The sequence below is a fragment of the Acerihabitans sp. TG2 genome (assembly GCF_035013185.1).
Classification (GTDB): domain Bacteria; phylum Pseudomonadota; class Gammaproteobacteria; order Enterobacterales; family Enterobacteriaceae; genus Acerihabitans.
In genome coordinates, this window is record NZ_JAYGJO010000027.1 from 1 (window position 1) to 57671 (window position 57671).

General features: G+C 51.0%; 56 protein-coding genes, 4 tRNA genes and 1 other annotated feature (1 of these 61 running past the window's edge). Of the genes, 15 read left to right on the top strand and 45 right to left on the bottom strand.

The window, feature by feature from the left end; genetic code table 11:
* Positions 1-321: 321 nt before the first annotated feature.
* From clpB to rluD, 3 genes are all read right to left on the bottom strand, one after another.
* Entirely contained in the window at positions 322-2895 is a 2574-nt protein-coding gene (gene clpB / locus SJI19_RS19615) for an ATP-dependent chaperone ClpB (protein ID WP_323479954.1), read from the bottom strand.
* Between the two features lie 129 nt (positions 2896-3024).
* The gene (yfiH, locus tag SJI19_RS19620; protein ID WP_323479955.1) at positions 3025-3756 is read right to left on the bottom strand and encodes a purine nucleoside phosphorylase YfiH; all 732 of its coding nucleotides are present in this window, start codon (positions 3754-3756) and stop codon (positions 3025-3027) included.
* 2 nt (positions 3757-3758) lie between these two features.
* Entirely contained in the window at positions 3759-4733 is a 975-nt protein-coding gene (gene rluD / locus SJI19_RS19625) for a 23S rRNA pseudouridine(1911/1915/1917) synthase RluD (protein WP_323479956.1), read from the bottom strand.
* Positions 4734-4864: 131 nt separating this feature from the next.
* On the opposite strand from rluD, the gene bamD reads away from it, so the two are divergent.
* The 3 genes from bamD (at position 4865) to pheA (ending at position 7750) form a co-directional block, all read left to right on the top strand.
* The gene (gene bamD, locus SJI19_RS19630) at positions 4865-5605 is read left to right on the top strand and encodes an outer membrane protein assembly factor BamD (RefSeq protein WP_323479957.1); all 741 of its coding nucleotides are present in this window, start codon (positions 4865-4867) and stop codon (positions 5603-5605) included.
* Between the two features lie 351 nt (positions 5606-5956).
* Positions 5957-6289, top strand: coding sequence for a ribosome-associated translation inhibitor RaiA (gene raiA, locus SJI19_RS19635; protein ID WP_323479958.1), 333 nt, complete (start codon positions 5957-5959; stop codon positions 6287-6289).
* A 152-nt stretch (positions 6290-6441) separates the two neighbouring features.
* Positions 6442-6568 (top strand) — a sequence feature (Phe leader region).
* A gap of 24 nt (positions 6569-6592) precedes the next feature.
* Positions 6593-7750 (top strand): bifunctional chorismate mutase/prephenate dehydratase, encoded by a 1158-nt coding sequence (gene pheA, locus SJI19_RS19640; RefSeq protein WP_323479959.1) that lies wholly within the window; start codon positions 6593-6595, stop codon positions 7748-7750.
* Positions 7751-8027: 277 nt separating this feature from the next.
* Here the strand turns inward: pheA and tyrA are convergent, their stop codons facing one another.
* Positions 8028-9149 carry a bifunctional chorismate mutase/prephenate dehydrogenase gene (tyrA, locus tag SJI19_RS19645; RefSeq protein ID WP_323479960.1) on the bottom strand — a complete coding sequence of 374 codons (1122 nt, stop codon included), beginning with the start codon at positions 9147-9149 and terminating at the stop codon, positions 8028-8030.
* Between the two features lie 6 nt (positions 9150-9155).
* Positions 9156-10232 (bottom strand): 3-deoxy-7-phosphoheptulonate synthase, encoded by a 1077-nt coding sequence (locus SJI19_RS19650; protein WP_323479961.1) that lies wholly within the window; start codon positions 10230-10232, stop codon positions 9156-9158.
* Positions 10233-10684: 452 nt separating this feature from the next.
* Between SJI19_RS19650 and SJI19_RS19655 the strand changes: the two genes are divergently transcribed.
* Positions 10685-11035: a DUF2799 domain-containing protein gene (locus SJI19_RS19655; RefSeq protein WP_323479962.1), complete on the top strand. Its 351-nt coding sequence runs from the start codon at positions 10685-10687 to the stop codon at positions 11033-11035.
* 183 nt (positions 11036-11218) lie between these two features.
* Here the strand turns inward: SJI19_RS19655 and rplS are convergent, their stop codons facing one another.
* From rplS to ffh, 5 genes are all read right to left on the bottom strand, one after another.
* Positions 11219-11569 (bottom strand): 50S ribosomal protein L19, encoded by a 351-nt coding sequence (gene rplS / locus SJI19_RS19660; RefSeq protein ID WP_323479963.1) that lies wholly within the window; start codon positions 11567-11569, stop codon positions 11219-11221.
* Between the two features lie 73 nt (positions 11570-11642).
* Positions 11643-12389: a tRNA (guanosine(37)-N1)-methyltransferase TrmD gene (gene trmD, locus SJI19_RS19665; protein ID WP_323479964.1), complete on the bottom strand. Its 747-nt coding sequence runs from the start codon at positions 12387-12389 to the stop codon at positions 11643-11645.
* A gap of 37 nt (positions 12390-12426) precedes the next feature.
* Complete coding sequence (rimM, locus tag SJI19_RS19670) at positions 12427-12975, bottom strand: ribosome maturation factor RimM (protein WP_323479965.1); 549 nt, start codon at positions 12973-12975, stop codon at positions 12427-12429.
* A gap of 18 nt (positions 12976-12993) precedes the next feature.
* The gene (rpsP, locus tag SJI19_RS19675; protein WP_323479966.1) at positions 12994-13242 is read right to left on the bottom strand and encodes a 30S ribosomal protein S16; all 249 of its coding nucleotides are present in this window, start codon (positions 13240-13242) and stop codon (positions 12994-12996) included.
* Between the two features lie 250 nt (positions 13243-13492).
* Positions 13493-14854 carry a signal recognition particle protein gene (gene ffh, locus SJI19_RS19680; protein ID WP_323479967.1) on the bottom strand — a complete coding sequence of 454 codons (1362 nt, stop codon included), beginning with the start codon at positions 14852-14854 and terminating at the stop codon, positions 13493-13495.
* 168 nt (positions 14855-15022) lie between these two features.
* On the opposite strand from ffh, the gene SJI19_RS19685 reads away from it, so the two are divergent.
* Entirely contained in the window at positions 15023-15814 is a 792-nt protein-coding gene (locus SJI19_RS19685; RefSeq protein ID WP_323479968.1) for an inner membrane protein YpjD, read from the top strand.
* A gap of 65 nt (positions 15815-15879) precedes the next feature.
* Positions 15880-17172 carry an HlyC/CorC family transporter gene (locus SJI19_RS19690; RefSeq protein WP_323479969.1) on the top strand — a complete coding sequence of 431 codons (1293 nt, stop codon included), beginning with the start codon at positions 15880-15882 and terminating at the stop codon, positions 17170-17172.
* A 124-nt stretch (positions 17173-17296) separates the two neighbouring features.
* On the opposite strand, the gene luxS is transcribed toward SJI19_RS19690, so the two are convergent.
* The 12 genes from luxS to pncC all read right to left on the bottom strand — a co-directional run bounded on the left by luxS (position 17297) and on the right by pncC (position 26630).
* Complete coding sequence (luxS, locus tag SJI19_RS19695; protein WP_323480020.1) at positions 17297-17812, bottom strand: S-ribosylhomocysteine lyase; 516 nt, start codon at positions 17810-17812, stop codon at positions 17297-17299.
* 157 nt (positions 17813-17969) lie between these two features.
* A complete protein-coding gene (gene gshA / locus SJI19_RS19700) occupies positions 17970-19532 on the bottom strand; it encodes a glutamate--cysteine ligase (RefSeq protein WP_323479970.1) in 1563 nt (520 codons plus the stop codon).
* A gap of 164 nt (positions 19533-19696) precedes the next feature.
* On the bottom strand, positions 19697-20278 hold the full coding sequence (gene yqaB, locus SJI19_RS19705) for a fructose-1-phosphate/6-phosphogluconate phosphatase (protein ID WP_323479971.1): 582 nt from the start codon (positions 20276-20278) through the stop codon (positions 19697-19699).
* A gap of 173 nt (positions 20279-20451) precedes the next feature.
* Positions 20452-20528: transfer RNA gene (locus SJI19_RS19710), tRNA-Arg, on the bottom strand.
* Between the two features lie 40 nt (positions 20529-20568).
* A tRNA-Arg gene (locus tag SJI19_RS19715) sits at positions 20569-20645 on the bottom strand.
* A gap of 81 nt (positions 20646-20726) precedes the next feature.
* A tRNA-Arg gene (locus SJI19_RS19720) sits at positions 20727-20803 on the bottom strand.
* Between the two features lie 10 nt (positions 20804-20813).
* Positions 20814-20906 (bottom strand) — tRNA-Ser (locus SJI19_RS19725).
* 316 nt (positions 20907-21222) lie between these two features.
* Positions 21223-21408, bottom strand: a complete 186-nt coding sequence (gene csrA / locus SJI19_RS19730) for a carbon storage regulator CsrA (RefSeq protein WP_132926210.1) — start codon at positions 21406-21408, stop codon at positions 21223-21225.
* Between the two features lie 240 nt (positions 21409-21648).
* Positions 21649-24285 (bottom strand): alanine--tRNA ligase, encoded by a 2637-nt coding sequence (alaS, locus tag SJI19_RS19735; protein WP_323479972.1) that lies wholly within the window; start codon positions 24283-24285, stop codon positions 21649-21651.
* A gap of 142 nt (positions 24286-24427) precedes the next feature.
* Entirely contained in the window at positions 24428-24919 is a 492-nt protein-coding gene (locus tag SJI19_RS19740; RefSeq protein WP_323479973.1) for a regulatory protein RecX, read from the bottom strand.
* Between the two features lie 42 nt (positions 24920-24961).
* Positions 24962-26032 carry a recombinase RecA gene (recA, locus tag SJI19_RS19745; protein WP_323479974.1) on the bottom strand — a complete coding sequence of 357 codons (1071 nt, stop codon included), beginning with the start codon at positions 26030-26032 and terminating at the stop codon, positions 24962-24964.
* 109 nt (positions 26033-26141) lie between these two features.
* Positions 26142-26630 (bottom strand): nicotinamide-nucleotide amidase, encoded by a 489-nt coding sequence (gene pncC / locus SJI19_RS19750; RefSeq protein WP_323479975.1) that lies wholly within the window; start codon positions 26628-26630, stop codon positions 26142-26144.
* Between the two features lie 370 nt (positions 26631-27000).
* On the opposite strand from pncC, the gene SJI19_RS19755 reads away from it, so the two are divergent.
* Positions 27001-27771 (top strand): amino acid ABC transporter substrate-binding protein, encoded by a 771-nt coding sequence (locus tag SJI19_RS19755; protein ID WP_323479976.1) that lies wholly within the window; start codon positions 27001-27003, stop codon positions 27769-27771.
* Positions 27772-27797: 26 nt separating this feature from the next.
* A complete protein-coding gene (locus tag SJI19_RS19760; protein WP_323479977.1) occupies positions 27798-28457 on the top strand; it encodes an amino acid ABC transporter permease in 660 nt (219 codons plus the stop codon).
* A gap of 204 nt (positions 28458-28661) precedes the next feature.
* Here the strand turns inward: SJI19_RS19760 and SJI19_RS19765 are convergent, their stop codons facing one another.
* Positions 28662-29675, bottom strand: a complete 1014-nt coding sequence (locus SJI19_RS19765) for a hypothetical protein (RefSeq protein ID WP_323479978.1) — start codon at positions 29673-29675, stop codon at positions 28662-28664.
* Positions 29676-30050: 375 nt separating this feature from the next.
* On the opposite strand from SJI19_RS19765, the gene SJI19_RS19770 reads away from it, so the two are divergent.
* Positions 30051-30215 (top strand): hypothetical protein, encoded by a 165-nt coding sequence (locus SJI19_RS19770; RefSeq protein WP_323479979.1) that lies wholly within the window; start codon positions 30051-30053, stop codon positions 30213-30215.
* Between the two features lie 98 nt (positions 30216-30313).
* Here the strand turns inward: SJI19_RS19770 and SJI19_RS19775 are convergent, their stop codons facing one another.
* The 6 genes from SJI19_RS19775 to SJI19_RS19800 all read right to left on the bottom strand — a co-directional run bounded on the left by SJI19_RS19775 (position 30314) and on the right by SJI19_RS19800 (position 35970).
* Positions 30314-31864: a hypothetical protein gene (locus SJI19_RS19775; RefSeq protein ID WP_323479980.1), complete on the bottom strand. Its 1551-nt coding sequence runs from the start codon at positions 31862-31864 to the stop codon at positions 30314-30316.
* A gap of 507 nt (positions 31865-32371) precedes the next feature.
* Positions 32372-33448 carry a lytic murein transglycosylase B gene (mltB, locus tag SJI19_RS19780; protein ID WP_323479981.1) on the bottom strand — a complete coding sequence of 359 codons (1077 nt, stop codon included), beginning with the start codon at positions 33446-33448 and terminating at the stop codon, positions 32372-32374.
* A gap of 176 nt (positions 33449-33624) precedes the next feature.
* On the bottom strand, positions 33625-33969 hold the full coding sequence (locus SJI19_RS19785; RefSeq protein WP_323479982.1) for a zinc ribbon domain-containing protein YjdM: 345 nt from the start codon (positions 33967-33969) through the stop codon (positions 33625-33627).
* Between the two features lie 219 nt (positions 33970-34188).
* Positions 34189-34488, bottom strand: a complete 300-nt coding sequence (locus SJI19_RS19790) for a pentapeptide MXKDX repeat protein (RefSeq protein WP_416347576.1) — start codon at positions 34486-34488, stop codon at positions 34189-34191.
* Between the two features lie 53 nt (positions 34489-34541).
* The gene (locus SJI19_RS19795; RefSeq protein ID WP_323479983.1) at positions 34542-35333 is read right to left on the bottom strand and encodes a molybdopterin-dependent oxidoreductase; all 792 of its coding nucleotides are present in this window, start codon (positions 35331-35333) and stop codon (positions 34542-34544) included.
* A 13-nt stretch (positions 35334-35346) separates the two neighbouring features.
* Positions 35347-35970: a cytochrome b/b6 domain-containing protein gene (locus tag SJI19_RS19800; protein WP_323479984.1), complete on the bottom strand. Its 624-nt coding sequence runs from the start codon at positions 35968-35970 to the stop codon at positions 35347-35349.
* Positions 35971-36131: 161 nt separating this feature from the next.
* On the opposite strand from SJI19_RS19800, the gene SJI19_RS19805 reads away from it, so the two are divergent.
* Together SJI19_RS19805 and SJI19_RS19810 are read left to right on the top strand one after the other, a co-directional pair.
* Positions 36132-36860, top strand: coding sequence for a response regulator transcription factor (locus SJI19_RS19805; RefSeq protein WP_323479985.1), 729 nt, complete (start codon positions 36132-36134; stop codon positions 36858-36860).
* Positions 36857-38362, top strand: a complete 1506-nt coding sequence (locus SJI19_RS19810; protein ID WP_323479986.1) for a HAMP domain-containing sensor histidine kinase — start codon at positions 36857-36859, stop codon at positions 38360-38362. The genes SJI19_RS19805 and SJI19_RS19810 overlap by 4 nt, the downstream gene beginning before the upstream one ends.
* Positions 38363-38647: 285 nt before the next feature.
* Here SJI19_RS19810 and SJI19_RS19815 read toward each other — a convergent pair whose 3' ends face one another.
* The gene (locus SJI19_RS19815) at positions 38648-38902 is read right to left on the bottom strand and encodes a hypothetical protein (protein ID WP_323479987.1); all 255 of its coding nucleotides are present in this window, start codon (positions 38900-38902) and stop codon (positions 38648-38650) included.
* A gap of 333 nt (positions 38903-39235) precedes the next feature.
* Between SJI19_RS19815 and iraP the strand changes: the two genes are divergently transcribed.
* Both iraP and mutS read left to right on the top strand, forming a co-directional pair.
* Positions 39236-39940: an anti-adapter protein IraP gene (gene iraP / locus SJI19_RS19820; RefSeq protein WP_323479988.1), complete on the top strand. Its 705-nt coding sequence runs from the start codon at positions 39236-39238 to the stop codon at positions 39938-39940.
* A gap of 433 nt (positions 39941-40373) precedes the next feature.
* Positions 40374-42935 carry a DNA mismatch repair protein MutS gene (mutS, locus tag SJI19_RS19825; RefSeq protein WP_323479989.1) on the top strand — a complete coding sequence of 854 codons (2562 nt, stop codon included), beginning with the start codon at positions 40374-40376 and terminating at the stop codon, positions 42933-42935.
* Between the two features lie 127 nt (positions 42936-43062).
* Here the strand turns inward: mutS and rpoS are convergent, their stop codons facing one another.
* The 4 genes from rpoS to surE form a co-directional block, all read right to left on the bottom strand.
* Positions 43063-44052, bottom strand: coding sequence for an RNA polymerase sigma factor RpoS (gene rpoS, locus SJI19_RS19830; protein WP_323479990.1), 990 nt, complete (start codon positions 44050-44052; stop codon positions 43063-43065).
* 54 nt (positions 44053-44106) lie between these two features.
* Positions 44107-45315: a murein hydrolase activator NlpD gene (gene nlpD / locus SJI19_RS19835; protein WP_416347577.1), complete on the bottom strand. Its 1209-nt coding sequence runs from the start codon at positions 45313-45315 to the stop codon at positions 44107-44109.
* Between the two features lie 161 nt (positions 45316-45476).
* Complete coding sequence (locus tag SJI19_RS19840; protein WP_323479992.1) at positions 45477-46103, bottom strand: protein-L-isoaspartate(D-aspartate) O-methyltransferase; 627 nt, start codon at positions 46101-46103, stop codon at positions 45477-45479.
* Positions 46097-46858 carry a 5'/3'-nucleotidase SurE gene (gene surE / locus SJI19_RS19845; protein ID WP_323479993.1) on the bottom strand — a complete coding sequence of 254 codons (762 nt, stop codon included), beginning with the start codon at positions 46856-46858 and terminating at the stop codon, positions 46097-46099. Before surE ends, SJI19_RS19840 begins: the two co-directional genes overlap by 7 nt.
* A 6-nt stretch (positions 46859-46864) precedes the next feature.
* On the opposite strand from surE, the gene SJI19_RS19850 reads away from it, so the two are divergent.
* Positions 46865-47044, top strand: a complete 180-nt coding sequence (locus SJI19_RS19850; protein ID WP_323479994.1) for a hypothetical protein — start codon at positions 46865-46867, stop codon at positions 47042-47044.
* A gap of 167 nt (positions 47045-47211) precedes the next feature.
* On the opposite strand, the gene truD is transcribed toward SJI19_RS19850, so the two are convergent.
* The 9 genes from truD to cysG all read right to left on the bottom strand — a co-directional run bounded on the left by truD (position 47212) and on the right by cysG (position 54826).
* The gene (gene truD / locus SJI19_RS19855) at positions 47212-48258 is read right to left on the bottom strand and encodes a tRNA pseudouridine(13) synthase TruD (protein WP_323480022.1); all 1047 of its coding nucleotides are present in this window, start codon (positions 48256-48258) and stop codon (positions 47212-47214) included.
* A complete protein-coding gene (gene ispF / locus SJI19_RS19860) occupies positions 48258-48734 on the bottom strand; it encodes a 2-C-methyl-D-erythritol 2,4-cyclodiphosphate synthase (RefSeq protein ID WP_323479995.1) in 477 nt (158 codons plus the stop codon). The genes truD and ispF overlap by 1 nt, the downstream gene beginning before the upstream one ends.
* A 55-nt stretch (positions 48735-48789) precedes the next feature.
* Entirely contained in the window at positions 48790-49542 is a 753-nt protein-coding gene (gene ispD, locus SJI19_RS19865; protein WP_323479996.1) for a 2-C-methyl-D-erythritol 4-phosphate cytidylyltransferase, read from the bottom strand.
* Positions 49542-49859, bottom strand: a complete 318-nt coding sequence (gene ftsB / locus SJI19_RS19870; protein WP_323479997.1) for a cell division protein FtsB — start codon at positions 49857-49859, stop codon at positions 49542-49544. Before ftsB ends, ispD begins: the two co-directional genes overlap by 1 nt.
* 159 nt (positions 49860-50018) lie before the next feature.
* Positions 50019-50366: a DUF3561 family protein gene (locus SJI19_RS19875; protein ID WP_323479998.1), complete on the bottom strand. Its 348-nt coding sequence runs from the start codon at positions 50364-50366 to the stop codon at positions 50019-50021.
* Positions 50367-50428: 62 nt separating this feature from the next.
* On the bottom strand, positions 50429-51049 hold the full coding sequence (gene cysC / locus SJI19_RS19880) for an adenylyl-sulfate kinase (protein WP_323479999.1): 621 nt from the start codon (positions 51047-51049) through the stop codon (positions 50429-50431).
* A gap of 2 nt (positions 51050-51051) precedes the next feature.
* The gene (cysN, locus tag SJI19_RS19885) at positions 51052-52479 is read right to left on the bottom strand and encodes a sulfate adenylyltransferase subunit CysN (protein WP_323480000.1); all 1428 of its coding nucleotides are present in this window, start codon (positions 52477-52479) and stop codon (positions 51052-51054) included.
* A 12-nt stretch (positions 52480-52491) separates the two neighbouring features.
* Positions 52492-53400, bottom strand: coding sequence for a sulfate adenylyltransferase subunit CysD (gene cysD / locus SJI19_RS19890; RefSeq protein WP_323480001.1), 909 nt, complete (start codon positions 53398-53400; stop codon positions 52492-52494).
* A 10-nt stretch (positions 53401-53410) separates the two neighbouring features.
* Positions 53411-54826, bottom strand: coding sequence for a siroheme synthase CysG (gene cysG, locus SJI19_RS19895; protein WP_323480002.1), 1416 nt, complete (start codon positions 54824-54826; stop codon positions 53411-53413).
* 268 nt (positions 54827-55094) lie between these two features.
* Here cysG and SJI19_RS19900 point away from each other — a divergent pair, with 268 nt between their 5' ends.
* Positions 55095-56123, top strand: coding sequence for an aminopeptidase (locus SJI19_RS19900; RefSeq protein ID WP_323480003.1), 1029 nt, complete (start codon positions 55095-55097; stop codon positions 56121-56123).
* Positions 56124-56518: 395 nt separating this feature from the next.
* Here the strand turns inward: SJI19_RS19900 and SJI19_RS19905 are convergent, their stop codons facing one another.
* Both SJI19_RS19905 and SJI19_RS19910 read right to left on the bottom strand, forming a co-directional pair.
* Complete coding sequence (locus SJI19_RS19905; protein ID WP_323480004.1) at positions 56519-57424, bottom strand: DMT family transporter; 906 nt, start codon at positions 57422-57424, stop codon at positions 56519-56521.
* A 1-nt stretch (position 57425) separates the two neighbouring features.
* Positions 57426-57671 carry the 3' end of a BadF/BadG/BcrA/BcrD ATPase family protein gene (locus SJI19_RS19910; RefSeq protein ID WP_323480005.1) on the bottom strand. It continues 723 nt past the right edge of the window, so only the last 246 of its 969 coding nucleotides appear in the window; the start codon falls outside the window, past its right edge; its stop codon occupies positions 57426-57428.

Sequence of the window (57671 nt, forward strand, 5' to 3'; positions counted from 1 at the left end):
TTTAATTGCTTCATCGAAGCGTTTGTCTCTTCCTGACCCGGCGTCGCGTTAGCGTTTGTTCCCGGTCAGTGGAGGCGCATTATAGGGACTTTCTGGAATGAGACAAGCGCTAATTTGCAAAAACCGTCTGACTGCTCATTATTAAGACAAATTACCGCAATGGCCGGCAAAACAGACTGCTCCATCAATAAGCCGTTAACCGGGCCGGAGCCAGGCTGCGCCCGGCCTGCTGTAATGTGTTGTGTCGAATCAATGAATAAAAAAACCCGCCATGGAAGGCGGGTTATAACAACGTGTCTATTGATGCGGCCCTATTATAGGTTACTGAGTCGCCACGATGTGGCCATCCTGAACCTCCATCCGGATGGGTATCCCAGGAACCAGCTTGCCTGACAGCATCTGCTGGGAAAGCGGGTTTTCGATCTCCTGCTGAATGGCACGTTTCAACGGCCGCGCACCATAGACCGGATCGAACCCAACGTTGCCCAGCAGTTCCAGAGCCTCTGGACTCAGCGTCATACTGTAACCGCGATCTTCTAGCCGTTTATAGAGCCGCTGCAGTTGTATCTGTGCAATACGGGCAATATGCTCACGCCCTAAGGGGTGGAAGACCACCACCTCGTCAACGCGGTTGATAAATTCTGGACGGAAATGGTGGCTGACCACACCCAGTACCATATCTTTCATTTCCTGGTAATTCATCTGACCAAAGCGTTCCTGGATAATGTCGGAGCCCAGGTTGGATGTCATAATGACTACTGTATTACGGAAATCCACCGTCCGTCCCTGCCCATCAGTCAGACGACCGTCATCAAGCACCTGCAGCAAAATGTTAAACACGTCAGGGTGCGCTTTTTCGATTTCATCGAGCAGAATCACCGAGTACGGACGCCGACGAACCGCTTCGGTCAGATACCCCCCTTCTTCATAACCGACATACCCGGGAGGTGCGCCGACCAAACGTGACACCGAATGCTTTTCCATAAACTCCGACATATCAATACGGACCATGGCGTCATCGCTGCTAAATAAAAACGATGCCAGCGCTTTGCATAATTCGGTTTTCCCCACCCCGGTTGGGCCAAGGAACATAAATGAACCGATAGGCCGATTAGGATCGGCCAAACCTGCACGGCTGCGCCTGATAGCATTGGCGACCGCTTCCACCGCCTCATTTTGGCCGATAACACGGTGATGCAGATCCTGCTCCATACGCACCAGCTTATCGCGTTCACTTTCGAGCATACGCGAGACCGGGATACCGGTCCAACGGGCCAGGACTTCCGCTATTTCGGTATCGGTGACACGATTGCGCAGCAAACGTACGGTTTTACCTTCCGCCAGAGATGCGGCAGCCAGCTGTTTTTCCAGCTCGGGGATCTTGCCGTACTGCAACTCAGACATACGCGCTAGATCGCCCACGCGGCGTGCCTGTTCAATGGAGAGTTTCGCCTGTTCCAGCTCAGTCTTCAGGTTTTGGGTGCCAGAAAGCGAGGCTTTTTCAGCTTTCCACTCTTCTTCCAGTTCAGAGTATTCCCGTTCCTTTTGCGACAGTTCGGTATTAAGCATATCCAGGCGTTTAATACTGGCTTCGTCGGATTCCTTCTTTAATGCCTGTTGTTCCAGCTTAAGCTGGATGATCCGTCGCTCCAGCCGATCCAACGCTTCCGGTTTAGAGTCCATTTGGATCCGGATGCTGGACGCCGCCTCGTCAATCAGGTCGATAGCTTTGTCAGGCAGTTGCCGGTCTGAGATATAGCGATGAGACAGCGTAGCGGCGGCGACAATAGCCGGATCGGTGATCTGCACATGGTGATGCAGTTCATAACGCTCCTTCAAGCCACGGAGGATAGCAATGGTATCCTCCACGCTGGGCTCGGCGACAAACACCTTCTGGAAACGGCGTTCCAGCGCAGCATCTTTTTCAATATATTGCCGGTATTCATTTAGGGTAGTGGCACCAACGCAATGCAGTTCACCACGCGCCAGGGCGGGTTTAAGCATATTGCCAGCATCCATTGCGCCATCGGCTTTACCGGCGCCAACCATGGTATGCAGTTCGTCAATAAACAGGATGATGTGCCCTTCCTGCTTAGACAAGTCGCTCAGCACCCCTTTTAGGCGCTCCTCGAACTCCCCGCGGTATTTGGCTCCGGCCACCAGCGATCCCATATCCAATGACAACACCCGGCTGTTTTTCATGCCCTCAGGGACTTCGCCATTGATAATACGCTGTGCCAGACCCTCGACGATGGCGGTCTTACCCACGCCGGGCTCACCGATCAGCACTGGATTATTCTTGGTACGACGCTGCAACACCTGAATGGTACGGCGAATCTCTTCATCACGGCCGATAACCGGGTCCAGTTTGCCCTGCTCCGCCCGTTCGGTGAGATCAATTGTGTATTTCTTTAATGCCTGCCGTTGATCTTCGGCACCCTGCTCATTCACGTTTTCCCCGCCCCGCATTTGGTCTATGGCCTTGGTAATTTTTTCCGGCGTGGCGCCGGCTGATTTTAATATATCGGCCAAGGTGCCGCGCGAATCCAACGCCGCCACGACAAACAACTCGGATGAAATAAAGCTGTCCGCGCGTTTTTGTGCCAGCTTATCGCAGAGATTTAACACTCTAACGAAATCTGCGGAAGGCTGTACATCGCCGCCGGTCCCCTCAACCTGAGGCAGACGCTCAATGGCTTGTTCGATGAGGGTACGCAATGGCGCGGGGTTAATGCCTGCGGATTGCAACAGGGGGCGAACGGTGCCGCCTTCCTGATTAAGCAAGGCCAGCATGACATGTAATGGTTCGATAAACTGGTTGTCGCGCCCGAGAGCAAGGGATTGGGCATCGGCGAGGGCAAGCTGGAATTTATTGGTAAGACGATCCAAGCGCATAACTCCTCCGATATTGGTCAAAATTGCTACTGGAGATTAAATAAGGTCGTTTATTTAAAATTCAAGGTTTTTCGCCAATAAAACCAGAAGATTTTTGTTACCCATCACGGATCGTCTTGGTAAAAGAGATTATATCAGCCAGACCAAACTTGCCATACGTCCGGTGACACCATCACGACGATAGGAGAAAAATGAGGCTGACTCCGTCAGGGTGCAATGCTCAGCGCCATAGATTTGCGTGACGCCGGCAGCCAGCAACCGCAGCCGGGCCAACTGGTAAATATCCGCGAAAAACGTATCCCCATGGGGCGAAAATGCCCTCGCAGCATGAGGATCGTGGGCGACAAAAGCCGCCTTAACCTCCGGTCCGACTTCGAACGCCTGCGGACCGATGGCCGGCCCCAGCCAGGCGTACAGCTCGCCGGGAGTGGAATTGAAGCACGCCAGGGTATTTTCGAGGATACCCGCGCACAGTCCACGCCAGCCGGCGTGTGCCGCCGCCACTTCCTTACCCGCCCGGTCACAGAACAATACCGGTAGGCAGTCAGCGGTCATCACGGCACAGACTTGACCGGCACATTGGCTATAAACGCCATCCGCCCGGTACGGGGCGGACATCGTGTGATCCAATGTCACGACGTCGGTGCCATGGGTCTGCTGCAACCACTGTGGCGCTGCCGGCAATCCCGCCAGGGTGATAAGACGTTGTCGGTTCTCCGCCACCGAATCGGGCATATCGCCTACATGATCGCCCAGGTTCAACGACGCATAAGGTGGCAGACTGACACCACCACGTCGAGTGGTGCAACAGGCCCGGATATTAGCCGGGGCGGGCCAATCAGGAACGATGAGCGAGCCCATGTTCAATCCATTTGATCTTTAAACATGTCCTTATCGGCCTTCATCGCGGCAATTAAATCCACCATATCCTGCGGTAACGGCGCATGCCATTCCATCTCGATAGCGGTGATCGGATGATATAAACGCAGCATAGTGGCGTGTAGGGCCTGGCGATCGAACCCGCGCAACAGCTCGACAAACGACTCTGCCGCGCCTTTGGGTGGACGGGGGCGACCGCCGTAAAGCGGGTCACCCACCAGCGGATGGTTGATATGCGACATATGAACCCGGATCTGATGGGTTCGGCCGGTCTCCAGTCGCAACCGCAAACGGGTATGGACACGGAAATGCTCCATAATCCGATAGTGGGTCACTGCGGGTTTGCCCATAGGATGCACCGCCATATGGGTCCGTTTACTTGGATGACGCGCTATCGGTTGTTCAACCGTGCCACCGGAGGTCATATTGCCAATAGCGACTGCTTCGTATTCGCGGGTGATTTCACGTGCCTGCAGCGATTCTACCAGGCGCGTTTGTGCCGGTACTGTCTTGGCGACCACCATCAGTCCAGTTGTATCTTTATCCAGGCGGTGAACAATTCCAGCCCGAGGCACTTCGGCAATAGCCGGGTAATAATGTAACAAAGCGTTCAGGATAGTACCGTCGGCATTGCCCGCACCAGGATGTACCACCAAGTCCCGAGGTTTATTTATCACCAGAATATCGTCATCCTCATAGACGATATTCAAGGCGATATCCTGTGCTATCCAGCGTGTATCTTCTTCAATAATTGAATCAATTTCAATCAGTTCGCCCCCCAACACCTTTTCTTTCGGTGTGGGTGTCACTATCCCGTTAATCCGAACCCGGCTGTCGAGGATCCAGACTTTTATGCGAGATCGTGAATATTCAGGGAACATTTCGGCTAAAGCCTGATCTAAACGTTGCCCGAGTTGTGATTCATTCACCGTTCCGGTGAGGAGTTGTTGTTGTGCCATATGCAGCTTCTTCGTTATCGTTGGGTTTTCACGGCATTGCCGTTTAGAATAATATGCTATTGTAGCTGGTCTCATTCGGGAGCTTAACGGACAGTCTCCCGGAATAACACTCTGAGGATAAGCAAAACGTCATGATGCGTATGAAATATCTGGTGGCAGCAGCCACATTGAGCCTGATGCTGGTCGGTTGCTCCAGTTCCAAGGATGCCGTTCCCGATAATCCGCCCTCCGAGATTTATGCGTCCGCCCAGCTAAAATTGCAGGATGGTGACTATAAAGGAGCCATTAAGGAACTGGAAGCTCTGGATAACCGCTATCCATTCGGTCCCTATGCGCAGCAGGTCCAGCTTGATTTGATTTATGCCTATTATAAATCGGCGGATCTCATTTTAGCCCAAGCCTCAATCGATCGTTTCCTGCGTCTGAATCCAACACATCCAAACGTCGATTATGTTCTTTATATGCGTGGTCTTACAGATATGGCACTGGATGACAGCGCATTGCAGGGCTTCTTCGGTGTGGATCGTTCCGACCGTGACCCTCAGCATGCCCGCGCGGCCTTCCGTGATTTTACGCAGTTAGTCAGCGGTTATCCTAACAGCCAGTATGCCACGGATGCCGCAAAACGTCTGGTTTATCTCAAGGATCGGCTAGCCAAGTATGAGCTTTCGGTTGTCGAGTTTTATACCAAGCGCGGCGCGTATGTTGCCGTCGTTAACCGGGTTGAACAAATGCTGCGCAATTTCCCTGATGCACAGGCCACCCGCGAGGCGCTGCCATTGATGGAAAATGCCTACCAGCAATTGCAGCTTCAGGGCCAAGCCGATAAAGTGGCGAAAATCATTACCGCCAACCCAGTGTCGTCGGATTAAGTCGCAAGGTTCTCACCTCGTCATAACGGTAGCTTAGGCTGCCGTTTTTTTTGTCTGGATTGAAGGGAGCCGACTAGACTAAAAGGAGGGTAAAAACTGGTGTAATCACAAATGCGTAAACCTCGACAGTAACAGGTTTAGCCGGTCACTCAACCCCAATGTGCGCCAAGGTTATCCAGTCGATAATGCACCATCCGGTGTTAACTCTCAAGCGATGAGCCCCCTTTCTTATAGGATGCTCACAAACCTGTGATCGCCCCCTCAACCCCCAAATAAAAGTGATTGGACTCACACTTTTTCGTCCAACAGGGGGTATGCTTAAGTTACGTAAACGACAAGAGAGGTAGTGATATGATCATCAATATTACCAGCAAGCAAATGGAAATCACTCCAGCCATTCGCCAACATGTCGAAGAACGTCTGGAAAAACTTGCCAAGTGGCAGACCCAGCTGATAAATCCGCATATTATCCTCTCCAAGCAACCGCAGGGTTTTGTGGCTGACGCTACGCTTAGTACACCAAACGGCCAATTAGTCGCTAGCGCCAGTCATCAGGATATGTACGCCGCCATCAATGAGCTGATCACCAAGCTGGAACGCCAGCTCAATAAGGTTCAGCACAAGGGTGAAGCCAGGCGCGCCGACGAATGTGTCAAGACGTCAAATAACCTGGCTACTGAATAATCCGCTTGGCATCTAGAGGACGGCGGGCCAAGACTGACCCACCTCCCGGGATACCAACAGCAAGCATAACGCGCCATAACGGCGCGTTTTCTATTGACAGAGTGAAAAGGCAACGGTTACTGTAACCTTCTCATACGACCGAAAGCTGGCATCATGCATAGTAATACGTTTTTCTTCGCCTTCTTTTTTATCTTCCCCTGAATGGGAGGCCGGTCGTCATACGAGAAAGAATACGAAGACGAACAAAAAAGCCTCCTGACCCCAGGAGGCTTTTTTTATGACAGTTTGACAGGTGATAAGAACATGAATGAAAACCCACTATTCGCGCTGCGTGAGCGCATCAGCGCGCTGGATAATAAAATATTGACCCTGCTGGCAGAGCGACGTGAACTGGCGCTGGACGTGGCACGCAGTAAATTGACCACTCATCGTCCCATTCGCGATAAAGCGCGCGAGCGGGATTTACTCGAACATCTGGTGACCGAAGGCAATAAACTGAATCTGGATGGTTTTTATATTACCCGGCTGTTTCAGTTGATCATTGAAGATTCGGTGTTGACTCAACAGGCCTTACTCCAGACGGATCTTAACCAAAACCTGGAGCGTTCGGCGCGGATTGCCTTTCTTGGGCCCAAGGGGTCTTATTCCCATTTGGCTGCCCGTCAATATGGCGCACGTTATTTTGATCACACCGTGGAATGCGGCTGCCAGAAATTTACTGACATTATTCATCAGGTGGAAACCGGCCAGGCCGATTATGGCGTGCTGCCCATAGAAAACAGCAGCTCAGGTTCGATTAACGATGTTTATGATCTGCTGCAGCACACCAATCTGTCACTGGTGGGTGAGTTGACCAACCCTATTGACCACTGTGTATTGGTCACCGGTGAAACCAGTCTTGATCAAATCGACGTCGTTTACAGCCATCCGCAACCATTCCAGCAATGTAGCCAGTTTATTAACCGTTACCCGCATTGGAAAATTGAATATTGTGAAAGCACTGCGGCGGCCATGGAACAGGTGGCAGCGTTGAAATCGCCCAAGGCGGCAGCACTAGGCAGCGGCCCAGGTGGAGCGCTGTATGGTTTGCAAGTGCTTGAGCACAATCTTGCCAACCAACAACAGAATTTTACCCGTTTTATTGTCTTGGCGCGTAAAGCCATCGAGGTATCGGAACAGGTGCCAGCGAAAACCACCTTGATTATGGCGACCGGCCAGCAATCCGGCGCTCTGGTTGAGGCATTACTGGTGCTGCGCGATAACGCGATCGTGATGACCCGGCTTGAGTCGAGGCCAATCCATGGTAATCCTCGCGAAGAGATGTTTTATATCGATGTACAAGCCAATCTGCGCAGCGCGGCGATGCAAAAAGCATTGACCTCACTGCTGGCCATAACCCGTTCACTCAAGGTGCTGGGCTGTTATCCGACGGAAAACGTGGTGCCGGTAGAACCTAGCTGAACATCACTTGGGTGATAGCCAGCTTATCCGATGTGCCGTAAAACCTCGGGCCCAGACGGTAAATGGATTTGTTAGCCGGAATCCGTCGCCCAAAACGCTGTAGTGGTGTAGCCCCCCTTGCTTGGTGTTCACTTTTGGTCCGGCCAAACGTAGCGTATTGATTTTACGTTACGATTGGCCGTTGTTTAAAAAAGCTTTTTTAGCGACATGGGGCGTCTTTTGCTGAAGAATAAGCCGGTTTGTGCCTGCAGCCAGAACGCCAAGACTCAGGTCTGGTTTATTTGCGAATATCGTTAGCCTGGCGCAACAGCAGGCGACTTTCCTCCAGGAAACTCTGGGCATAACTGCCAAACCATTGTTCGATTTGTTTAAAGCGAGTAATAAAGGCCTGCTTATCGCCCTGCTCAAGCAGAGTAATGGCTTCGCCAAAACGCATATAATAGCGTTTAATCAACGCCAGATTGCTTTCAGAAGACATGATGATATCGGCATAAAGCTGCGGGTCCTGAGCAAATAATCGGCCAATCATCGCCAGCTCCAGCCGATAAATCGGCGAAGATAGCGCCAGCAGTTGTTCTAGCTGCACATTTTCTTGTGCCAGATGCATGCCATAAGCAAAGGTCGCGAAATGACGCAACGCCTGGATGAAGGCCATATTTTGATCGTGCTCGACCGCACTAATGCGATGCAAACGTGCTCCCCAAACCTGAATTTGCTCCAGCAGCCATTGATAGGCTTCCGGTTGCCGACCATCGCAATACACCACCACCTGTTTTGCCAGGCTGCCGCTATCGGGGCCGAACATGGGGTGTAATCCGAGCACCGGTCCGTTATGCGCCGCCAGCATGGCTTGCAGCGGCGCATTTTTGATAGAGGCCAGATCAAGCAAAATACAGTCAAGTGGCAACGGAGGCAGCCGTTCGATAACCTCGACAGTGACATGAATCGGCACGCTGATAATCACCATGCCCGCATCCTGTAGCAACGTTGGCGCCTGTGGCCAGTCCTCCTGCTCCAGGATCCGAACCTGGTAACCCGATAATCTGAGCATCTTTTCAAACAACCGGCCCATCTGGCCACGGCCACCGACAATCACCACCGGACGTAACTGCGGGCAGAGGGTTTTGAAGCCCTTGTCGTTTTCGCTGGAGTACGACTCACGCATTACCCGTCTCAACACATCTTCAATCAGATCCGGCGGCACCCCCTGGGCCAGTGCTTCGTTGCGCCGTGAGGTCAACATGGCCGCCTCGCGATCCGGGGCATAAATCGGCAAACCATATCGACTTTTTACTTCGCCTACCTCAGCGACCAAGTGTAATCTCCTGGCCAGTAAGGCCAGCAAGGACTTATCAACTTCATCGATCTGATCCCGTAACGCGTTTAGCTCCGCTACCATACTTTATTATTCTCCAGCCAACCGTCCAGTCAGGACACCGTGCAGTTCATCATGCAGTTGTCGCAACAGTGTATCGGTACTTTGCCAGTTGATACAGGCATCAGTTACCGATACACCATACTGCATCTCGTCACGGGGGCAATCGGAGGATTGGCTGCCTTCATTAATATGACTTTCCAACATCAGGCCGATAATCGAGCGGTTGCCGGCTTTTATCTGTGCCAGTACCGACTGCGCCACCTCGGTCTGGCGACGGTAATCTTTATTCGAGTTGCCATGGCTGCAGTCAATCATCAGCGCCGCGTTAAGTTTCGCTTTCACCATTTGCTGTTCACAATCAGTAATATCCGCCGCATGATAGTTTGGTTGTTTGCCCCCGCGCAAAATCACATGACCATCCGGGTTACCACGGGTTTGCAACAACGAAACCTGTCCGGCCTGATTGATGCCCATAAAACGATGTGACATCTCGGCGGCACGCATGGCATTGATAGCGGTGGCCAAACTGCCGTCGGTACCGTTTTTAAAACCCACCGGCATGGACAAACCCGAGGCCATTTCCCGATGAGTTTGGGATTCAGTGGTGCGCGCACCAATAGCGGACCAGCTAAATAAGTCGCCCAAGTATTGCGGGCTGTTGGGATCCAAGGCTTCGGTGGCCAACGGCAGGCCCATGCGTACCAATTCCAACAGCAGGCTACGGGCAATTTTTAAACCGGCCTCTACGTCGAATGATCCGTCCATGTAGGGGTCATTGATTAGCCCCTTCCAGCCCACAGTGGTACGCGGCTTTTCAAAATAGACACGCATAACGATATACAGCTGATCCCCCAGCTCCGCCGACAGGGTCGTCAGTCGCCGAGCATAGTCCAACGCACTATCCAAATCATGAATGGAGCACGGGCCGCATACCACCAGCAAACGCGGATCCCTGCCATGGATAATATCGGCTATGGTTTGACGCGACGTGGCGATGGCCTGCTGCTCAGCATCGGTTAAAGGGAACTGCCGTTTAAGTTCTTCTGGGGTGATCATGACCTGTTCATCAATAATGTGAACATTGTTAAGCGCGTCTTTTTGCATGGTGTGTTTCCTGACTAGGGGAGTTGGTGCCGCGGGTTGTGATAACAACTGCTCGCCGCTGACTTATGGCTATACCATACCATGTGACGTAAAGTTTTCAATCCATAGGTGTAAATATTTTATTACCCTTGCTAGGAGCAGAAAAACAACACGTAATTGATACAGATTATCGTCATTTATCGGAACAAAATAGTTAGTAATAAGATTTTATGAGATGTAAACGCTAAAATTAATGAATAAAATAATAAAATCCACGATTTCATTCTGATGAATATTACGCACCAAAATCATCGTGATGTAAATTTAAGTTTACACTTAATGAAAGTTCTTTCCCGTATTTTGATAGTAATGAACACAAGCACCAGGTATTGGCTAAAGAGAATGCAGCTTGCTAGGTGAAATAAGCCTCTTTATGATACCACCACTTATTCTCAGTTTAGGGCCCATGGCTGATGAAACGTTGTGTATTAATCGGTCTGTTTTTGCTTGTCGCTTGTAGCTCGCCACCGCCCCGTGTCACCGCGGTCCAGGCACCTTCCCAATGGTATCAAATGGGATACAGTGACGCGCTGGCCGGTAAAGTCGTCAGCGACAACACTGAGCTGGCCGAAGAATATGGCAACCCACAAATCGATCGTGACAATTATCTTAAAGGTTACGTCGCGGGACAAGGTGAACTATGCCAGGTCGAGACGATCCGCGCATGGGCGGCGAGAGGTTTGGCTTTCCCTGCCAGTTGTGATGGCGTAGCGCAGGCGGAACAGTTGAAGCAGCAATGGCAGCGGGCAGCCGATAGTCATTAACGGTAAAAGAGCGCAATTGACCGTGAGCACCGGGAACACAGCGGGGTTCAATGTCATTTGGCGACACGGGAAATTCAGCGTTAGTGTCAGTCAATGACACATTGCTTCACACCACTAAAAAAAAGGCCAGCCCACTGGCCGGCCCTTCGATAACTAAAAGCTTTCGGATGTTGCGAAAGCGTACTAGGCGTTAAGACGCTCTTTGATACGGGCAGACTTACCAGTACGTTCACGCAGGTAATACAATTTCGCCTGACGAACGGCACCACGACGTTTAACAGCAATGCTGTCGATAACCGGTGAATGCGTCTGGAATACACGCTCAACACCTTCGCCATTAGAAATTTTGCGAACAGTGAATGCAGAATGCAGACCGCGGTTACGAATAGCGATAACCACGCCCTCGAATGCCTGCAGACGTTTCTTAGTACCTTCAACAACCCATACCTTCACTTCCACGGAATCACCCGGACGGAATGCAGGCACGTCCTGCTTCATCTGCTCTTCTTCGATCTGTTTAATAATGTTGCTCATAATAGGTCTCTTACCCTAGGTAAACTGAGTGTTCAGGCTCGTCGGTGCGTTAGCGCCGTTGCCCTTAATAGTTTTATTGCTTAGCCCGATATTCCCGTTGGAATTCAGTTAGCAACTTTGCTTGCTCGTCAGTCAGAGCTAGGCTTTCCAGAAGTTCAGGTCTTCTAAGCCAAGTTCGGCCTAGCGACTGTTTCAAGCGCCAGCGACGTATCTCAGCATGGTTGCCCGACAGCAGAACCGACGGAACCTCCATGCCTGCCAATACCTCGGGACGGGTATAATGCGGACAATCCAGCAAACCTTCAGCGAAGGAATCCTCCGCCGCAGAGGCTTCATGACCCAATACTCCCGGGATAAACCGGGAAACGGAATCAATCAGCGCCATGGCCGCCAACTCACCGCCGCTGAGCACATAATCCCCGATAGACCACTCTTCATCGATCTCAGTGGCTATCAGACGCTCATCGATACCTTCGTAACGACCACATACCAAAATCACTTTCTGGTGAGTAGCCAGCTCGCTCACACCTTGCTGATCGAGCTTACGTCCCTGGGGAGAGAGATAAATGACCTTCGCCCCTTCGCCTGCCTTGTTCTTTGCCTCGTGAATCGCATCCCGTAAGGGCTGCACCATCATCAGCATACCCGGTCCGCCGCCATAAGGGCGTTCGTCCACGGTACGGTGCCGATCGTGGGTAAAATCACGTGGACTCCAGCACTGCATGGTCAGCAGGCCGTTTTTCACTGCCCGACCGGTTACCCCGTAATCAGTAATTGCGCGGAACATTTCAGGAAACAGGCTGATAACACCAATCCACATACTGCGGTTCCACCCAATTGCCGTTTTACGTCCGGGATCAGAAATTCGGATCCCATTCAACCTCAATCGCGCGTGCGTTGAGATCGACGTTTTTGATAACCTGCCCGTCGAGGAACGGAATTAATCGTTCCTGAATACCGAAGGCATCTTTCAGGTTGGCTTTTACTACCATGACATCATTGGAGCCGGTTTCCATCATATCAATGATTGAACCGAGCTGATAACCCGCAGTGGTTACGACCTGGCAGCCCATAAGGTCTTTCCAGTAGTAATCACCCGCGTCAAGAGCCGGCAACTGCGTTGAATCCACGACAATGTCACAATTTGTCAGTAGAGCCGCGGCTTCCCGGTCTTCCATGCCTTTGACCTTAATGATCAAATCCTGACTGTGGCGCTTCCAGCCTTCCAGCTCGATGAGCTGCCACTCACCCGCCCGTTTAATAAACCAGGGCTGGTAGTCAAAAATGCTTTCGGACTCTTCAGTGGATGAAAACACTCTGAGCCAACCGCGAATACCATACGTCGATCCCATTTTGCCCACAACGATAGGGTTAGTGGGAATTGCGGTACGGGTTTGTTTGCTCATAGCCACCACCAAGATCCATTAAGCCGCTTTCTTAGCGTCTTTAATCAATCCAGAAACGCGTTCTGAAACAGTTGCGCCCTGGCTGACCCAATGCTCAATGCGATCCAGGTCCAAACGCAGACCTTCAGCCTGACCAGACGCGATCGGGTTAAAAAAGCCAATACGTTCAATAAAGCGACCATCACGCGCATTGCGGCTGTCAGTCACGACGATTTGATAAAACGGGCGTTTTTTTGCGCCGCCACGTGCCAAACGAATTGTTACCATAACATCCTCTTTAGTTAATAAAACAACCAGGCCCCATCGAGGAACGGGGCCCAATTGCGGTATAGCTGCGATAAAAGTCGCTGTACAAAAAGCCCCGGAATTTTACTCGTTTGAGAGCAAAAAGCAATCTATATACCCTAAATAATTCGAGTTGCAGTACGGTGGCAAGCCCGCGCGGCCCCAGGAGCATAGCGCACTATGTAACGGGGATGCGCCGGCGCAGCCAACGCATCTGCAACGTAAAGTATCGTTACCGTCCGGGGAAACCGGGTGGCATCATGCCCTTCATGCCACGCATCATTTTTGCCATTCCACCTTTTTTCATCTTTTTCATCATGCGTTGCATGTCGTCGAATTGTTTGAGCATGCGGTTAATCTCTTGTACCTGTAAACCACAACCGCTGGCAATGCGACGCTTGCGGGAGCCTTTAATGATCTCCGGCTGTGCCCGTTCCTTGAACGTCATGGAATTGATGATGGCTTCCATACGCACCAGTACGCTATCGTCCATCTGAGATTTCACATTGGCGGGCAGTTGACCCGCGCCGGGCAACTTGCTCATCATGCTGGCCATCCCGCCCATGCTGCGCATTTGCTTGAGCTGATCGAGAAAATCGGTTAAATCGAAGCCATCGCCTTTTTTCAGCTTGTTCGCTAATTTCTCGGCCTGAACACGGTCAACCTTGCTTTCGAGATCCTCAATGAGCGATAGCACGTCGCCCATACCCAAAATACGCCCGGCGATACGATCGGGGTAGAACGGTTCAAGAGCGTCGGTCTTTTCACCCACCCCCATGAATTTAATCGGTTTCCCCGTGATGTGGCGAATGGACAGCGCCGCGCCGCCGCGGGCGTCACCGTCGACCTTGGTCAGGATGACGCCGGTCAGCGCCAAGGCCTCGTTAAACGCCTTAGCGGTGTTGGCGGCGTCCTGGCCGGTCATGGCATCGACCACAAACAGCGTTTCCACCGGTTTGATGGCCGCGTGGATTTGTTTGATTTCGTCCATCATGGCGGCATCGACGTGCAGTCGGCCGGCGGTATCCACGAGCAGAACATCGTAAAACTTCAGCTTGGCCTGTTGCAAAGCCTGGTTAACAATATCCAGCGGTCGTTGGCCAGCATCGGAGGGAAAAAAATCCACGCCCACCGTTTCCGCCAGTGTTTCCAACTGTTTGATCGCCGCTGGGCGATAAACATCCGCCGAGACCACCAGCACTTTTTTCTTGTGCTTTTCACGCAGATACTTGCCCAGCTTGGCTACGCTGGTGGTTTTACCGGCCCCTTGCAGGCCCGCCATCAGCACAACCGCCGGCGGCTGGGCGGCCAAATTCAGTTCGTTATTTTCCTCGCCCATCGCGTTAACCAGCTCGGTACGCACGATCTTGACGAATTCCTGACCAGGGGTCAGGCTTTTATTCACTTCTTGACCGAGCGCACTTTCTTTCACACGGCTGATAAAATCGCGTACCACCGGCAAGGCAACGTCGGCTTCCAACAGCGCCATGCGAACTTCGCGCAGCGTTTCTTTAATGTTCTCTTCAGTCAGGCGGCCCCGGCCGCTGATATTGCGCAAGGAGCGCGATAATCGATCGGATAAATTTTCAAACATCGTTCTTTACACCCAAGCTGGAGTCCGGCCGCTCGTGCGACATTATTGCGACCAGTATAACACGAAGCGCACAGAGATCTCTGCCCCAACAACGAGAACGGTTGGAGCCTGGCGTCGCTAACGCTATACTGGTCTCACCTCTCATACTAGCCTAAGACCATTAGCAATATGTCATCGATTGCCCTACTGGCTTTTATTGCCTACGCGCTCAGTCTTGGCCTGATTCTGCCCAGTATTTTGCGTAGAAGCAGCGCATACCGGCGGCTGGCGTTACTCTCCGCCGCGGTGGCATTGTCCGGCCATGCCTTCACGCTTTATCAGCGGATTTTCGACGTCAACGCAGGACAGAACTTAAGCCTGATAAATATCGGTTCAGCGGTCAGCCTGGTGATTGGTATTGTGATGACCATCGTAGCCACCATTAACCGGGGCTGGTTCCTGCTACCTATCGTCTATATTTTCGCCATGATCCACCTGTCGACCGCCACCCTGATACCCGGAGAATTTATTACCCATCTCGAGGCTTCACCAGGGTTACTGGCGCATATCGGCCTGGCGCTGTTTTCCTATTCGGTGCTGATTATCGCCACGCTCTACGCGTTTCAGCTGGCCTGGCTCGATCATATGCTCAAGACCAAACGACTGACCTTCAGCGCCGATATGCCGCCGCTGATGAGTATTGAGCGTAAAATGTTTCATATCACCCAGGTCGGCGTCATTCTATTGACGCTGACCTTATGCACCGGCCTGTTGTATTTTCAGAATATGTTTACCGGCGAAAATCTGCATAAAGCCGTGCTCTCCATCATGGCTTGGTGCGTCTATATTGTTTTATTGTGGGGGCATTATCGTAACGGCTGGCGTGGCCGCCGCGTGATATGGCTCAGTTTGGTCGGTGTATTGCTGTTAACATTGGCTTATTTCGGTAGCCGCATTTGGCAAAATATCGCCACCGGCTGAACCGGGTTGGCCACAGATTAATGCGGCATTTCACCACGTTTTACATCTCACAAGGAACACCCACGTTGGAACATGTTTCAACCAGTACCCTAATAATCATATTGGTAATGATGGTGCTGGTATCTGCCTATTTTTCCGCCTCGGAAACCGGGATGATGACGCTCAATCGTTACCGACTACGGCATCTGGCTAAGCAGGGCAACCGTGCCGCCAGGCGGGTGGAAAAATTACTGCATCGCCCCGATCGGTTATTGAGCCTGGTACTGATTGGCAATAACCTGGTCAATATTCTGGCTTCAGCCTTGGCCACCCTCGTCGGTATACGGTTATATGGGGATATCGGCGTGGCAATCAGCACCGGTGTACTCACGCTAGTTATTTTGCTGTTTGCTGAAGTCCTGCCAAAAACCGTGGCCGCGTTATACCCCGAGCATATAGCCTTCCCCAGTAGCCTACTGCTATCGCCGTTGCAAAAAATCATGATGCCGCTGGTGTGGCTGTTGAATATTGTTACCCGGATCCTGATGCGACTGCTGGGGATTAAGGTGCCATCAGGTCTTAATGACGCCTTGAGCAAGGACGAACTACGCTCCATTGTTAATGAGTCCCGTTCACTGATTTCCAGGCGCAACCAGGATATGCTGATTTCGGTATTGGACTTGGAAAAGGTCAGCGTGGGCGACATTATGGTGCCGCGCAACGAGATCGTCGGTATCAATGTTAATGATGACTGGCGCAATATCATCCGCCAACTGACCCACTCTCCACATGGCCGCATCGTGCTATATCGCGATAACCTGGATGACGCCATCAGTATGCTGCGGGTGCGCGAAGCGTATCGACTGATGACCGAGAAACAAGAGTTTACCAAGGAAAACCTGTTGCGCGCTGCCGATGAAATCTACTACATCCCCGAAGGCACTCCGCTGAATATCCAATTGGTCAAATTTCAGCGCAATAAAGAAAAAGTGGGTTTAATCGTTGATGAGTATGGGGATATACAGGGACTGGTTACCGTTGAGGATATTCTGGAAGAGATCGTCGGTGATTTCACGACCTCCATGTCGCCCACATTGGCAGAAGAGGTCATCCCACAGAGCGATGGTTCAGTATTGATTGAAGGCGGTGCCAACATTCGAGAATTGAATAAAGCCTTCAACTGGACACTGCCCGAAGATGAAGCCCGCACAGTTAACGGTATGCTGCTAGAGGCACTGCAGGATATTCCGCTGGCGGGGACCCAAACCCAGATCGATAGTTACCAAATCGACATCATGTCAGTGCAGGACAATATGATCAAACAAGTCCGGATCACCCCGCTCAAAGCACTAAAGTCCGGCCTTGACGACGTGAGTTGATCAGTCATAGGGTAAAGTTTGGTGTTCTAAAAAAAGCCCCACAGCTGGAATAATGCCCGTCAGTTAAGACTGGCTGGTTTTCCTAAGGCTTTGGGGCTCTCCAGGGTCGTTTTTTTACTACTGTTCAAATATGCAGCTCGGCCAGTTTTTCTTTTGGCAGGGCCAATTCATCGTTGTGGTTTACTCTAATATCATGATCGAGAATATGCTGCGCGATTTCCTGCGCTTCCGGTAAGGAATGCATATGATAAGTTCCGCACTGGTACTCGTTGAGCTCGGGAATCTTGTTCTGGTCAGTCACCTTCAATACATCCGCCATTGCGGCTTTCCAGGCGTTGGCTACACGAACCTCTTCCGGAGCGCCGATCAGGCTCATGTAAAAGCCGGTACGGCAGCCCATGGGTGAAATATCGACGATTTCAACCCCGTCACCATTAAGATGATTACGCATAAAACCAGCAAATAAATGTTCCAGAGTATGAATGCCGCGTTCAGGCATCACTTCCAGATTAGGCCGGCAAAAACGTAAGTCAAAGACAGTGATGGTATCGCCATTAGGCGTTTTCATGGTCTTAGCAACACGTACCGCTGGCGCTGCCATGCGGGTGTGGTCTACGGTAAAGCTATCCAGCAGTGGCATATCGTCGCCTCCTCTTAAATAAATTAATTTTTTTACCGTTTCCGGAAACTTTCTTCCATCACGTGGGTCTGAATTATTGAAAGACGCGCATTTGTTATCATCATCCCTGTATGTAGAGATGTTTATTTGGCCACAGACATCTGTGGCCTTTTCTTTTTTAGCCAGCGTTATGTTGCGCCAGATATTGTTCAAAGCTTAGCGTGTCCGATGCTTCAATTTCCCGCTGGCGCAGCCATGAAGACGCCTGTTCCTTGTCAAACTGTTCTTCATTCAACACTTCAAACGGTTCAGTTCGTAACATTTGGCGATATTCATTGGCCAGCATTAAACCCATCTCGGCAATGCCCTGCTGCTGCATAGCCTGTAATATTCGCGCTGAGTACGTCAGTTCCGGATCGTCAAAACTGGCAACCAGAGCATCGCAGGCTTGCTGGTACTGCTGATTGTCATTATTACTATCGAGAATTACTGCCACCCGGCGCAAATCATGAAAGAGGGATTTACCAATATCCGCCAGCGGCTGTTGCGGTGAACCGCAATCGACCTCAAGCGTCAGACCCGGTTTGCGCCCTTCCAGGATCACCTTATTCCAATTAGAACGGGTGCATAAAACCTCTTGCGCGTTCATCTGTGGCGCATCTGCTAACGTACACCAGATGAGGAAAAGATCCAGGAAACGCGCCTGCCGCTCATCAATACCGATGGGTGAAAAGGGATTGATATCCAGCGATCGCACTTCAATATACTCGATACCGCCGCGGGTTAATGCATCGGACGGCGTTTCATCCCGGCGAGTGACACGTTTGGGACGAATCGGCGCGTACAGTTCGTTTTCAATTTGTAATACATTCGTGTTTATTTGCAGGCGTTTACCCTCCCGTTCAAGGCCAATTTGCTGAAATTCCGCAGACGGGGTCTTGATGGCCCGCTTCAAACCGCTAATGTATTCCTCGATCCGATTAAAGGTTATCCCAAGCTCACTTTGTGATTTGTTAGTGTATCCCAAATCACTCAGGCGTAATGACGTGGCAAACGGCAAATAGATCATGCCGGATTTTGCCTGTTCAAACGGCAGGTCGGTCTTGCGCCCGGCCAGAAAGGAAGAACAAATGGCCGGTGAAGCACCGAACAGGTAAGGAATGATCCATCCGAAACGGTAATAATTTCGAATTAAGCGCAAATAGCCGTCGGAAATTTGGTCTTTACCGCTAGCCTCATCAGTTATGCCCAGACGCGCCTGCCAAAAAGCCAGTGGCAACGAAAAATTGTAGTGCACGCCGGAGATGACCTGCATCAAGGTACTGTAACGGTTTTTCAGCCCCTCACGATACAATGTTTTGAGGCGCCCCACATTGGACGAACCATACTGTGCCAACTCGATAGGTTGGCTCTGGTTGATAAAACAAGGCATGCTCAGCGGCCACATGCGCTCATCACCGAGGTGGCGCGCTACGTAACGATGAATATCCCGCAAGAGCGCTAACAGGTGGTCGACATCCTCATCGACAGGCGTAATGAATTCAAGCAACGCCTCGGCAAAATCAGTGGTAATCCATTTATGCGTTAACGCCGCGCCCAGTAATTCTGGATGCGGCGTTTGCGCCAAATGACCATCAGCGGAAATGCGCAGCGTTTCACGTTCCACTCCCCGGCGGATGCCTTTTAGTGCATGGGGATTAGCTTCCAGCCATGTGAGCGCTTCTGATACGTCCGGGATCAAATCGACCTCCCGCGGTTTATGGGGTATAGGTTAAGCATAATTGAAACTGCTCGTAGAGGGTTATCTATTATTATCATTCAAGAATTCATCATCAGGTGGACTCTGGTATGTTAACCAAATCGATGGGCCTTAATATAACGCGTTTAACCACGGAACAGAGATCATTACTGGCTATAGTGCCGGACAATACGCACATCAACGTAGGCCATTTCAGCTAGCTGGGCGGCCTGAATGCCAAAATCCGCATCCTCAAACACCACACATTTTTCCGGTGCAACGCCCATCAGCTCGGCACAGCGCAGAAAAGTATCCGGCCGCGGCTTATGGTGGGGTACATCGTCGGCACCCACGATGGCATCAAAATAGTGTAACAGTCCCAAATGCTGCAGCAGAGCCACCGCCAGCCGATGCTCGCTGCCGGTGCCTACTGCCATCGGCTTTTTACCGTAATAGGCCTTCACCACCGCCACCAGAGGCAAGGGTTGCACGTTATCCAATAGCATGGCTTCCACCGCGGCGGTTTTTTCCCTGGCCAACGCGTAAGGATCGAGGATCAAATGGTGGTTATCAATGATCATTTTGGCAATTCGCCAGGTTGGCGACCCATTTAATGGCGTCATGGCCTGCGCATCATAACGCATTCCATATTTTTTTAGGACTTGGTGCCAGGCTTGATGATGAGTGGGTTCCGTATCGAGCAGTGTGCCATCCATATCGAAGATCAGCCCTTCGTATTGATCGTACATTGTCGTTTCCTGATGCTAAAAACAATGTATTACTGTAGCGCAAAGTGGAAAAATTGTCGCTTTTTCTGTCAACAGGAAATAAAGCTATCCAACAAGGCTGTTACTCGCGGGGTGAAGATAAATCAAGGTATTAAAATAGGGGGGAAATAGCGGAGTCCACGTGTCATGGTGCATGGTGCATCCAGGAGGATTCGAACCTCCGACCGCTCGGTTCGTAGCCGAGTACTCTATCCAGCTGAGCTATGGATGCAAATAAATATTATGCAGTAAAAAATTATAATTATACAAAATGGTGCATCCAGGAGGATTCGAACCTCCGACCGCTCGGTTCGTAGCCGAGTACTCTATCCAGCTGAGCTATGGATGCAGTGTTAGACGATAAAACGTGTGACCAGATTATATCTGTTTGTACCAAAACCTATACCTGACCGCGCTAACAGGTCAGTAATGGTGCATCCAGGAGGATTCGAACCTCCGACCGCTCGGTTCGTAGCCGAGTACTCTATCCAGCTGAGCTATGGATGCATATTATTAATGGCGGTGAGGGAGGGATTCGAACCCTCGATACAGCTTTTGACCGTATACTCCCTTAGCAGGGGAGCGCCTTCAGCCTCTCGGCCACCTCACCTACGCGCCGGTGATAATGCTCATCGGCACTGCGTGGCGCACATATTACTTTCCCGGCCTGATAAGTCAAACAATTTTTCCCCTACAGCGCGCGTTTGCACAAAAGCCATGCAAGTTGACCAGATTGACAGCACAATACAGCCAATAGCTTTCGCGCAGCCAACGCATTGGCAACGTGAGAGATGAAGTGGATTGCACTTAAATCAGTAATAAATGTGTCCTATTTAACTATTCAGCTGGAAATCATCTAGAATAATTAAATAGGATCAGGAATCAAGAGGGGGGCGGCGCCTCGCTACTGCAAGGCGCTTGAAAGATTAGAAAGGATTCTGCTGTGACTTCTCAGCCTGGATTCGCTGGTATATTTCTTCCCGGTGAACAGAGACTTCTTTAGGCGCGTTGACACCGATACGGACCTGGTTGCCCTTGACTCCTAAAACAGTAACCGTTACCTCATCGCCTATCATGAGGGTTTCACCAACTCGACGAGTCAGAATTAGCATTCTTTGCTCCTTGAAAGATTAAAAGAGTCGGGTCTCTCAGTTTCCCGCCATTATCCATCATATACCATGAAAGCGTAAGCCATCTAAGCGACATTAAATGCCCCCAGGCTGACCTATTGCTACATCAGGTATAAGTTTAGTCGATATGACTCACTTCGCGCCTAACTTTTGACTAGGAATAAATAAGAATTCAAACGCCATAACTTAACAGAAAGTCATGGCGTTTATCATAACGTATTCTTATTCTGCCCCGAATGTGTTTACCAGCAGGGCCTCAACGTCTGACAGAGCTGCAGGTAATGCACTGGCATCACTTCCTCCAGCCTGAGCCATATCGGGCCGCCCACCGCCCTTACCGCCCACTTGCTGGGCTAATTGACTGATGAGCTCACCGGCCTTCACCCGGTTGGTTAAATCTTTTGTAACCCCGGCAATCAGGCTGACCTTATTATCCGTGACAGTGGCCAGTACAATAACCGCCGAACCAAGCTGATTTTTCAGATCGTCCACGATGGTGCGCAACATTTTGGGATCCACATTATCCAATCGGCTCACCAATACCTTAATGCCGTGTATCTCCTTTACACCAGCGGTAAGCGCACTGCTTTCCTGAGCAGCCTGCTGATTTTTGAGCTGCTGAAGTTCTTTTTCCAATTGCCGGGTGCGATCCATCAACGCTTTGACCTTATCCGCCAAGCTTTGGTTGTCGCCTTTAACCAATTGAGCAATATCGTGAACCAGGTCACTTTGCTGATGCAAGTCCGCCAATGCGCCTTCGCCGGTGACGGCCTCTATGCGGCGTATGCCCGCGGCAGTCCCGGATTCAGAAATAATCCGAAACAGGCCGATGTCGCCGGTACGACTGGCGTGGATGCCGCCGCACAGTTCAGTGGAAAAATCCCCCATGCTCAATACCCTGACTTGAGCATCATATTTTTCACCAAACAGTGCCATAGCTCCGGTACCCCGTGCGGCCTCAAGATCCATCACTTGGGTTTCAATAGGTAAATTACGGCGAATTTGTTGGTTAACAATATCTTCCACTGCGCGTATTTGCTGGGGTTTCATGCCTTCGCCATGGGAAAAATCGAAGCGCAAATAGTGATCATTAACCAGCGACCCTTTCTGGCCTACATGTTCACCCAGCACCTGGCGTAGCGCCGCGTGCAGAAGATGGGTCGCCGAATGGTTCAGCCGAATGCGCGAGCGCCGCGCTTGATCCACACTGGCGGAGACCCGATCGCCGACGTGTAGCTCACCGTGAGCCAACCGTCCCAGATGGCCATACGCTTGACCGTATTTTTGCGTATCGCTCACGATAAACAGACCTAGGTCGGATTTCAATTCACCTTGGTCCCCGACCTGGCCGCCTGACTCGCCATAAAATGGCGTTTCATCAAGCACCACCACGGCATCGTCACCGCGCTCAATAGACTGCACTGGCTCACCATGGAGAAATAATGCCACCACATTGCCCGGATGCTGCGCTTCGTCGTAACCGACAAACCGGGTCGTTTTATCTACCCGCAGCATACTATTGTAATCAGCACCAAAGCCGCTAGATTCGCGGGCACGGCGGCGTTGTGCATCCATAGCCCGTTCAAAGCCTGGCTCATCAACTTTTAGCTGCCGTTCGCGACAGACATCAGCGGTAAGATCAAGCGGGAAACCATAGGTGTCATAGAGTCGAAAAGCGGTCTCGCCGTCCAACGTGTCGCCCTCAAGCTTACTCAACTCTTCATCCAGCAGGGCCAGGCCGCGTTCCAGCGTACGCGCAAATTGCTCTTCCTCTGTTTGCAGCACCTGCTCCACCCGTGACTGCTGCGGTTTCATCTCTGCGGCAGCGGAGCCCATGACGTCAATCAGTGGCGCCACCAGCTTGAAGAAGAAGGCGTCTTTTGCCCCCAGCATATTGCCGTGACGCACCGCGCGACGAATAATGCGACGCAACACATACCCGCGGCCTTCGTTGGACGGCACAACGCCATCGGCGATCAGGAATGCGCAGGAACGAATATGATCGGCAATCACCCGTAGGGACTTATTGGTCAAATCACTGGCACCGGTGACATTTGCCACTGCCGCAATCAGCGTGCGGAACAAATCGATATCGTAATTGGAATTAACATGTTGCAACACTGCCGTGATGCGCTCCAACCCCATGCCGGTATCTACGGAGGGTTTAGGCAGTGGCAACATGGTGTCATCGGACTGGCGATTGAACTGCATGAACACCAGATTCCAAATTTCAATATACCGATCACCATCTTCTTCTGGGCTTCCCGGAGGACCGCCCCAGATATGATCACCATGATCATAAAAAATTTCAGAACAGGGTCCACAAGGGCCGGTATCACCCATTTGCCAAAAGTTATCCGAGGCATAGGCGCTGCCTTTGTTATCACCAATGCGGATAATGCGCTCATGGGGAATCCCGACTTCATCCGCCCAAATGCTATATGCCTCGTCATCGGTGGCGTAAACCGTCACCCAGAGCTTCTCTTTCGGCAGATTGAACCATTGTTCCCCGGTTAATAATTCCCAAGCGAAGCTAATGGCATCATGTTTGAAGTAATCGCCAAAGCTAAAGTTGCCCAACATTTCGAAAAACGTGTGATGCCGGGCCGTGTAGCCGACATTTTCCAGATCATTGTGCTTGCCACCAGCACGGACACATCGCTGGGAAGTCGTGGCTCGGCGGTATTGGCGCTGGTCCAGCCCAAGGAAAACATCCTTGAATTGGTTCATGCCGGCATTGGTAAATAACAATGTCGGATCGTTTTCTGGCACCAGAGAGCTGCTTGCTACGACCTGGTGGCCTTTGCCATGGAAAAAATCGAGAAACGCTTGACGGATCTCAGCGGTGCTCTTGCTCATAGTTGTCCCGGAATCAAGCTAAACGAACGAATCGAAAACAGAATAGCGCAGTATTGGGGCGCTACAATAGCGTTCACGAAATCAAAAGTGGGAATAAGATAAATTTTCTTTGCTGCGAAGTAAAATCCCACAGGCCATCAATTTAAAAATTTATATAAATCGAACGAATTTCATCGTAGGAAAAACCGCGGGAAAGGAGATAACGTTGTACTTTGATTCTTGCATCCCGGTCGGGTGAAAGGGGTTGTCCGAACTTCTTCCAGGCGATCTCTTGCGCTTGCGCGGGTCGATCGATCTCCGCCTCAGAGAAGGCGTGATCGATAATATCCCGGCTTACGCCTTTTTGGAGCAACTCTATGCGTATCTTTTGCTCACCATAACCTTTTTTACTTCGGCTATTGACGTAACGCAAGGCAAAACGCGCATCGTCCAACCAATCATTTTGCTGGCAATATTCAATAACCGTCGCGATTTCGGCGTCGGTTATTGCCGGCGTATCTTGCACACCGTTGTCTTGCCGCTGCTTAAAAAGCCGACGGGAGACGGGAGGCGCGGCTAATTTGCGGCGCAACTCCGCTTCGCTATGATCGCGCAGCGTGAGGATATGCAATGCACGATCGAGTAGAGAGCTCACCGGTTTTGATCTCCCGGATGCACAAACCGGCAGCAGACGATATTATGCTTCCTCACTGCTCTCACTAGCCGCATTTTCATCAACAGCAGTAGATTCACCAGCAAAACTCGAGGTTTCAGGACTATTTAGCAGCATATCACGCAATTTCTTATCCAGTTCCATCGCGATTTCAGGACGTTCTTTCAGGAATATGCAGGCGTTTGCCTTACCCTGTCCGATTTTTTCACCGTTATAGCTATACCATGCACCCGCTTTTTCAATCAGCTTATGCTTAACGCCCAAATCCACCAGTTCACCGCGAATATTAATGCCTTCACCGTAAAGGATCTGGAATTCAGCCTGTTTGAACGGCGCGGCGACTTTGTTTTTTACCACTTTGACGCGCGTCTCGCTACCCACCACGACTTCACCCTCTTTAACCGAGCCAATGCGTCGAATATCAAGACGTACCGACGCGTAGAACTTCAGCGCGTTGCCACCGGTGGTGGTTTCAGGGTTACCGAACATCACGCCAATTTTCATGCGTATTTGATTGATAAAGATCAGCAGGGTATTGGCGTTCTTGAGGTTGCCCGCCAGTTTGCGCATGGCCTGGCTCATCATACGTGCGGCCAGCCCCATATGTGAATCGCCGATTTCCCCTTCAATTTCTGCTTTTGGCGTCAATGCCGCCACGGAGTCGACGATAATGACATCAACTGCGCCGGAGCGGGTTAGCGCATCACAAATTTCCAACGCTTGCTCACCGGTGTCCGGCTGCGAACACAGCAGGTTATCGATATCCACGCCTAATTTTTTGGCGTAAATGGGATCCAAGGCATGCTCGGCATCGATAAAGGCGCAGGTTTTGCCTTCACGCTGGGCGGAAGCGATCACCTGCAGGGTCAGAGTGGTTTTACCCGAGGATTCCGGCCCATAGATTTCAACGATGCGCCCCATGGGCAACCCACCGGCCCCTAATGCAATATCAAGGGAAAGAGAACCCGTGGAGATCGTTTCAACATCCATTGAGCGATCTTCACCCAGGCGCATGATAGAACCTTTGCCAAACTGTTTTTCAATCTGACTTAATGCTGCTGCTAGCGCCTTTTGTTTATTCTCATCAATAGCCATTTGTACTCCTGTGATGGGAGAGCGACATCGCTGCGCTCTTTACCTAACTGATACCTAACCGATACTGCCGCCAATTATACTGTACAGTCATACAGTATCAAGTATATTTTTAAAGAAATCTATCCAAAAGGGTTTTCAGGGCAAAATGCACTGCCTGGCGCCTGACCTCATCCCGCCCTCCAGCGAAATGCATCAGTTGAGAAAAAGGCGCCTGGTTGTGGCTGGCGATACCAAACCACACGGTACCGACAGGTTTTTGCACCGTGCCGCCATCCGGCCCGGCGATGCCACTAACGGCTAATGCATAGTCGGCCGCCGCCACCTTGAGTGCACCTGCAGCCATTTCCAACACCACCGGACCGCTCACCGCGCCATGGAGCGACAATGTGCTGGTTTTTACGCCCAGCATATCGGTCTTCGCCTGATTGCTATAGGTCACAAAACCCCGTTCAAACCACGCCGAACTGCCGGCAATATCGGTGATGGATTTGGCCACCCAACCGCCGGTGCAGGACTCTGCGCAGGTAACGAAACGACTTTGCTGCTTAAGCGCCACGCCAAGGCGCGCGCTGAGTTGGACCAGATCATTGTCGTTCATACATGATACTCCCATCCTGGTGACAAAGTGGCCGAAACAGCGCCGTTACGCCACCATGGCTAGTGGTTAATGATAATTTTTGCGCACTATCTTCTATTTTTACTAGGCTAGATCGTACCTACCCCATGCCATCAGTGCCACAGACATGATCCAGTATAATCCGTTACCTGGTGGAGTTTGTTTACTAGATTTTTATCTTGTAACCTCATTATTGATGCACTAAGGTTCCCATTAAACCATTGGTTATAATATTAAGTGCTTCCTAATTACTTAATGTCATTTATTAAAAATTTTAAAGTGGATTAGCATGCCCCGACAAACTGTAAGCACAGATACGCATTTTTTAACCTCGTCACGTTCAGGAATAACGATGAAAAAAATCACATTGGCACTGTTAACAGGCTCGCTGCTGGTTGCAACCGTTCAGGCGCAGGCAGAAGACGGATTGGCTGCGATTAAAGCCGCTGGCACTATTACGTTTGGTACCGAAGGAACTTACGCGCCTTATACCTTCCATGACGCCAGCGACAAGTTGGTAGGTTTTGACGTGGATCTGGGCCGAGCCATTGCCGAAAAACTCGGCGTGAAGGCGAAATTTATTGAGGGCCGTTGGGACGGATTAATCGCGGGATTGGATGCCAAGCGTTATGACGCGGTGATTAACGAGGTGGGTATCACGCCGGAGCGTCAGGCAAAGTATGCTTTTTCCAAGCCCTATATCGACTCGAAAGTGGTGTTGATTATTCGTGATGACAATACCACCATCAAGAATTTTAACGACTTGAAAGGTCAAAAAGCAGCACAAAGCCTGACCAGCAACTATTCGCAAGTCGCCACCAAATATGGCGCGGTCCTGGTTCCGACTGATGGATTTAACCAGTCGTTGGAACTGGTGATGAGCAAAAGAGCCGCCGCAACGTTGAATGACAACCTGTCGTTTCTGGATTTCAAGAAACACAAGCCCGATGCCAAACTTAAGATCGTGGCGTCTCAGGATGGTAACGCACCCTCGGCGATACTGATTCGCAAAAATCAACCTGAGCTGGTGAACGCGCTGAACACCGCGCTCGATGAAGTAAAAGCCGACGGAACCTATAAAACGATTTCCATTCGTTACTTCGGTCAGGACATTTCTAAATAATGTTACCAAAAAAGGAGATCGACTAGATGCCAGCCTGGTTACAACTGATGCTGGACTCCTTTTGGCGGTTGTTCTCCGCCGGACTGATGTTTACCCTTCCCCTCGCGTTACTCTCCTTTATCGGCGGGCTGGCGCTAGGTTTTGTGTTGGCGTTGGTTCGTCTTTATGGACCGCAGCCGCTTAAGGGTATAGCAGATTTTTATGTTTGGGTGATTCGTGGGACCCCATTGCTGGTGCAGCTGTTTTTGATCTTTTACGGTCTGCCCAGTGCTGGCATTACGCTTGATGCATTTCCGGCTGCACTCATTGGTTTTATCATGAGCGTAGGCGCCTATAGCTCGGAAATTATTCGCGGCGCGATATTATCGGTGCCAAAAGCGCAATGGGAAGCGGCATATGCCATTGGGATGAGTAGCAATCAGGCGATGCGACGGGTCGTTTTACCTCAATCGGTTTTCGTCTCGCTGCCGCCGCTGGCCAACTCGTTTATCTCCTTAATCAAGGATACGTCATTGGCCGCTGTGATTACCGTTCCAGAAATGTTCCTGGCGGCACAACGTATTGTATCCGTGACATATGAGCCGCTGATCCTCTATATTGAAGCTGCTTTTATCTACTTAATGTTTAGTACCGTATTAAGTAAACTACAGGTGCGATTGGAACGGCATTTCCGGCGTTACGAATAAGTTCAAGGCACCTTTAGCATGCCTTGACGCCTGGCTAAGCGGTCATAGCTCGTCAGGCGTGTATATCTGTCATTCTCACGTTGCAGGAAGGTGACAAGCGAAAGAACCCCGGTGAACTCACGCAGTGACATGATTCGGGCGAATAAGCGCCGTCAACGCACCTAAAACGTGAATGAGGATGGGTATGAGATGTAACCAACCGGTTTAATCACTGTCATCAATAATGAAATTAAGGAAGCGATAATCAGGTACTTTGGCCTCGATCACATTGCCGATCCGAATAGGTAATTCACTATTCGAATCGCATAATGATTTGATGTAAAGCCAATTTTTCAGCTCAGCTTGCATATGCTCAATCATGGGATCAAAAGCGCCTTCGGCCATTTCCATGGTGATTTTCTTGTCATCCTGGTTTTTTTGTCGGCTTTCTGAGTCCTGTTCATCCATCATCCGTTGATTATCAACGTCCTCGCTTTCAAGCTTCTCTGTAATTTTTTTAATTATTTCAAGATTATAGGTGGCCACTTGGGGAGAAATGTAGAACAATCCATCCTTAAATATCGCGTCTACTATTTCATATAACAAAAAAACAACGGTTCCTTGAATATATCGGATCTTGTTATTGACAAATACGCCTGGGTAATGAGCATCCACTAAATTATTTTTTTCGAAACCATAACTGGCTAGAACCTGTCGGTCACTGAAGATTATCGGCACATTTTTAATGGTATGAATATCGCCGCTGATGCTGTATGACTCTTTATCTCCATGTTTATAACCATTAGCGGTACAGGCAACTTCTATATCAAAACGCCTGGTTGGAATGCGTTCACGGTTAAAATGGGCGGTAAAACTCTCACCCGGCCTCATTTCCTGATGCTGGTAGGCGTGATGAATCGAGGTCACTTTCTGTATCCCTATCCAGTCAAATAGGGGTTCCGCTTGGGAGGGTTTTCTGATTTCATCGATATATGCCATAACGTCCATATCCAGGTATATACCTAAGGTTTTTGCCCAGGGTTCAATGGCTAGGAATACATGGGACAGCGTGGTGCCATCTTCAATAACGACGTTATGTCGAAAATATTGCAAGAGAAATGAATGATCGTCTTCCTGTAGGCTGTCTTGGATCGCCAGTAAAGGAATAGCCGTTACATCATCATAATGAGAACGAAATCTTAAAATCCCATCTTTACAGAAAATCAAAGTTCCATCCATGACTCACCTCGGTTAACTGTTAGAAATGTAGCGACTAGCGACGATCATATTGCAGGTAGTCAGCTTATTGTAGACCTTAAATTAGTGGATTAGCGTGACTGAGAAATGTCTTCTCTACTCATGATTTTGAACACATTGATCAATTATTAAACACCTTTAGATGGGGCCATCATTTTCTGTTGCCACATCGGTATCGTATGGCTAAGCATGGACTATTAACCCCAATACCTGTATTTTTTGGCGTCCAGCGAGTCACTCGGGTCCATAACGCGATATGACAATCAATAACATCCGTTACCATTTACCCGCAGCTAACGCAGCAATTCAACAAGGTTACATTAAACGGACTAATAGATCATTGCCATCAAAAAAAAGATGAATAAAATTAACCAAAAAACGTTGAATTTTAATCTCATTTACCCCGTTCATATCACAATGTTGGCAACAACACATTCCTCCAAAATCGGCATCGGCATCGGCATCGGCATCGGCATCGGCATCGGCATCGGCATCGGCACAGAGTGTATTGCCGTTGGGTAACGTGATGTAACCGATATCATGTGCTTTTATTAGCTCGGCCTGATAGTGAAGTATTATAAATCAATGCACTCGCGTTCAGCCAAGGATCTACAACGCCGTTATTTGGCGTCGGGGGTCCGTGTTATGGTTTTGTCATGGGCGCCGATAAACGCGGGGTACCCAAGGATCACCAACCCAGCCGCCATCGCATTAACGGCTAACGCACGATCACTTTTTGACAACGGCGTGTCGTCTAGCCCGGCAGCGACAGTCACGGTGATGCCAACGATAGCTTCAAAAAATGAGGTGCGCATTGCATTGGTTGTGAGAAATTGATCGGCGGCCTGGGCCATGGTCGGCCAGTGCCCAGCACCGATTCGCGGCCGCGCCAGCCCAATACGGGCGTCGGTACCTGATGTTGCCAACATGGGTGGCGTCAGTAGCGCCTTGCCGGCGCGATCCTTTGGCTTTACCGTGCCACGTGAGGCACCAAAAACGCGCATCAGTACGGGCCGCTGTACATCGTCGAACACTTCTGTGAGTGCGTTAAAGGCACAGCGCAGCATATCGTGGGTGAGGTGAGGTGTTATGGCCGCAGCGGCAATGCCGGCGGCATAGATCCAGTGGGTTTCGGGATCCGCTAGCCGGTCGATTTCCGACATAGCGAAACCCGCCCCGGAATTTGGGGCGTAGCGTGTCATGCACTCCCCTAAAATAAACTGGGCTACCCCGTAAGAGAGGCTAGAACAGGCTAGGCCTTTGAGGTTAAGTCCACCATTGTCATGGAGCGGAAAAAAGAGCTGTATCACATCGCGGCTCAACGTGTAGCACGCCGTTTGCACCCCAAAGGATCCCATCAAAAAACCGATGGTTGCCGGCAATCGATACCCACAGGTCATCATCAGTCCCGCAGCGCTTAATATTGCCATACCGAGGCGCGAGAATCGGGAGACCGTGGTGGCATTGCCTTTTTTTTCATCTCGGATGGCGCCAGCCAGGTTCAACCCCGGCCCTAGCAGCATCGATGCGATACCAGCCTGCAGGCGCAAAGATGCGGAAGCACTGCCCATTTGCTGGAATTTTTTTTCCAGCGCAAAACCAATCAACTGGCGAAGTAATGTCGTTAGGCCAACAATGATACCGGTGCGGATACCCACCGAAACAATATTGGCGACGTGGCGCGCGGTGTCGCTTTGAACCAACATCACATCATTGCGCAACACCCCACAGATAATATCAATCATCAGCCGTCCACGTTCCATGACTCCGGCGTTGGCATGCTCTCGCAGTTCCTGACCAATACGCCGGCTAATCTGATGTTCCACGGTGCCTGGCATTGCTGTCAACGGGATATCAGCCCCGTGGCGTAATAGCCTTTCCATATCGTCCAGCATATTTTCAGTACCCATCAGATCGTTTGGCGCCAGCGTTGCCAATAAATCGCCATTGGTCATATCCAATCGGCGGCAAAGGGTTTGAGGTAGAGGATCCACAGGATCATTAATGGTTTTGTCTGCCGTGGTCATTGGGACTTTTGTCATATCCTGAGGAACATTAGAAACAGCAGTGGTTTTTTGCGCGAAATGGGCTTGTTCGGGCGTGCGTTGGTGATTAACCATGCTAGAAAGATTAGGACATGAGTGAGCGCCCTGGTGAATAAATGGCAACATAGTTTTGCTATCCTGGGTGTGATGGCGCTATAAACTGTCTGAGCCTGTCATATTTCGAGTTACAGGTGAGTTGGTCATACCCGACACGTCCCTGGGCCTCACCTCTAGTGGAGTCGCGACAGGTCCGCGTTCAAATCGTCTTCTGCAGATTTGTCACGGCGTGGACGCCTTCTTGCAACTCACATTATTTAAGGTATATTTTGCAACAACATTATTCCGACGAATAATAAAACACGTATCCTGGCCGGTCAGTGGGTCTTTGTCATGGATAATTTCATTATTTATGAGCAATAAGTTTTTCCATATAGAGAAAAACCTCACTGGCTATTTATTTAAACATGACATTGCCCTACATTTTATAAGAACAATTTATTATTGTATTATTATATTTAAATTGGATTTTATATATCCGAGATCATTCGCGTTGCACTGATGGATAAATTAAAGAGTATTAAAAAGGCTGCGGTGCGACTCGCAGCCTTATGAAATGCAGCGTCAGGAATGAATTTATCTACCCTGCCGTGCACGTTCCACCGCCGTGCCCAATTGCCACACCGCCATGGCGTAATGGATACTGTGGTTATATTTCGTGATGGCAAAAAAGTTTGGCAAGGCATACCAGTATTGATAACCACTGCCAATATCCAGGCGCAACAAGCCGGTCTCCTGGTATCCACCAAGAGAACTTTGTGGCGTCAATCCCGCCACCGACAGGGTGGCAACGGAGTAGCGGGTATTAAAGCCATAAGCCATATTGGGTGCCTGGCCGCTGGCGGGTATGGCAACCATGTCACCTTTGACCCAGCCATGCGCTTTGAAGTAATTGGCAACACTGCCGATGGCATCAATGGGATCCCAAAGGTTGATATGACCATCGCCGTCAAAATCAACCGCGTAGGTTTTAAATGATGACGGCATAAACTGCCCGTAGCCCATGGCGCCGGCGAATGAACCGCGCAAGGTGAGCGGGTCGTCGCCCTCACTACGCGACATGAGTAAGAATGTCTCCAGCTCCGCCGCAAAATAGTCGGCGCGGCGGGGATAGTCGAACGCCAGAGTAGCCAGCGCATCTATTATGCGGGTTTTGCCCATCACCCTGCCCCAACGGGTTTCAACACCGATGATGCCTACGATAATTTCCGGCGGTACACCATATTCAACCCAGGCACGTTGTAACGCATCTTGATATTGATTCCAAAAGGCAACGCCGTTTTGTACGTTGTCTGGGGTGATAAATTTATTACGATAACGTATCCATGCACCGTTGGGCCCGGATGGCGGCAGACTACTTGGCGCCTGTCGCTCCATTAGGTTCAACACCCAGTCAAGCCGACGGGCTTGCCCCAGGACATTATGCAGTTGCTGGCGATCAAAACCATGTTCCCGCACCATCTTGTCAATGAATTGATTGGTGGCCGGATTGGTAGCAAAATCACCATTTTGCAGCAAACCGGGATTTGCAGGTTCAGCAAGCAACCCTCCCTTAAACGGATTGCCATGAGCAGGTTCAGTTGAAGGAGCCGGTTCGTTACTGCAGGCAGTGAGCAGTGGGATCAAGGGCAGAAGAGCAGCCAGGTAACGCATTGGATTTTCAGATAACCATGCTAGAAAAAGAGAAGGCTATGGTAAGGCATTGTCAGCCGCGAAAAAACAGGAATATGCGTTGATTTTCAGATCGACGTTCAGGCGGTTCAACGACGCCTGAACAAGGGGAAAAAACGAATAAAAATGGCGAACGCATTTATGGCGATAGGGGTGATTTAGTTAATTTTTTTTACAAATTCCGATTTCAGCTTCATGGCACCAAAGCCTTCTATGTGACAATCAATATTATGATCGCCGTCAACCAGACGAATGCTTTTAACTTTGGTACCTATCTTCAAGGTCGAGGAACTGCCCTTTACTTTTAAATCTTTAATCACCGTCACCGCGTCGCCGTCCGCTAATAGATTACCATTGCCATCCCTTACCACCCGTTCCTGCTCAGCAGCAGGTGTAGCACTCTCCAACGGCCATTCGTGACCACATTCAGGACAGTTGAGCATCGTCCCTTCCTGCCAGGTAAATGCGGAGTGACAACTTGGGCAAGGTGGTAATTGTTGCATAGAAAGACCTCAAAAAGTGTAACAACGTGACATAAATAGGCTTTAAACACTATTTTATCTCTTTGTAAGCCGTTTATGTACTCTTTATTCTAGTGGGGCCTCAATAGCGCATTAACGTAGGGTGGCATTTTACAAAGCACCCTACGCTGAACACCGCTATTCTGGCGCCTCGTTGAGGAGATAATATGCCATTCGCAGTGAAATGAAAAAGAGACAGCTTTACTGGCCCATAGCATCCTTTTTCATACTATCCTTGCCCATATTATCCTTGCCCATATTATCCTTTGCCATACCGTCTTTACCCATGGCATCTTTTGCCATTGTCTCTTTTTTCTTCATGCTGTCATGGGATGGTTTCTTTTTCTTCATGGTGTCTTTTTTCATGCTGTCGTGGGACATTTGCCCCGTGGCATCTTTTTTCTGCATGGCGCCCTGGCTCATATTATCCTCGGCATAGGCACCGGCCATTGCCAGCATCATGGAACCGGAGATTACTGCAATAATTAATTTTTTCATCATGTTACCTTTTCTGTTGAGTGTTCACGTTTAAAAAAACAGCGCACTGGGAAACATCAGCTACCGCCAAACCAGTTGTATCCCTGGTCTTCCCAATATCCGCCCGGGTAGGTATTGGTCACTTCTATCACTTGGATATGTTTGGGGTTTTTATATCCCAATTTAGTGGGTATCCGCAGTTTCATGGGATATCCGTATTTAGCCGGTAATAGCCCGTCGTTCCAGGTCAAGGCTAATAATGTCTGCGGATGTAATGCCGTCTGCATATCTATACTGGTATAATAATCATCAGCACATTTAAAGCTGACATAATTGGCATTCAAATCGGCACCGATGGTTTTTAAAAACAACGAAAAAGGAATACCACCCCATTTACCAATAGCGCTCCAACCTTCCACGCAAATATGTCGGGTTATCTGGTGCACTTGCGCCATTTGATGCAACTGGGGCAACGACCAACTGCGCTTGTCGGCGACTTTACCCGCAATGTCCAGGCGGTAATCGTCACCGTTAATCATGGGGATAGCATCTTCACCATAAAATGCATTAAAAGGGAAATTGAGATCAATTTGGGATTCCGGATAAACCGGAGCCAAATCGCCGACATTAAATAACCAACCCTGCACACGATCGTTAACACGGGAAAATGTAGATAAGACCTGCTCAATGTGCTGATTATCACTGATATCGCAGCCGGTCAGCATAGCAATGCCGCCGAGAGTTAACCCATGACGCAAAAAACGGCGCCGCGAAGGTGAGTCAGGATTGCATGTCAATAACCGCCGCGCTTCTTTAATCAATGCCTGTTTGTCATCTGCCCCTAATTCGCTATTCTCTTGGCGTTTCATATTCATGCTTCCTTTAATATCCCCGCAGCATGGCCAATAGGGTTTTCGGTACCAATAGCACCATCACCAGGTGGACCACCACAAATCCCACCAATGCCGACATGGCGAAGAAGTGGATATAACGTGCGAGGTCATAACCACCCAGCAGTTCACGCAATAACGGAAATTGCACCGATTTCCACAGGACCAATCCGGATATCACCAGCAGTATGGCGTCGGCAATCACAAATAAATAAACGGCTTTTTGCACCATGTTATAATGTCGTAAATCAGTATGTGTTAATTTCCCTTTCAAGGCGGCGATGAATTCCCGACCAAATACAGCACTATCCAGCGGCCAGAAGGTGCGTTTGAAACGGCCGGTCAATATATTTAGCAGTAAATAGAATGCGCCATTGATGCCGAACAACCACATGGCGGCGAAATGCCATTGTAATGCTCCACCTAACCAACCACCGAGGGTGAATGAATCCATAAAGTGAAAGTTGAATAACGGCGCTGCGTTATAGATACGCCAACCGCTGGTCACCATAATCAATACGGCTAGCGCATTAATCCAATGGCACAAGCGCAACCACCTTGGGTGAATAACCCGGGCTTGCACAGGATGTTGCCGAGCATCGTCCGATAGTGCCACCGTAAACCTCCAGCATTATTGTCAAGCTATGCCGTAGAGTATTACCGGGAACACTTCACTATGGCCTCACGTAATCTTAAACAAAATGTGATAACTCGGCGGACGCACCCTGTGTAATATGTTCTGAGCGCGGTCAAAGCCCAGGGCAAGAGTGAAGACATATGGATAAGCAGAAAAAGATCCTGATCGTTGAAGATGATCGTGATATCGCCGACCTGTTACAGCTTCATCTGCGCGATGAGGGATTTGTCATTAGCTATGCCCCTGACGGCAATATCGGCATGGCATTAATGGAAAAGGGCGACTGGGATGCATTGATCCTCGATTTGATGCTGCCGGGTATCGACGGCCTGGAAATCTGCCGCCGCGCCCGCCGGATGACACACTACACGCCGATTATCATTATTAGCGCCCGATCCAGTGAAGTACATCGGGTGCTGGGTCTTGAACTGGGGGCGGATGATTATCTGGCCAAACCTTTTTCCATGCTGGAACTGGTTGCCCGGGTCAAGGCCTTGTTTCGCCGCCAGGAAGCCATGAGCATGAATCTGCGCCTGGATGCCGGCATGCTGTGCATTGCCGATTTAACCATTGACCCAGTGGCCCGTGAAGTGATGCTGCATCACCAACCCGTGGAACTGACACCCCGAGAGTTCGACTTGCTGTATTTTTTCGCCAAAAATCCGGGCAAGGTCTTTTCCCGGTTGAATCTGCTTAATCAGGTGTGGGGATATCAGCACGATGGCTACGAACATACGGTAAATACCCATATCAATCGCCTTCGTACCAAGATTGAAAAGAATCCGGCGGAACCCGATCGCATCCTGACGGTGTGGGGCAAGGGCTACAAATTCGCCGCCCCGGCAATGGACACAGGGCGTAACTCATGAAATTTCTGACCTTATCCCAGCGACTGACGCTCGTATTCACCCTTCTGCTATTGTTATGCGGCGCCCTTTCCAGTTGGATGCAAATCCGCAGCGGTAATGAATACAGCCAAGGGGTGATTCAACGCCTGTCTGGCAATCTTGCCACACAGATCGCCAGCACGTATCCCCTTATCGGCCCGGATGGCGTGAACACCGCCGCCATTAAAACCGTGTTCGATCAGACCATGGCGGTCAATCCCAGCGTCGAGGTGTATCTGCTGGATACCCAAGGACGAATTATTGCCGATGCTGCCCCGGCCGGGCATATCAAGCAGCGGATTATCAATGTAAAACCGATTAACCGGTTGCTTAATGGCGGCAGCATGCCGATCTATGGCGACGACCCACGGGATCTCGGCAACCAGAAAGTCTTCAGCGCCGCGACGTTGAATATCCACGGCAAGCCGGCGGGATATTTATATGTGGTATTGCAGGGTGAGGATTATAACGCCCTGGCTAATGATGCACATTTCCGGTTACTGCTGGTCGCGACTTTCCGCTCCATGGCCTTGGTGCTGATTTTCGGTCTGTTGGCCGGTTCCTTGGCTTTTCGCTGGGTTACGCGTCCAGTGCGGCGGTTAACCCAACAGGTCGGTGGACTGGATCAGGACGGTATGAGTGCCGTACAGGCACTGGCGAATACGCCCTTCCCTACTCACCGACGCGATGAGGTCGCGCTGTTGCAATCCGCATTCATCACCTTGGCACAGCGAATATCCGGCCAATGGGAACAATTGTCCCAGCAGGATCGGCAGCGGCGCGAGTTTATCGCCAATATTTCCCACGATCTGCGCACACCGCTGACCTCACTGCACGGTTATCTGGAAACCCTTTCGGTTAAGGCGGAGAGCCTGACGCAAGAAGAGCGCCGGCGTTATTTACACATTGCCCTGTTGCAAAGCAGTAAGGTTGGTCAACTGGCCCAGGCGTTATTCGAACTGGCCCGGCTAGAATATGGTGTGGTAACGCCACGTAAAGAAGCCTTTGCCCTGGGGGATTTGGTGCAGGATGTGTACCAGAAATTCGAACTGTCTCTGGAAACCCGCCGCCAGCGCCTGACGGTTGATATGCCGATGGGCATGCCCTTGGTGAATGCCGATGTGTCGATGATGGAACGGGTCTTGACTAATCTGATCGACAATGCCATTCGACATACCCCCGATGGCGGCACGATTGAACTGCGGTTATGGCGCCAACAGGGCCAGGTAATGGTCCAACTCAATGACAGCGGCCCCGGCATACCTCAGGAGCTGAAACCGAATCTGTTCGAGCGGCCATCGATACTTGCCAATGCGCAGCGCCACGTGGGCGGATTGGGGCTGATGATTGTCAGACGCATCCTGCAATTGCACGATAGCGATATCACGTTGCTTGATAGCGCAAAAGGCGCCTGTTTTCGTTTTGCCATTCCACTGGCAGGTGAAGGAAATGGTCGATTAGCCGGTAAAATATTGGGTGAGTAAAGCACTGGAAAACGCGTAATCTCCCAGACGAAGATGGGCGTATTTTTTGCGCTGGGCTTTCAAGGAAGCCTCAATTTGCTCCGAAGATCAGCCGGTTTCGATTGTCGTCGAGGTCACGAGAACGGACAATATCGTGAAGTGGTGGCATATTTCATCGTTTCAGATGTCTACTATTTTAATAAAATTATGGCATGGATATCGATGCACTGCTCGCCTCACAAAACCCCGATGACCTGCACTCCCTGGCGTTAAAACTGCTGACTGAAAATCAGGTGCAGAAGGTGATTACTGACCAACCTCACTCGGCTTGAGCGGCAAACGCAGTATATCCAGCAACTGGAAGAGGCGCTGAAAAATGCCCGCCGGTGGCGCCAAGACGCCCCCCTGCCGCCGGGACTTCTGCATAAGCACATCCGCCTGACGCAGGACGCTGATAACTGCCAGGACTGCAGTCATAAGCTGCGGTTCATCCGGGATGACATCAGCGAACGGCTGGGATATGTGCCGGCGCGTTTTACCGCCCAGGGGGTTAAAGGGCATTACCGACTTATTTCCGGGCTAGCTTCGAAAATGTTATTCACCTCAGTGCAAAGGGCGCGAATTTCTCAACGGCCACTTTTGCGTTTCACGGGTTGGGCGTTTGCACTTATAAATCTCTTAATAATTTCAAATACTTACTGTGATAGGAAGACTATGGCATGAGCGTGCATGCACGGGATCAAACAAGTCGTCCGGCTGCACCGGCATAGTTGAAGCATGAATTTGCAGTGGATGCTTACATTTGATAATCAGCCTAATCAATAAAAAAAAAGTATAATTAAAAGTATATGCATTAAACTGTAGATATTATCTTACGCTTTTTTGAGAAAAAACATGAACAATGTCATTATTGACATCCTTAAAAGACTGGCGAAAGCTGATGCGGCTACTAAGGAGCTGATCGCACAAGTTGAGGCGCAGTCACTTCTGTTGGCCGCGTTAATGCTGACCGTTGGTAAAGGCAGCTCTTCAGTCATGGCGACCAATATAGAAAAGGCGATTCTTTCCGCCGCCAGCGCGAGTGATGAAATACTGCAATCAGATGCCGAGTTATTGATGGTCCATTTTGTTCGTCTGATTACGGTCTCGCAGTTTATCGAAGCCAATGGCGATGAAGCAAACTCGAAAGAAGAAGCAACTGCGAAAGACGATTCAACCGTGAATAATGAGGTAACCGCGAACGATGCGGCTTACACGGATGTTGAAGCAACCGCGAATAATGAGGCAACCGCGAACAATAAAACAATCGCACGTGATGGGGCTTACGCGGATGTTGAAAAAACCGCGAATAATGAGGCAACCGCGAACGATAAAACAATCGCAAGTGATGGGGCTTACGCGGATGTTGAAGAAACCGCGAATAATGGGGCAACCGCGAACGATAAAACAATCGCAAGTGATGGGGCTTACGCGGATGTTGAAGAAACCGCGAATAATGAAGTAAGCGGGAATGATGAAGCAAACGCGAATAATGAAGCAAACGCGAGTAATGAAGCAAACGCAAATAATGAAGTAACCGCGCCGACGAATAATAAATAGTTTTTGATATCCGTTTTGGCCTTGGTGTTATCCTTCGGCTTGGGCCTGTCCTGGAAATTGTGTAAATGCTCATATTCCTATAACGTGTTATGTCAAAAAGGATATGAGTAATGGCCAAAAGAATCATTGACCCGACACTTCCCAGCAAGCGCAACTACGCCAGCTGGCTAGAGATATCAGGACTGAAGCCGGCAGCCATTTAAGACATTTCACCCGTATTCGCCTTATCGTTATCTGTCGGTTTCATCATTTCTATGGTTTATGACGATTATGGGCTCCCCCTCTGGTTCCCCTGCCCTACAGACTCCGTTATCATGGGCCCCAGGCCAAGACGTGAGATGTGGCGATATTTTTTTGCGACACAGTGATAACGCATAACAACAATCATTGTCACTAAACCAATTAAATTCAAAGAAATGGATATCATAACTCCATGAGTACACCAGAAAATTCCGCCGAACACACCCCGATGATGCAGCAGTATCTACGCCTTAAGGCGCAGCATCCGGACATTTTGCTGTTTTATCGCATGGGCGATTTTTACGAGATGTTTTTTGACGATGCCAAACGCGCATCTCAGTTGATGGATATCTCCCTGACCAAACGCGGACAGTCAGCCGGCGAGCCGATCCCCATGGCTGGGGTGCCTTACCATGCAGTAGAAACCTATCTGGCCAAACTGGTACAGTTGGGCGAGTCGGTAGCCATTTGTGAACAAATTGGCGATCCGGCCACCACCAAAGGCCCAGTGGAACGGCGGGTGGTGCGTATCGTTACACCAGGCACGCTGAGTGACGAGGCGCTGCTTAATGAACGACAGGACAACCTGTTGGCCGCCATCTGGCAGCAGCCGCAAGGATTTGGCTATGCCACTTTGGATATCAGCTCTGGGCGATTCCTGGTCTGTGAGCCGGCCGATGCCCAAGCCATGTTGGCGGAGCTCCAGCGTACCAATCCCGCCGAGCTGTTATTCCCCGAGACCTTGCAGAACATGGAACTGATTGAACATCGGCGTGGTTTGCGCCGGCGTCCCATTTGGGAGTTCGATCTCGATACCGCTCGCCAACAGTTGAATATGCAGTTTGGCACCCGCGACCTTAATGGCTTTGGTATCGAGCGTGCCGGCGCCGCGCTAAGGGCCGCGGGCTGCCTGTTACAATACGTCAAAGATACTCAGCGAACCTCATTGCCTCATATCCGCGCGATCATCCTTGAACGGCAACAAGATGGCATCGTCATGGACGCCGCGACCCGGCGTAATCTTGAGTTGACGCAAAACCTGAGCGGTGGTGTTGATAATACGCTGGCTGAGATTCTGGATCACACGGTTACCGCGATGGGCAGCCGGATGCTGAAACGCTGGCTGCATATGCCAACCCGGGATATTGGTATCCTCAACCATCGCCAGCAGGCCATCAGCAGCCTGCAGGCCCCCTGTGACGAGTTGCAGCCGCTACTGCGACAGGTAGGTGACCTTGAGCGCGTGCTGGCGCGTCTGGCGCTGCGTACCGCCCGTCCACGCGATCTGGCGCGGATGCGCCATGCTTTTCAGCAATTACCGGCCATTCATCTCGCGTTGGGCGATCACCCCACCGAGCATATCCAACATCTGTTGGCACAGGTGGGTTTGTTTGATGAACTGAAAACGCTGCTTGAGCGGGCAGTGGTCGAGGCTCCGCCGGTATTGGTGCGAGACGGGGGGGTCATTGCGCCGGGATATCATGCGGAACTGGATGAATGGCGGGCACTGGCCGACGGCGCAACAGATTACCTGGATCGGTTGGAAATCCGCGAGCGCGAGAAAACCGGTCTGGATACACTGAAAGTGGGATTTAATGCCGTGCATGGTTATTACATCCAGCTCAGCCGTGGGCAAAGCCATCAGGCACCGATACATTATGTGCGCCGGCAAACATTGAAAAACGCCGAGCGCTATATTATTCCGGAATTGAAAGAGTACGAAGACAAGGTGCTCACCTCCAAGGGCAAAGCCCTGGCGCTGGAAAAATCGCTCTATGACCAGTTGTTCGATCTGCTGTTGCCTCACTTGGCACCATTGCAGCAATGCGCGGCCGCGCTCTCAGAGCTCGATGTGTTAAGTAATTTGGCCGAACGGGCTGAAACCCTGAATTATGTTTGCCCAACGTTTAGCGATCAGCCGGGAATTAATATTACCGCGGGCCGCCATCCGGTGGTGGAACGCGTCTTGAGTGAGCCGTTCATTGCCAATCCGCTCACCCTTTCCGCTCAGCGCCGAATGCTGATCATTACCGGGCCGAATATGGGCGGTAAAAGTACTTATATGCGACAAAATGCCCTGATTGTGCTGATGGCGTACATTGGCAGTTTTGTTCCAGCGGACAAAGCGGTGATGGGCCCGGTAGACCGCATATTTACTCGGGTGGGCGCGGCTGACGATCTTGCCTCCGGTCGGTCGACGTTTATGGTGGAGATGACTGAAACCGCCAATATTCTGCATAATGCGACACCGCAAAGCCTGGTGTTAATGGATGAAATTGGCCGCGGTACGTCCACTTACGATGGACTGTCTTTGGCTTGGGCCTGCGCCGAGTGTCTGGCCAGCAGGATAAAAGCCATGACATTGTTCGCCACCCACTATTTTGAACTCACCATGCTACCGGAAAAAATGGAAGGGGTGGTGAATGTCCATCTCGACGCACTGGAGCAAGGCGAGACCATCGCCTTTATGCACACTGTGCAGGATGGGGCGGCGAGCAAGAGTTACGGACTGTCGGTGGCGGCGCTGGCTGGGGTACCACGCGAGGTGATCAAACGGGCGCGCCAGAAGCTTAAGGAGTTAGAGACCTTATCCAATAGTGCAAGCGCCAGCACGGTAGATGGGTCGCAATTGTCCCTGTTAACGCCCGTGGAAGAAATCGCACCGGCGGTTGCCGCACTTGAGGCGTTAGATCCGGATTCACTGTCGCCGCGCCAGGCCCTTGAATGGATTTATCGTTTGAAAGGCCTGGTGTAAAACGTAACCAGAACCAATGGAACATGATCCCATAAAAAAACGGCGGGAGTACATATCCCGCCGTTTTTTTATCTCTGGGAAGAATCATGATGGGAAAACATCCCATCATTACCCCATTTCGTGAAATTTATTCGCGGAATAAGGCCTCCAGATTCAGCCCCTGCCCCTGCAGTATTTCCCGCAGACGGCGTAAGCCTTCAACCTGTATCTGGCGCACTCGTTCACGCGTCAGACTGATTTCCCGACCGACATCTTCAAGTGTAGAGGCTTCATAACCCAGTAAGCCGAAACGGCGAGCCAAGACTTCACGCTGTTTAGCGTTAAGTTCAAATAACCACTTAACGATGCTTTGTTTCATATCATCGTCTTGCGTGGTGTCTTCCGGCCCACTCTCTTTCTCGTCAGACAAAATATCTAACAGTGCTTTTTCCGAGTCACCCCCCAACGGGGTATCGACCGAGGTGATGCGCTCGTTAAGGCGCAGCATGCGACTGACATCTTCAACCGGTTTATCTAGCTGCTCGGCAATTTCTTCGGCGCTCGGCTCATGATCAAGTTTATGCGACAGTTCTCTGGCGGTACGTAAGTAGACGTTCAGCTCTTTAACAATATGAATCGGTAAGCGAATGGTACGGGTTTGGTTCATGATAGCCCGTTCAATCGTCTGCCGAATCCACCAGGTGGCGTAAGTCGAAAATCGGAAACCCCTTTCTGGATCAAATTTTTCAACCGCACGAATCAACCCGAGATTACCCTCTTCAATCAAGTCCAGCAACGCCAACCCACGGTTGCCATATCGGCGGGCGATTTTAACCACCAGGCGCAGGTTGCTTTCAATCATACGACGTCGTGAGGCAATATCACCCCTAAGCGAACGTCTGGCAAAATAGACTTCTTCTTCTGCAGTCAGCAGCGGAGAATATCCAATCTCACCCAAGTAAAGTTGCGTGGCATCCAGTACACGCTGACTTGCTGCCTGCGAGAGTAACTCTTCTTCCGCTAAATCATTATCAGCGGGCTCATCGTTCAACGCCTTCTCGTCAAATATTTCAACTCCGTTCTCGTCGAACTCGGCATCATCATGTGACTGATTAACTTTCAGCGTATTTTGGCTCATAAATGGCTCCTACCCGTGATCCCAGGACAGAATAGAAAAAATATTCCGACCAATTTATCGCTGCGGAAGATAGCGCAGCGGGTTTACGGATTTCCCCTTATAACGAATTTCAAAGTGCAGCCTAACCGAACTGGTTCCGGTGCTACCCATGGTAGCTATTTTCTGACCAACAGTGACTTCTTGTTGCTCACGGACCAGCATCGTATCGTTATGGGCGTATGCACTCAGGTAATCATCATTATGTTTGATGATTATCAGATTACCATACCCTCTCAGCGCGTTGCCTGCATAAACAACTCGTCCGCTGGCAGTAGCCATGATGGGCTGACCTCGTGATCCGGAGATATCGATGCCTTTGTTTCCACCATCAGAGGCGGAGAAGTTGTCGATAATTTTTCCGTTGGTAGGCCAGCGCCAACCGGTTATTGCCGTACTGCCTGACGTCGAACTGCTTGACATAGAGCTGGGGGCGGTAACAGGTGCGGTTGTCGCAACAACAGCACTTGATCTGGGTAACATTCTGCTGCCATTTGAAGGCAACATTTTCCCTACATTCTGTTTACCTGAGTTTTCAGAATACGCATTGTTCGCTTGGGAATCAAGACCCGAACTCATCAATTTCGTATTCCCACGCGGATTGGTTGCGGTATCTGCGCCACCCACTGCCGCGCCGTTGTGGCTCACCAACATCCCTCCACCACTTACTGCGGTGCCGTTACCTGTAAGAGGTGCCGTTCCGTTACCTACCTGTAGTGTTTGACCAACATTTAATCCATAAGGTTCCGGAATATTATTCTTTTTTGCCAAATCACGGTAATCATTTCCCGTGATCCACGCGATGTAGAACAATGTATCACCCCGTTTAACCTGGTAGGTAGACCCATCATAGGAACCTTTTGGAATAACGGTGTAGCTACGGTTATAAACAATATGCCCATCCGGTGTTTGATTAACCGTACTCATGTTTGCAGTGCTATTGGCTGACGCAATCCGCGGCGCCTGTGGCGACCGTTGCGATTGTAGCACCGGCCTTTGTTCGGCGGCGGTCATACCACTGCCGTTATCGCCACCCACGCTACTGATTGGTGCTGAAGACTCATTATTGGCGCATCCCGCCAACCAAATACTCGCCATGGTGCAAACCGCAGCGCGACGCCACCGGTTTTTTGGGCTTCCCATGCTCATTTCTCCCCTATGGCAGCAAAGCCAATCATCATTCCAAATATGCTTAACATTATCGTTATACATCCTATTACGTCTCATGACTTCATGAATGACAGTATTTTCAGCTATTTCCGAAAAGTTAACATTCTGGCGTTAATGCTAGCAACATCCATCACCGGGCGCCATAAAACAGTTGTATAGAAATTTAAGAGGCTACCAGATGGGAGGAAAAACGAAGCTTTCGGTGTTACCTGTACGGACTACGCCAGCTCGCCCCTGATCAGCGGGACAAAACGCACGGCCTCTACGGTCGCCACCATAAATTCACCGCCATGACGTCTTACGGTGGTGAGGTCCTGAGCATCCTCACCTACCGGCAGGACCATGATCCCGCCCTCATCCAATTGCGCCATCAGCGCGGAAGGTATTTCCGGGGGAGCCGCGGTGACAATAATGGCATCAAATGGACCACGGGATGGCCAACCCTGCCAACCGTCACCGTGCCGGGTGGAGACATTATGCAAGTCCAGCTGTTTCAAACGGCGTTTAGCTTGCCACTGCAGCTTTTTTATCCGTTCAACCGAACAGACGTGCTGCACCAGATGCGCAAGGATAGCGGTTTGATAACCAGAGCCGGTGCCGATTTCCAGCACCCGGGATGTCGGCTGCAGACACAGCAGTTCGGTCATACGGGCAACAATGTAGGGTTGCGAAATGGTTTGTCCCGAACCGATGGGCAAGGCGGTATTGTCATAGGCTTTGTGTTCAAAGGCTTCGTCGATAAATCTTTCGCGCGGAACCGATTCGATGGCCAGCATCAGCCGTTCATCTTTAATTCCCTGTTGACGCAGCGTATCCAACAGTGTCTGTATCCGCCGATTTACCATTTGCCGCAGACCTCAGCGTTTTCCAGCCACGAGGTAAGCACCGATTGGGTGGAATAAGCGGTTAAATCCACCTGCAACGGTGTGATGGACACATATCCTTGTTCAATCGCGGCAAAATCGGTATCAGGCCCATTATCTAACGTCGCCCCCGGCGGGCCAATCCAAAACATTTCCTGCCCGCGCGGGTCCAGTTGCCGGATAGCCTGGTTGGCGGGATGACGGCTGCCGCAACGGGTCACTTTGATTCCTTTGATTTCCGACAACGGTAAATTGGGTACATTGATGTTTAAAATTCTACCGGTGCGCAAGGGTTCTCCGGTCAGCGCCCGGAGCAGTCGGCAGACAACGGTCACCGCCGTCGCGTAGTGGTCAGTGCCGTTGAGGGAAACGGCCAGGGCAGGCAGCCCCAGATGCCGTCCTTCCATGGCTGCAGCGACCGTACCGGAATAAATGACGTCATCGCCCAAATTAGGGCCGGCGTTAATCCCCGACACGACGATATCGGGGCCGGGGCGCATCAGCGCATTCACCCCGAGATAAACGCAATCAGTGGGCGTACCAGACTGTACTGCGATATCGCCATTAGTCTCTTTGCGGGTTCTTAGCGGGACATCGAGGGTTAACGAATTTGACGCACCGCTGCGGTTACGGTCGGGCGCGACAATCTGTACGTCGGCAAATTGACGCATGGCAACCGCCAGCAGTTGAATGCCTGGCGCATGAATTCCATCATCATTACTTAGCAGTATGCGCATATTGTTATGAGCTTATTAATTATGAGAAGTTATAAATACGCCGCCCAACCATGGAACAAAAATCCACCCGTCATCCGCCGCGCCGGGCCAACGGGCAAGGGCAGTAAAAATAAAAACAATAATCGCATGAAACGTCACGCTGGTGAAGTCTGGAATGGCCAACCAAAAATAAAATACCCAAGATAGATTTGTTCCCGCTCATCTCCCTATACTACCCTGAAAAGACCTCATTTTGAATAAACAGACGGTAGATTGGCTAAGCGAAAGTCACTGTTTCAGGCTGATCGTAGTGTCAACCAAAAGCGCCGTGCCCGGTAAGTTGACCTTGGTGGTGACCGGGCAACTGGGGGGCGCTATACCGCGATATCCGCCGGTGCATCGAGCAATTCACGTACGACGCTGGTGGCAAAACAACCGGCGGGTAAGGCAAATGAGAGCACCAGTATGCGGTCATCTTGCCACTGCCACTGCATATCGGTAGGTCTTAGCAAGAGCGCGCGCCGCGCAGGTTCCACCCGTTCGCGCGTCAGCAACGCCAACAGCTCCGGCTGTCCCGCCAGACAGGCCTGTTCAAACGCCAAGGCTTCCCCCGCACTGCCAGGTTCGCCGTCGCCTGGTAGCGGTGCGGTCAACATCAGTTCACCACTGGCAACTCGTGCCGGCAGCGTCGGCATGTCGTCATCGGTCGCCACAAACCAACTCCCCCGCCCAGCCAACTGCAATGCATCGCCGGGGAGTACGCATTCGCGGCCAAGGCGTTGCAAACGCGCGTTTACCACCAGATTGAACAGCGCGCTGCGTGCGCTTGAGAGATAAAAGCTACGCTTGCTGCGCTCTTTGACCTTAATCTCACCTCGTGACCAGCGTAGCGCCCGATCGATATTATTGCCATGATGGCCAAAACGCTGGCTACCAAAATAATTGGGCACGCCCTCATGGGCGACCAGCGCCAACCGCTGCTCTAGCGCCGGCCGGTCGCTGATATCACGCAATATCAGTGTAAAAGCATTGCCCTTCAACGTACCGATCCGCAGTTTTCGACCATGGCGGGTGGTCGCAATGATCTCACATCCCGCCAGTTGAAACTGGGTGAAATCAGGCGTTTCTTTACCGGGTAAATGCAGGCAGAACCATTGTTCCGTCACCGCATGCCGATCTTTAAGACCCGCATAACTTACCGAACGGGCCGGAATACCGGCGAATTTAGCCAGTTCCTCGGCAACAAATACGGTATTGGAACCGGTTTTCCGCACCCGTACCAAGACATGCTCACCCTCGCCGTCCGGAATAAAACCCAAATCCTCCAGCACCAGGAAATCCTCGGGCTGAGCCTTGATGACGCCACTGGCTGTGGGTTTGCCATGCAACCAACATAATTGTTGATAATCGAGGGGATTCATCATTGTATTTTTAACAGCAGGACTACCGCCTCACAGGCAATACCCTCACCGCGCCCGGTAAACCCCAGCTGTTCGGTGGTGGTGGCCTTAACGTTCACGTCGTCCATGTGGCATTGCAAATCCTCCGCCAGATGAATGCGCATCTGTGGGATATGCGGCGCCATCTTTGGCGCCTGGGCAATAATGGTGATATCGATATTGCCCAGACGATAACCCTTCTCCTGGATCCGCCGCCAGGCTTCTCGCAACAGCTCGCGGCTATCGACATCTTTATACGCCGCGTCAGTGTCAGGAAACAACTTACCGATATCGCCGAGGGCGGCAGCACCTAACAAGGCATCAGTGGCGGCATGCAGCGCTACGTCCCCGTCGGAATGGGCCAATAGTCCTTGCGCGAACGGGATGCGCACCCCGGCGATAATTAATGGGCCGGCGCCGCCAAATTTATGTACGTCAAAACCATGACCGATACGCATTTCCGGTTCTCCTTATTGTGCCGTTGATCGCTGCCACGCAGAGTGCTGCGGTTGATCATTTGGCAATGGAATCATTTTGTAATTGGGTAAAATAGAAGGTTGCCAGCGCTAAATCTTCTGGACGTGTGACTTTGATGTTATCGCCCCGTCCGGGCACCAGCAAAGGCTGATAACCGCAGTATTCCAGCGCCGATGCTTCGTCGGTAATCTGCGCGCCTTCGGCCAGCGCTTTGGTCAGGCAGTCCCTAAGCAGCACCAGCGGGAACAGTTGTGGGGTCAGGGCGTGCCATAAATCCTGGCGTTCCACGGTATGGTCGATGGTCGCGATCTGCTCCGTGCTCCGATCGGTGGCGGCGTTGCTGGCGCGCTTCATGGTATCGTTAACCGGCGTAGCCAGGATGCCACCGATAGGCGTGTGGTTAGTGATGGCCAGCAAGCGTGCCAGATCGTCTTGATGAAGGCAGGGGCGCGCGGCGTCATGCACCAATACCCAATCAGGATTCCAGGCTTGCGCCAGACGCAGGCCGGCCATAACTGAATCGGCGCGTTGCTTACCGCCGATAACCCGGCTGACCCGGCGGTCATGGGCGATGGCCAACGTATCGAAATAACGGTCGTGCGCACTGACAGCCACAATGACCCGGCGCACGCAGTCCTGGCGTAACAATGCGTCGATGGCATGTTCCAGCAGGGTTTTACCACCGATAGTGAGGTATTGTTTTGGGCAATCCATATGCATGCGACTGCCGATACCGGCGGCCGGCAAAATAGCGATGACGTCGAGAGACGTGCCGAAAGATGAGGCCATTATTGATTATTTGGTGAAACGGGCGCAGCAGGCCGACGTTTAGATTGGTCGGGCACCAAGCGATAAAAGGTCTCGCCCGGCTTAATCATGCCAAGCTCGTTGCGTGATCGTTCCTCGATGGCTTCTTGCCCATCGTTTAGATCCTTAATTTCTGCAAACAGCTGATCATTGCGTGCTTTTAGCTTTGCATTACTCGCCTGTTGGACCGCCACATCGTCCTGAACCCGGACTAAATCGTGCACACCATTTTTACCCAGCCATAAGGAATATTGCAGCCAGCCAAGCAGAACAAGTAATAGCAGCGTAAGTTTTCCCATCCCCGCCCCCTGAAAGACCGCCCAATCATCCCATAACTTATGGCCGGACTCCACACCGACAGGCAAATTCAAGGGGTAAAACCCTGGAAAGCTGCTTTATTACCCTATCTGTTGATGTTTTTTTACGGTTTGTTACCTCAGGTAACCGCACATCCGCGGTTACCACCCCGTCAAGAGGGCAAAAACCGACCAGAACAGGCAGAACACCGCGATGCCGATGCAGGGAATCATCCATAAGAGACGGCCATTCAGCAGCACGCTGAAAATAAGGCCGATCAGCACCGATACGGGGATCAAGGCCAGAAAAAACGGCCAAGTATACAGCATGAAAAATAGCGCATTGGCGCCATAGAAAAAGAAAGGAACCGAAAAAGCCAACCAGTAGAAGATAAAACCCGCCATCGCTCCTACAAAGCCATAACCCGGCTCTTCCGCGTTGCTCTCATTCGCTAGCACGGTGATAAACTTCGCCGGTATGACCTGCTTTGGTTGAATGGCATTGGGCATAAATAGTGTATCCTGGACTCTTAACTCGGCGACACGCTCATGCACAACGCCGATTTGGCTTCTCAGGACTCGATAATAACCTGCCTGCGCAGCGCGTCTAATAAATGCTGAGTCAAATGTGTTACCAATTGTTGGCCGTCGAGATGCACGTCCGGTTGTTCCGGTGCTTCATAAACTGAATCAATACCGGTAAAATTAGGCAGTTCGCCAGCACGGGCTTTTTTATACAAACCCTTGGGGTCGCGGGCCTCGCAAACCTGCAGCGGCGTATCAACATAGATTTCAATGAACCGCCCTTGCGGCAACAGTTCGCGCACCATGCGACGTTCAGAGCGATGCGGGGAAATAAACGCCGTCAGCACCACTAACCCCGCATCTACCATCAAGCGCGCAACCTCACCCACCCGGCGAATATTTTCCCGTCGATCGGCATCATTAAAACCCAGATCGCGGCATAACCCATGGCGTACATTATCGCCATCGAGTAAGTATGTGCTTACACCTAATTGATGCAGCGCCTGTTCAAGGGCACCGGCTACAGTAGATTTACCCGATCCGGACAGGCCGGTAAACCACAGCACCACCCCGCGATGACCATGTCGTTTTTCCCGTTCCTCCTGGGACACCGGGTGATCATGCCAAACGAGATTGTCATCCAATGTCCCGTTACGCTTACCGTCCATGTTTATTTTCCCCCCAGTAAATTACGGGTGCCCCAATGTGGAAAATGCCGACGTACCAGCGCGTTCAGTTCCAGCTCAAAATCGCTATGCGGTTGAGGTTCCTGGAATACCTCGGCTAAAGGTTCGCGTACCATACCGGCACCTACGGTAACGTTACTGAGCCGATCGATAAAAATCATACCGCCGGTAACGGCGTTATCCGGATATTGATCCAATATCATCGGCTCATCGAACGCCAACTCGACCAGGCCGATACCGTTTAGCGGCAGGCTATCCACCACCCGCTGGGTCAAACTGTTAATCTCTACCTGATACTGGATGTTTTCAACCCGGGCACGGGTTTTCTTACCGGCGATTTTAATATCAAAACTCTGTCCCTCCACGAGCGGCTGTTCCGTCATCCACACGACATCCACTAGGGCGTTGCGCACGGGTTGCAGGGTCTCGCCGGCGTCCACCAGCAGATCACCGCGACTGATATCGATGTCGTCTGCCAGCACCAGTGTTATCGCCTCGCCGGCCCAGGCCTCGGTTAAATCACCGTCAAAGGTGACGATGCGGGCGATAGTCGATGTGACACCCGAAGGTAGCACCTTGACGTGTTGCCCTACCCGTAGCACACCGGACGCCACAGTACCGGCATAACCACGAAAATCGAGGTTTGGCCGGTTAACGTATTGCACCGGGAAACGCATCGGCTGCTGTTCGTTGAGATTGATCACGTCCACCGTTTCCAAGACGTCCAGCAGGGTCGGCCCGCTATACCAGGGCATGGCGTGGCTTAAGGTCACGACATTATCGCCATCCAAGGCGGAAATGGGCACAAACGTGATGCTGAGGTCGACGGGCAACTCTTCGGCGAAACGCAGATAGTCTTGTTTAAATTTTTCATAAATTGCCTGGTCGTAATCCACCAGGTCCATTTTATTCACGGCCACCACCAGATGACGGATGCCCAGTAATGTACTGATAAAACTATGGCGGCGGGTTTGATCCAACACGCCCTTGCGCGCGTCGATAAGCAAAATAGCCAAATCACAGGTGGAAGCACCAGTGGCCATATTGCGGGTATATTGTTCGTGCCCCGGGGTATCGGCGATAATAAATTTGCGTTTTTCTGTTGAAAAATAACGATAGGCTACATCAATGGTAATGCCCTGTTCACGTTCAGCCTGCAGTCCGTCCACCAGCAGGGCCAAATCCAGTTTTTCGCCTTGGGTGCCGATACGTTTGCTGTCGGAGTGCAAGGTGGTCAGTTGGTCTTCATAAATCTGGCGGGTATCATGCAGCAGACGGCCAATCAGGGTGCTTTTGCCATCATCAACACTACCGCAGGTGAGGAAACGCAGCAGCGTTTTGTATTGTTGCGTATGCAGGTAGGCTTCGACCCCGCCCTGCTCGGCGATCTGTTTAGCTATAATAGTATTCATGACGATCGCTCCTTAAAAATAACCCTGGCGTTTTTTCATTTCCATCGATCCGGATTGATCCCGGTCGATAGCCCGTCCCTGCCGTTCGCTGGTGGTGGAGACCAGCATTTCCTCAATAATCTGCGGCAGGGTTTGCGCCGTCGACTCCACGGCCCCGGTTAGCGGCCAGCAGCCAAGCGTGCGAAAACGCACCATGCGCTGGCTGACCACTTCACCCGGGCGCAATTCGATACGATCGTCGTCCACCATAAGCAGCATTCCGTCTCGTTCGAGCACCGGACGCGGGCTGGCCAGATACAGTGGGACGATGTCAATATTTTCCAAGAAGATATATTGCCAAATATCCAGCTCAGTCCAGTTGGATAGGGGGAATACGCGGATGCTTTCCCCCTTATTAATCTGGCCGTTATAGTTATGCCACAGTTCGGGTCGCTGGTTTTTCGGATCCCAACGATGAAAACGATCGCGAAAAGAGTAGATCCGCTCCTTGGCGCGGGATTTTTCCTCATCACGACGGGCGCCGCCAAAGGCCGCGTCAAAGCCGTATTTATTCAAGGCCTGTTTCAGGCCTTCGGTTTTCATAATATCGGTATGTTTGGCACTGCCGTGAACAAACGGGTTTATGCCCATGGCCACGCCGTCAGGATTGCGATGCACGATCAATTCAAAACCATAGGTTTTCGCCATGCGATCGCGAAACTGATACATTTCACGAAATTTCCAGCCGGTATCCACATGCAGTAGTGGAAACGGCAGATTACCGGGGAAAAACGCCTTGCGCGCCAGATGCAGCATCACCGAGGAATCTTTACCAATAGAGTACATCATGACCGGATTAGCAAATTCGGCCGCGACTTCACGGATGATATGGATGCTTTCCGCCTCCAACTGTCGCAAATGGGTGAGTCGTTGTTGATCCATTATTAAGTCCTTAAGCCAGGTTGACCAGTGACGCGCATTGATGTGCGGCCGCGTATTGTGAGCCGAACCAGGCAATTTCATCATGAAGGGTGACCACGTCGCCAATAACCAGCAACGCCGGGGTCGGTGCCCGCTGTGCCAGCTGGTCCAAATGCTCCAGAGTGCCGGTGAACACCTGTTGATCAGCGCAGGTGCCGCGGCTTATCACCGCCACCGGCGTTTGCGGTGCCCGACCATGCTGTATCAACTGCCGGCTGATTTGCGCCGCTTTGAGTACGCCCATATAAATTGCCAGCGTCTGCCGTCCCGCCGCCAGCGCTGGCCAATTGAGCGTCTCACCGTCGCTACGGCCATGTCCGGTAATAAACGTCACGCTTTGCGCATGATCGCGGTGAGTCAGGGGAATACCTGCATAAGCCGTGGCACCGGCGGCGGCGGTCACACCCGGCACCACCTGGAACGCCAAACCGGCGGCGGCAACCGCTTGCAGTTCCTCACCGCCGCGGCCAAAAATAAACGGATCGCCACCTTTTAGTCGCACCACCCGCTGACCTTTCCGTGCATGGGCAATCAACAACTGGTTAATATCATGCTGGGGCATGCAGTGACCACCAGCGCGTTTGCCAACACAGATGCGCTCTGCATCGCGGCGCACCAAATCAAGCACGTCATCGCTAACCAAATAGTCATACAGCACGACGTCAGCTTGCTGCATTAATTGCAGGGCGCGCAGCGTCAGCAGACCAGCATCGCCCGGCCCCGCCCCCACCAGCGCCACGTCTCCCGCCTGCTCCGCGGGTGCTGTCAGCTCATCTTGTAGTGCGGTTTCGGCAGCGTCGATTTGCCCCCGGGCCACCAATGCGGCAAACCGACCGTTAAGCGCCCGCTCCCAAAAACGGCGACGTCCATTGATTGACGAGATGCGCTGTTTGACCCGCTCGCGCCAGGCACCGGCAATCTGTGCCATCGCACCAATGGAAGCCGGCAACAGGGATTCGAGTTTCTCCCGCAGCATACGTGCCAACACCGGCGCGTTACCGCCAGAAGAAATCGCGACTACGATCGGAGAGCGATCGACGATGGACGGAAAAATAAATGAGCACTTGGGCTGATCGTCCACCACATTGGCCAGCATCTGCCGGCGGTCGGCTGCCGCAGAAACCTCGGCGTTTAATTCGGCATCGTTGGTCGCAGCGATAACCAGAAATACGCCATCCAGCATGCCGACGGAAAACACCTCGCCCAACCAGTGTAGGGTTGCGGAGTCAACCTGTTGTTGCAGTTCTGGGCACAAATGACGGGCGACCACTCGGACCTTGGCTCCTGCGCGCTGTAGCAGAAGGATCTTCCGGGCAGCAACGTCCCCGCCGCCCACCACCAGCACCGGACGCTGCCTGAGATCGGCAAATAGCGGTAAATAATCCACGGCAACCTTTTAATGATTTGTTTTAGGAATAATATGACTATACGTCTTGCGATTAGGTTCTATGAAATAGTTAATTGGAATTACAATTGCATTAATGGAATAACGCCGCCATTGACAATCTGAAGAGAGAAACTGCGCCAACGAATCGTGCGATTATTTCTCCAATATGCTGGGTACGAATTGTGTTGACCCGCCGGCGGTACCATACTATGGCACAGGGTTAAGCGGCCCACTTCCGCCCCGCTTCGGTTAACAAGGATACTGTTTTATGTTTCACCCCGGTCGCTCCACCCGCGCCCGTTTAACATGGTGCTTCGGTTGTCTGTTGGCGGCGTCTACTCCCGCAGCAGCCCATACTCCTGGCCACTTTGCAGAAGAACAAATCCGCTATATCGCCACCTATTTCCCCGGACGCATGTCAGGCAGTCCGGCGGAACTGATGGCGGCAGATTACCTACGCCAGCGTTTTAGCCAACTGGGCTTTCACAGCGATCTGCGTGCTTTTAATACCCGCTATCAGTTCCATGGCGGCGAAGGAAAAGACGACAGGCGGAAAATAACCACCACTTCGGTGATCGCCGCCAAGGCCGGTTCCACTCCGGGTGAAGTGCTGATTATCGCACACTCTGATACTTTTATGCCGCGCAGCGATAAGGATTTAAACGCTAATCTGGGCGGTCTGTCACTACAGGGCGTGGATGATAATGCCTCCGGCTTGGGGGTGATGTTGGGTTTAGCGCAACAGCTCAGCAAGACCCCGCTGATGGTGGGTGTGCGATTTGTCGCGCTCAGCGCCGGCGAACCCAGTACCTTGGGAGCAGATAATTATCTTCAGCGCATGTCGCCGCAGGAGAAACGCAACACGCTGTTGGTGATTAATCTCGATAGTCTGATTGGCGGCGACAAGCTGCGGGTGGACTATAACCCAGACAGCGGGGACAGCCGCCTGAAAATACTGGTGAAAAATTTGGGTAACCAGGCACGTCAGGCTGGTATTCCACTCATTATCAATGCGCGCATCAAAATATCTGCGGACTGCCCAAGCGACGCTTTGCCGTTCGCCAAGGCCGGATTCCCAGTCATCGATGTTGGGTCGGGTATCACCGGTAATAGCTGCCGCCAGCGTAGAATCAGTCGCAATTTTCCCCAGGGCATGGTGCGCTACCAAGGTCAGCTCGATAATATCCAAAATCTGGATACCCATCTTACCGGGCAAATCAGTAAACGCGCTAGGGACAGTATGAAACTGCTGTGGCCATTATTGCAGGAAGTGACGCAGGTTGTAAAAGCACGTTAAGTCAAACTACCCTGACCAGCATACTGCTCAGGGTAGACGATCCACTCTTGAATAAAGCGGGCCCATCGCACCAGCTTTTTTATTGGTCCTGCTTGATTTACCAAACGCTATTCAAGACCCGGGGCATTATTTGGTGTGCCTGAATGTCTCGGGTCAAGACTTCGGTGGAAATGCCAATATACTTATTTTCATTTTTTTATTATTAATGAAATAGCCGCCAATCGATAACGGCTATTCAATTTCTTAAATTTGTCATGCTACGCTAATATACCATCTATGGATAAATATGATTTCCTACTTTACGAAGCGAACAAAGTGACGTCTCTGTTATAGAACAGATTTGAGAGAAATAGGGTTATTACGCACTTCCCGGTATCAGCAACCAAACGATAATATCAGACGATGGGTTGTGTTTTTACAATGCTACTTTTCTCCTCGGAGTAAACCATGATGGTTGAACCCGTGATAGCAAGGATGATACCGATAAAAGCGTAGGTTGTGGGCAGCGTTTGGTAAATCAATAATGAAATGACGGCGGTAAGCACCGGAGCCAAAGCATTAGTACAAGGCGCAACAATGATAGCTTTACCTCTGGAGAGCGCCATGACCAAAAATAAAGCACCAACGGCATTCAACACCTGCGTGGCAGCGGTAATTAAATAGGCGGCAGCCGGGTAACCAACGCTCTTATCAGGGATCATGGCGTAGGCGATGGGTGCCAGGATAATACCGGTAAGCGTCATATAAAAGAAGATAGAACTATCCTGTATATTACAGTTTGAAGCCCGTTTCATAAAAAATGCTTGTAGCCCCCATGCCAAGCAAATTATGACTGAAAAAATCAACCATAGCGATCCGCTGACTTGGGTACCATCACCTTGGCTAATGCTAAATGCCAAGATCGACAATAGTGCCAAAATAATGCCCAATGTACCGAGAAAATTAATTCTCTCTTTTAATAAGACCAGAGACAAAATAACCGTAATGGCTGGGGAGATTGATATAATAGGGAAAACCAAATATGCCGGAGCCCCCATGCCCAATGTTTTGAATAACAATAACTGGCCACCCGCACCAGTAAACCCAATCACCAATCCATAGATAATTGATTGTGGTGAAAAATCAATTTTCTTACCTTTAAGTGTAAAATAGCAGGGAATTAACATGGTAATTGCCCATATTATATAAATCCACTGATCGGGAAAACTGTACTTTTGTGTAGGAAAGGCACTAACCCCTCCCCAAACACCCCAGGTTAACACGACCATTAATGTATAAATTATCCACGAATTTCTTTTCATATTATTCACCAAGGCTAAGTTTTTTAAGGACGGCACCCGCAAGTGGATTGCCACTTATTTTTGCAGCATAGATCGCAGCCCCCATGGAGGGGTTATATTTAGGTTGGCATACCCGGTAATAACCGTTTAAATTCGCAAGTTCATGGATAAAGGGATCCAGGATAATGTCCCCGCAATTAAACACGCCGCCGGTATACGAAACCATGGTAGTTTCATCTGGTGAATAGTCCAATTCCTTGCGGACCGA

Coding starts and splice junctions, on each gene's coding strand:
- SJI19_RS19815 (WP_323479987.1), bottom strand. CDS start 38,902: ATGCCCTTTAACCCCCTGGGCGGTAAAACGCGCCGGCACATATCCCAG.
- SJI19_RS19785 (WP_323479982.1), bottom strand. CDS start 33,969: ATGCAACAATTACCACCTTGCCCAAGTTGTCACTCCGCATTTACCTGG.
- SJI19_RS19770 (WP_323479979.1), top strand. CDS start 30,051: ATGAATAAAATTAACCAAAAAACGTTGAATTTTAATCTCATTTACCCC.
- SJI19_RS19805 (WP_323479985.1), top strand. CDS start 36,132: ATGGATAAGCAGAAAAAGATCCTGATCGTTGAAGATGATCGTGATATC.
- bamD (WP_323479957.1), top strand. CDS start 4,865: ATGATGCGTATGAAATATCTGGTGGCAGCAGCCACATTGAGCCTGATG.
- ispD (WP_323479996.1), bottom strand. CDS start 49,542: ATGGCCTCATCTTTCGGCACGTCTCTCGACGTCATCGCTATTTTGCCG.
- SJI19_RS19905 (WP_323480004.1), bottom strand. CDS start 57,424: ATGAAAAGAAATTCGTGGATAATTTATACATTAATGGTCGTGTTAACC.
- cysN (WP_323480000.1), bottom strand. CDS start 52,479: ATGAATACTATTATAGCTAAACAGATCGCCGAGCAGGGCGGGGTCGAA.
- pncC (WP_323479975.1), bottom strand. CDS start 26,630: ATGAACGACAATGATCTGGTCCAACTCAGCGCGCGCCTTGGCGTGGCG.
- ffh (WP_323479967.1), bottom strand. CDS start 14,854: ATGTTTGAAAATTTATCCGATCGATTATCGCGCTCCTTGCGCAATATC.
- truD (WP_323480022.1), bottom strand. CDS start 48,258: ATGAATCCCCTCGATTATCAACAATTATGTTGGTTGCATGGCAAACCC.
- rimM (WP_323479965.1), bottom strand. CDS start 12,975: ATGAGCAAACAAACCCGTACCGCAATTCCCACTAACCCTATCGTTGTG.
- yfiH (WP_323479955.1), bottom strand. CDS start 3,756: ATGGGCTCGCTCATCGTTCCTGATTGGCCCGCCCCGGCTAATATCCGG.
- ftsB (WP_323479997.1), bottom strand. CDS start 49,859: ATGGGAAAACTTACGCTGCTATTACTTGTTCTGCTTGGCTGGCTGCAA.
- csrA (WP_132926210.1), bottom strand. CDS start 21,408: ATGCTAATTCTGACTCGTCGAGTTGGTGAAACCCTCATGATAGGCGAT.
- SJI19_RS19875 (WP_323479998.1), bottom strand. CDS start 50,366: ATGCCCAATGCCATTCAACCAAAGCAGGTCATACCGGCGAAGTTTATC.
- pheA (WP_323479959.1), top strand. CDS start 6,593: ATGAATGAAAACCCACTATTCGCGCTGCGTGAGCGCATCAGCGCGCTG.
- SJI19_RS19755 (WP_323479976.1), top strand. CDS start 27,001: ATGAAAAAAATCACATTGGCACTGTTAACAGGCTCGCTGCTGGTTGCA.
- tyrA (WP_323479960.1), bottom strand. CDS start 9,149: ATGGTAGCGGAGCTAAACGCGTTACGGGATCAGATCGATGAAGTTGAT.
- surE (WP_323479993.1), bottom strand. CDS start 46,858: ATGCGCATACTGCTAAGTAATGATGATGGAATTCATGCGCCAGGCATT.
- SJI19_RS19790 (WP_416347576.1), bottom strand. CDS start 34,488: ATGATGAAAAAATTAATTATTGCAGTAATCTCCGGTTCCATGATGCTG.
- SJI19_RS19810 (WP_323479986.1), top strand. CDS start 36,857: ATGAAATTTCTGACCTTATCCCAGCGACTGACGCTCGTATTCACCCTT.
- rpoS (WP_323479990.1), bottom strand. CDS start 44,052: ATGAGCCAAAATACGCTGAAAGTTAATCAGTCACATGATGATGCCGAG.
- SJI19_RS19650 (WP_323479961.1), bottom strand. CDS start 10,232: ATGCAAAAAGACGCGCTTAACAATGTTCACATTATTGATGAACAGGTC.
- SJI19_RS19850 (WP_323479994.1), top strand. CDS start 46,865: ATGAGCTTATTAATTATGAGAAGTTATAAATACGCCGCCCAACCATGG.
- iraP (WP_323479988.1), top strand. CDS start 39,236: ATGAACAATGTCATTATTGACATCCTTAAAAGACTGGCGAAAGCTGAT.
- luxS (WP_323480020.1), bottom strand. CDS start 17,812: ATGCCACTGCTGGATAGCTTTACCGTAGACCACACCCGCATGGCAGCG.
- rluD (WP_323479956.1), bottom strand. CDS start 4,733: ATGGCACAACAACAACTCCTCACCGGAACGGTGAATGAATCACAACTC.
- SJI19_RS19765 (WP_323479978.1), bottom strand. CDS start 29,675: ATGGATGGAACTTTGATTTTCTGTAAAGATGGGATTTTAAGATTTCGT.
- cysC (WP_323479999.1), bottom strand. CDS start 51,049: ATGGACGGTAAGCGTAACGGGACATTGGATGACAATCTCGTTTGGCAT.
- ispF (WP_323479995.1), bottom strand. CDS start 48,734: ATGCGTATCGGTCATGGTTTTGACGTACATAAATTTGGCGGCGCCGGC.
- raiA (WP_323479958.1), top strand. CDS start 5,957: ATGATCATCAATATTACCAGCAAGCAAATGGAAATCACTCCAGCCATT.
- trmD (WP_323479964.1), bottom strand. CDS start 12,389: ATGTGGATTGGTGTTATCAGCCTGTTTCCTGAAATGTTCCGCGCAATT.
- rplS (WP_323479963.1), bottom strand. CDS start 11,569: ATGAGCAACATTATTAAACAGATCGAAGAAGAGCAGATGAAGCAGGAC.
- SJI19_RS19775 (WP_323479980.1), bottom strand. CDS start 31,864: ATGTTGCCATTTATTCACCAGGGCGCTCACTCATGTCCTAATCTTTCT.
- recA (WP_323479974.1), bottom strand. CDS start 26,032: ATGGCTATTGATGAGAATAAACAAAAGGCGCTAGCAGCAGCATTAAGT.
- alaS (WP_323479972.1), bottom strand. CDS start 24,285: ATGAGCAAGAGCACCGCTGAGATCCGTCAAGCGTTTCTCGATTTTTTC.
- mutS (WP_323479989.1), top strand. CDS start 40,374: ATGAGTACACCAGAAAATTCCGCCGAACACACCCCGATGATGCAGCAG.
- nlpD (WP_416347577.1), bottom strand. CDS start 45,315: ATGAGACGTAATAGGATGTATAACGATAATGTTAAGCATATTTGGAAT.
- cysD (WP_323480001.1), bottom strand. CDS start 53,400: ATGGATCAACAACGACTCACCCATTTGCGACAGTTGGAGGCGGAAAGC.
- SJI19_RS19760 (WP_323479977.1), top strand. CDS start 27,798: ATGCCAGCCTGGTTACAACTGATGCTGGACTCCTTTTGGCGGTTGTTC.
- mltB (WP_323479981.1), bottom strand. CDS start 33,448: ATGCGTTACCTGGCTGCTCTTCTGCCCTTGATCCCACTGCTCACTGCC.
- SJI19_RS19840 (WP_323479992.1), bottom strand. CDS start 46,103: ATGGTAAATCGGCGGATACAGACACTGTTGGATACGCTGCGTCAACAG.
- SJI19_RS19900 (WP_323480003.1), top strand. CDS start 55,095: ATGTTTCACCCCGGTCGCTCCACCCGCGCCCGTTTAACATGGTGCTTC.
- SJI19_RS19655 (WP_323479962.1), top strand. CDS start 10,685: ATGAAACGTTGTGTATTAATCGGTCTGTTTTTGCTTGTCGCTTGTAGC.
- SJI19_RS19685 (WP_323479968.1), top strand. CDS start 15,023: ATGTCATCGATTGCCCTACTGGCTTTTATTGCCTACGCGCTCAGTCTT.
- yqaB (WP_323479971.1), bottom strand. CDS start 20,278: ATGTACGATCAATACGAAGGGCTGATCTTCGATATGGATGGCACACTG.
- rpsP (WP_323479966.1), bottom strand. CDS start 13,242: ATGGTAACAATTCGTTTGGCACGTGGCGGCGCAAAAAAACGCCCGTTT.
- SJI19_RS19795 (WP_323479983.1), bottom strand. CDS start 35,333: ATGAAACGCCAAGAGAATAGCGAATTAGGGGCAGATGACAAACAGGCA.
- clpB (WP_323479954.1), bottom strand. CDS start 2,895: ATGCGCTTGGATCGTCTTACCAATAAATTCCAGCTTGCCCTCGCCGAT.